Source organism: Azospirillum picis, from assembly GCF_017876115.1.
GTDB lineage: Bacteria > Pseudomonadota > Alphaproteobacteria > Azospirillales > Azospirillaceae > Azospirillum > Azospirillum picis.
The window spans coordinates 113,783-171,453 of record NZ_JAGINO010000005.1; the positions used below are offsets into that span (position 1 = coordinate 113,783).

The 57,671-nt window shown below is 60.4% G+C and carries 47 protein-coding genes and 1 pseudogene (2 of these 48 running past the window's edge); 18 read left to right on the forward strand and 30 right to left on the reverse strand.

Translation table 11 applies throughout. The features are described 5' to 3' along the window. Nucleotides 1-70: the 3' portion of a hypothetical protein gene (locus tag J2850_RS09410; RefSeq protein ID WP_209980935.1), read on the forward strand. It extends 428 nt beyond the left edge of the window; only the last 70 of its 498 coding nucleotides appear in the window; its start codon lies off the left edge, out of view; it ends in the stop codon at nt 68-70. Nucleotides 71-78: 8 nt separating this feature from the next. Here J2850_RS09410 and J2850_RS09415 read toward each other — a convergent pair whose 3' ends face one another. Continuing rightward, a complete protein-coding gene (locus J2850_RS09415; protein WP_209980937.1) occupies nt 79-1,092 on the reverse strand; it encodes a chemotaxis protein CheB in 1,014 nt (337 codons plus the stop codon). Between the two features lie 157 nt (nt 1,093-1,249). On the opposite strand from J2850_RS09415, the gene J2850_RS09420 reads away from it, so the two are divergent. The 3 genes from J2850_RS09420 (at nt 1,250) to J2850_RS09430 (ending at nt 6,174) form a co-directional block, all read left to right on the forward strand. Further along, nucleotides 1,250-3,517 (forward strand): CheR family methyltransferase, encoded by a 2,268-nt coding sequence (locus tag J2850_RS09420; RefSeq protein WP_209980939.1) that lies wholly within the window; start codon nt 1,250-1,252, stop codon nt 3,515-3,517. A 219-nt stretch (nt 3,518-3,736) separates the two neighbouring features. Then, nucleotides 3,737-5,242: a receiver/sensor box histidine kinase gene (locus J2850_RS09425; protein ID WP_209980941.1), complete on the forward strand. Its 1,506-nt coding sequence runs from the start codon at nt 3,737-3,739 to the stop codon at nt 5,240-5,242. Nucleotides 5,243-5,430: 188 nt separating this feature from the next. Then, complete coding sequence (locus J2850_RS09430; protein WP_307354343.1) at nt 5,431-6,174, forward strand: response regulator transcription factor; 744 nt, start codon at nt 5,431-5,433, stop codon at nt 6,172-6,174. 179 nt (nt 6,175-6,353) lie between these two features. Here J2850_RS09430 and J2850_RS09435 read toward each other — a convergent pair whose 3' ends face one another. From J2850_RS09435 to J2850_RS09445, 3 genes are all read right to left on the reverse strand, one after another. Next, nucleotides 6,354-7,355: a glutathione S-transferase family protein gene (locus tag J2850_RS09435; RefSeq protein WP_209980943.1), complete on the reverse strand. Its 1,002-nt coding sequence runs from the start codon at nt 7,353-7,355 to the stop codon at nt 6,354-6,356. A gap of 110 nt (nt 7,356-7,465) precedes the next feature. Further along, nucleotides 7,466-8,047, reverse strand: coding sequence for a YceI family protein (locus tag J2850_RS09440; RefSeq protein ID WP_209980945.1), 582 nt, complete (start codon nt 8,045-8,047; stop codon nt 7,466-7,468). A 63-nt stretch (nt 8,048-8,110) separates the two neighbouring features. Further along, a complete protein-coding gene (locus J2850_RS09445) occupies nt 8,111-8,995 on the reverse strand; it encodes a hypothetical protein (protein WP_209980946.1) in 885 nt (294 codons plus the stop codon). 95 nt (nt 8,996-9,090) lie between these two features. On the opposite strand from J2850_RS09445, the gene J2850_RS09450 reads away from it, so the two are divergent. From J2850_RS09450 to J2850_RS09460, 3 genes are all read left to right on the forward strand, one after another. Further along, the gene (locus J2850_RS09450) at nt 9,091-10,008 is read left to right on the forward strand and encodes a LysR family transcriptional regulator (protein ID WP_209980948.1); all 918 of its coding nucleotides are present in this window, start codon (nt 9,091-9,093) and stop codon (nt 10,006-10,008) included. A gap of 243 nt (nt 10,009-10,251) precedes the next feature. Then, a complete protein-coding gene (locus J2850_RS09455) occupies nt 10,252-12,207 on the forward strand; it encodes an ATP-binding protein (protein WP_209980950.1) in 1,956 nt (651 codons plus the stop codon). A gap of 13 nt (nt 12,208-12,220) precedes the next feature. Then, on the forward strand, nt 12,221-12,592 hold the full coding sequence (locus tag J2850_RS09460) for a response regulator (RefSeq protein ID WP_209980952.1): 372 nt from the start codon (nt 12,221-12,223) through the stop codon (nt 12,590-12,592). On the opposite strand, the gene J2850_RS09465 is transcribed toward J2850_RS09460, so the two are convergent. Then, nucleotides 12,586-13,032 (reverse strand): MarR family winged helix-turn-helix transcriptional regulator, encoded by a 447-nt coding sequence (locus tag J2850_RS09465; RefSeq protein ID WP_307354342.1) that lies wholly within the window; start codon nt 13,030-13,032, stop codon nt 12,586-12,588. The two genes, J2850_RS09460 and J2850_RS09465, sit on opposite strands and share 7 nt — an antisense overlap. A 296-nt stretch (nt 13,033-13,328) precedes the next feature. On the opposite strand from J2850_RS09465, the gene J2850_RS09470 reads away from it, so the two are divergent. After that, nucleotides 13,329-16,607 carry a flagellin gene (locus J2850_RS09470; protein ID WP_281414970.1) on the forward strand — a complete coding sequence of 1,093 codons (3,279 nt, stop codon included), beginning with the start codon at nt 13,329-13,331 and terminating at the stop codon, nt 16,605-16,607. Nucleotides 16,608-16,805: 198 nt separating this feature from the next. Here the strand turns inward: J2850_RS09470 and J2850_RS09475 are convergent, their stop codons facing one another. Continuing rightward, nucleotides 16,806-17,147 carry a DUF3768 domain-containing protein gene (locus J2850_RS09475; RefSeq protein ID WP_246512945.1) on the reverse strand — a complete coding sequence of 114 codons (342 nt, stop codon included), beginning with the start codon at nt 17,145-17,147 and terminating at the stop codon, nt 16,806-16,808. Further along, on the reverse strand, nt 17,144-17,614 hold the full coding sequence (locus J2850_RS09480; protein ID WP_209980958.1) for a DUF6641 family protein: 471 nt from the start codon (nt 17,612-17,614) through the stop codon (nt 17,144-17,146). The genes J2850_RS09475 and J2850_RS09480 overlap by 4 nt, the downstream gene beginning before the upstream one ends. Nucleotides 17,615-18,068: 454 nt before the next feature. Between J2850_RS09480 and J2850_RS09485 the strand changes: the two genes are divergently transcribed. Next, entirely contained in the window at nt 18,069-18,290 is a 222-nt protein-coding gene (locus J2850_RS09485; RefSeq protein ID WP_209980960.1) for a hypothetical protein, read from the forward strand. 264 nt (nt 18,291-18,554) lie between these two features. Here the strand turns inward: J2850_RS09485 and J2850_RS09490 are convergent, their stop codons facing one another. Further along, nucleotides 18,555-20,147: a VapE domain-containing protein gene (locus tag J2850_RS09490; RefSeq protein WP_209980962.1), complete on the reverse strand. Its 1,593-nt coding sequence runs from the start codon at nt 20,145-20,147 to the stop codon at nt 18,555-18,557. Between the two features lie 443 nt (nt 20,148-20,590). After that, nucleotides 20,591-20,956 carry a DUF6626 family protein gene (locus J2850_RS32310; RefSeq protein WP_370878917.1) on the reverse strand — a complete coding sequence of 122 codons (366 nt, stop codon included), beginning with the start codon at nt 20,954-20,956 and terminating at the stop codon, nt 20,591-20,593. Nucleotides 20,957-21,079: 123 nt separating this feature from the next. Between J2850_RS32310 and J2850_RS09495 the strand changes: the two genes are divergently transcribed. Beyond that, nucleotides 21,080-21,664: a hypothetical protein gene (locus tag J2850_RS09495; protein WP_209980964.1), complete on the forward strand. Its 585-nt coding sequence runs from the start codon at nt 21,080-21,082 to the stop codon at nt 21,662-21,664. 362 nt (nt 21,665-22,026) lie between these two features. Here the strand turns inward: J2850_RS09495 and J2850_RS09500 are convergent, their stop codons facing one another. Together J2850_RS09500 and J2850_RS09505 are read right to left on the reverse strand one after the other, a co-directional pair. Further along, a complete protein-coding gene (locus J2850_RS09500) occupies nt 22,027-22,293 on the reverse strand; it encodes a hypothetical protein (protein WP_209980966.1) in 267 nt (88 codons plus the stop codon). Between the two features lie 309 nt (nt 22,294-22,602). After that, complete coding sequence (locus tag J2850_RS09505; protein ID WP_209980968.1) at nt 22,603-23,094, reverse strand: NADAR family protein; 492 nt, start codon at nt 23,092-23,094, stop codon at nt 22,603-22,605. Between the two features lie 153 nt (nt 23,095-23,247). On the opposite strand from J2850_RS09505, the gene J2850_RS09510 reads away from it, so the two are divergent. Both J2850_RS09510 and J2850_RS09515 read left to right on the forward strand, forming a co-directional pair. After that, nucleotides 23,248-24,006 (forward strand): 7-cyano-7-deazaguanine synthase, encoded by a 759-nt coding sequence (locus J2850_RS09510; protein ID WP_209980970.1) that lies wholly within the window; start codon nt 23,248-23,250, stop codon nt 24,004-24,006. After that, nucleotides 23,999-24,448: a phosphoribosyltransferase gene (locus tag J2850_RS09515; RefSeq protein WP_209980972.1), complete on the forward strand. Its 450-nt coding sequence runs from the start codon at nt 23,999-24,001 to the stop codon at nt 24,446-24,448. Before J2850_RS09510 ends, J2850_RS09515 begins: the two co-directional genes overlap by 8 nt. A 142-nt stretch (nt 24,449-24,590) precedes the next feature. Here the strand turns inward: J2850_RS09515 and J2850_RS31745 are convergent. The 7 genes and pseudogenes from J2850_RS31745 to J2850_RS09550 all read right to left on the reverse strand — a co-directional run. Further along, nucleotides 24,591-25,158 (reverse strand): annotated as a pseudogene (locus J2850_RS31745) (transposase); the annotation flags it as partial. 278 nt (nt 25,159-25,436) lie between these two features. After that, nucleotides 25,437-25,850, reverse strand: coding sequence for an SMI1/KNR4 family protein (locus tag J2850_RS09525; RefSeq protein ID WP_209980976.1), 414 nt, complete (start codon nt 25,848-25,850; stop codon nt 25,437-25,439). 11 nt (nt 25,851-25,861) lie between these two features. Beyond that, nucleotides 25,862-26,467, reverse strand: coding sequence for an HNH endonuclease (locus J2850_RS09530; protein WP_246512965.1), 606 nt, complete (start codon nt 26,465-26,467; stop codon nt 25,862-25,864). Between the two features lie 5 nt (nt 26,468-26,472). Then, complete coding sequence (locus J2850_RS09535; RefSeq protein WP_209980980.1) at nt 26,473-29,586, reverse strand: FtsK/SpoIIIE domain-containing protein; 3,114 nt, start codon at nt 29,584-29,586, stop codon at nt 26,473-26,475. Nucleotides 29,587-29,596: 10 nt separating this feature from the next. After that, nucleotides 29,597-30,220 (reverse strand): hypothetical protein, encoded by a 624-nt coding sequence (locus J2850_RS09540; RefSeq protein ID WP_209980982.1) that lies wholly within the window; start codon nt 30,218-30,220, stop codon nt 29,597-29,599. 9 nt (nt 30,221-30,229) lie between these two features. Further along, a complete protein-coding gene (locus tag J2850_RS09545; RefSeq protein ID WP_209980984.1) occupies nt 30,230-32,524 on the reverse strand; it encodes a dynamin family protein in 2,295 nt (764 codons plus the stop codon). Beyond that, nucleotides 32,521-33,471 (reverse strand): WYL domain-containing transcriptional regulator, encoded by a 951-nt coding sequence (locus J2850_RS09550; protein WP_209980985.1) that lies wholly within the window; start codon nt 33,469-33,471, stop codon nt 32,521-32,523. Before J2850_RS09550 ends, J2850_RS09545 begins: the two co-directional genes overlap by 4 nt. Nucleotides 33,472-34,432: 961 nt before the next feature. Between J2850_RS09550 and J2850_RS09555 the strand changes: the two genes are divergently transcribed. After that, nucleotides 34,433-35,002 (forward strand): tyrosine-type recombinase/integrase, encoded by a 570-nt coding sequence (locus tag J2850_RS09555; protein WP_209980987.1) that lies wholly within the window; start codon nt 34,433-34,435, stop codon nt 35,000-35,002. A 111-nt stretch (nt 35,003-35,113) separates the two neighbouring features. Here J2850_RS09555 and J2850_RS09560 read toward each other — a convergent pair whose 3' ends face one another. Beyond that, complete coding sequence (locus J2850_RS09560) at nt 35,114-35,518, reverse strand: hypothetical protein (RefSeq protein WP_209980989.1); 405 nt, start codon at nt 35,516-35,518, stop codon at nt 35,114-35,116. A gap of 116 nt (nt 35,519-35,634) precedes the next feature. Beyond that, entirely contained in the window at nt 35,635-37,212 is a 1,578-nt protein-coding gene (locus tag J2850_RS09565; RefSeq protein WP_209980991.1) for a hypothetical protein, read from the reverse strand. Nucleotides 37,213-37,297: 85 nt separating this feature from the next. On the opposite strand from J2850_RS09565, the gene J2850_RS09570 reads away from it, so the two are divergent. The 3 genes from J2850_RS09570 (at nt 37,298) to J2850_RS09580 (ending at nt 42,423) form a co-directional block, all read left to right on the forward strand. Continuing rightward, complete coding sequence (locus tag J2850_RS09570; protein ID WP_209980993.1) at nt 37,298-38,704, forward strand: hypothetical protein; 1,407 nt, start codon at nt 37,298-37,300, stop codon at nt 38,702-38,704. A 415-nt stretch (nt 38,705-39,119) separates the two neighbouring features. Next, nucleotides 39,120-40,826, forward strand: a complete 1,707-nt coding sequence (locus J2850_RS09575; RefSeq protein ID WP_209980995.1) for an RNA-directed DNA polymerase — start codon at nt 39,120-39,122, stop codon at nt 40,824-40,826. Next, nucleotides 40,804-42,423, forward strand: coding sequence for a DNA polymerase (locus J2850_RS09580; RefSeq protein ID WP_209980997.1), 1,620 nt, complete (start codon nt 40,804-40,806; stop codon nt 42,421-42,423). Before J2850_RS09575 ends, J2850_RS09580 begins: the two co-directional genes overlap by 23 nt. A gap of 153 nt (nt 42,424-42,576) precedes the next feature. Here J2850_RS09580 and J2850_RS09585 read toward each other — a convergent pair whose 3' ends face one another. The 10 genes from J2850_RS09585 to J2850_RS09630 form a co-directional block, all read right to left on the reverse strand. Beyond that, a complete protein-coding gene (locus J2850_RS09585) occupies nt 42,577-42,927 on the reverse strand; it encodes a hypothetical protein (protein ID WP_209980998.1) in 351 nt (116 codons plus the stop codon). A 223-nt stretch (nt 42,928-43,150) separates the two neighbouring features. Continuing rightward, nucleotides 43,151-44,365, reverse strand: a complete 1,215-nt coding sequence (locus J2850_RS09590) for a tyrosine-type recombinase/integrase (protein ID WP_209981000.1) — start codon at nt 44,363-44,365, stop codon at nt 43,151-43,153. A 133-nt stretch (nt 44,366-44,498) separates the two neighbouring features. Continuing rightward, a complete protein-coding gene (locus J2850_RS09595) occupies nt 44,499-45,545 on the reverse strand; it encodes an agmatine deiminase family protein (protein ID WP_209981002.1) in 1,047 nt (348 codons plus the stop codon). 571 nt (nt 45,546-46,116) lie between these two features. After that, the gene (locus J2850_RS09600; protein WP_209981004.1) at nt 46,117-46,950 is read right to left on the reverse strand and encodes an ABC transporter permease subunit; all 834 of its coding nucleotides are present in this window, start codon (nt 46,948-46,950) and stop codon (nt 46,117-46,119) included. After that, complete coding sequence (locus J2850_RS09605; RefSeq protein ID WP_209981007.1) at nt 46,947-47,879, reverse strand: ABC transporter permease subunit; 933 nt, start codon at nt 47,877-47,879, stop codon at nt 46,947-46,949. Before J2850_RS09605 ends, J2850_RS09600 begins: the two co-directional genes overlap by 4 nt. After that, entirely contained in the window at nt 47,876-49,039 is a 1,164-nt protein-coding gene (locus tag J2850_RS09610) for an ABC transporter ATP-binding protein (protein ID WP_209981008.1), read from the reverse strand. Before J2850_RS09610 ends, J2850_RS09605 begins: the two co-directional genes overlap by 4 nt. A gap of 86 nt (nt 49,040-49,125) precedes the next feature. Further along, nucleotides 49,126-50,223 carry an extracellular solute-binding protein gene (locus J2850_RS09615; protein ID WP_209981010.1) on the reverse strand — a complete coding sequence of 366 codons (1,098 nt, stop codon included), beginning with the start codon at nt 50,221-50,223 and terminating at the stop codon, nt 49,126-49,128. A gap of 229 nt (nt 50,224-50,452) precedes the next feature. Continuing rightward, nucleotides 50,453-50,827 (reverse strand): EamA family transporter, encoded by a 375-nt coding sequence (locus J2850_RS09620; protein WP_209981011.1) that lies wholly within the window; start codon nt 50,825-50,827, stop codon nt 50,453-50,455. A 42-nt stretch (nt 50,828-50,869) separates the two neighbouring features. Further along, nucleotides 50,870-53,713, reverse strand: coding sequence for a UbiA family prenyltransferase (locus J2850_RS09625; RefSeq protein ID WP_209981013.1), 2,844 nt, complete (start codon nt 53,711-53,713; stop codon nt 50,870-50,872). A 630-nt stretch (nt 53,714-54,343) separates the two neighbouring features. Next, on the reverse strand, nt 54,344-55,687 hold the full coding sequence (locus J2850_RS09630; protein WP_209981016.1) for a glutamine synthetase family protein: 1,344 nt from the start codon (nt 55,685-55,687) through the stop codon (nt 54,344-54,346). A 168-nt stretch (nt 55,688-55,855) separates the two neighbouring features. On the opposite strand from J2850_RS09630, the gene J2850_RS09635 reads away from it, so the two are divergent. Then, nucleotides 55,856-57,136 (forward strand): NAD(P)/FAD-dependent oxidoreductase, encoded by a 1,281-nt coding sequence (locus J2850_RS09635; RefSeq protein ID WP_209981018.1) that lies wholly within the window; start codon nt 55,856-55,858, stop codon nt 57,134-57,136. A gap of 37 nt (nt 57,137-57,173) precedes the next feature. Next, on the forward strand, nt 57,174-57,671 hold the 5' end (the start) of the coding sequence (locus tag J2850_RS09640; protein WP_246512946.1) for a hypothetical protein. Its footprint extends 585 nt past the window's final position; 498 of the gene's 1,083 nt are visible here — the first part of the coding sequence; the start codon lies at nt 57,174-57,176; the stop codon falls past the right edge of the window.

A 57,671-nucleotide genomic window follows, 5' to 3' on the forward strand; every position in this document is an offset into this window, starting at 1 on the left:
CGCCGGTGCGGTGTCGCTCGCGCTCTGGGTGGGCGTGCTGGCGCTGGGGCGGCTGATCGCCTACCTGTAGGAGGCCGGTCAATCTCCGTTGGGCTTGCTCGTCCCCTTGATCTCGGGCTTCGACAGGACCCGGCGAAGCAGTTCCGCGTTGCCGCGGGCCTCCTGCATCTGCTTGTCCCAGTTGGCGGCCAGCAGCGTCTGGCCGCGCTCGCGGGCATGGACGGCCATGCGGGTGAACAGCTCAATGCGATCCTCGTGCGTGCGCAACGCCACCCACAGCGCCTTCTCCATGGCTTCCGCCTGCGCCTCCTCCATGCTGTCCGGACTGAACGCGTGTCCGACCTGGCAGCGGAAGCGCAGCACCGGACCGTCATGAATCTCCGTCAAACCGCCACCACATTCCGGACAGGAGAGGGTGGTCGGTTTGCCGACCGCCTTGGTGTCGTCAGCCATGGTCGTGAACTCCTGTTCCGCGATGCGCGCCTCCGCAGCGATATCGAGGGGAACCGGCGGGCTGGGCGGGGCCCGCTCACCCACCACGCGGGCGAGCAGCGCCGGCATGCCGACGACCGGCAGCACATGGTCCACCGGCGTGCGCGCGATGGCGCTCTGCGGCATGCCGGACCACTCGGCGTCCTCCGGATCCTGGACCACCGCCAAGCCACCGCAGCGATGGATGGCCCGCAGCCCCGAGGCGCCGTCGTCAAGTGTGCCGGACAGCACGATGCCGACCACGCGGCTGCCGAAGGCGACGGCCGCCGACCTGAACAGCGGGTCGGCGGCCGGTCGGGTCCGGTTCTCCCGCGGGCCCCGGCGCACCAGCACGCGGTCGGAATGGACCAGGAGATGATGGTCCGGCGGCGCCACATGAATGTGGCCGGGGCGGATCGCCTCGCCGTCGGCGGGATGGAAGGCCGGCAGCCAGCCGGTCCGCTCCAGCAGGCTCGGCAGCATGCTGCGCGCGGTCGGCGTGACGTGGATGACCACGAAGACCGCCGGCACGCAATCGGCCGGCATGCCGCGGAACAGGCGGGAAATCGCCGTCAGCCCGCCGGCGGAAGCCCCGATGACGATGATGTCTCGCTTTTCCATAATGGACCAACAGGCCGGTCCGCATGAGGTTTCCGGCCAATGGTGCGAATCCGCACATCGCCCGGGCAATCGACCTGTGCGGGGCCGGACATCACGCCTCTTGAGTGCGGCACGGCCCGACGCCTATTCTTCCTCCAAAATCCCGAAGCCGCAGGCCATGACCAATACAACCGACGACAGCGACAGCGACTTTTCCAACCTGATCCGCCACATCCAGGAAAGCCGCGGCATCGACTTCCGCGGCTACAAGCGGACCAGCCTGGAACGCCGGATCCGCCGGCGGATGGAAGAGGTCGGGTCGGAGGACTTCACCGCCTATCATGCCTTCCTGGAAGCCCACCCGCAGGAATTCGTCGATCTTCTCAATACCGTGCTGATCAACGTCACCTCCTTCTTCCGGGACGGCGATGCCTGGTCGGTGCTCAAGCGCGACGTCGTCCCGCGCGTCCTCGAACGGAAAGGTCCGACCGGCCAGATCCGCATCTGGAGCGTCGGCTGCGCATCGGGCGAAGAACCCTATTCGCTGGCGATGCTGTTCGCCGAGGCGCTGGGCACGACGGACTTCTGCCGGCGCGTCAAGATCTACGCCACCGACCTGGACGACGCGGCGCTGAACACGGCACGCCACGCCACCTATGCCCCACGAGAGGTGGAGACGGTGCCGGAAGCGCTGCTGGAGCGCTATTTCGAACGAACGAACAACCACTACGTGTTTCAACGGGATCTGCGCAAATGCGTGATCTTCGGCCGCCACAACGTCGTCAGCGATGCTCCGATCTCGCGCATCGACCTGCTGGTCTGCCGCAACCTGCTGATCTATCTGGAAGCCGATACCCAGGGCGTCGTCCTGCCGCGCCTTCACTACGCGCTGGTCAATGACGGATTCCTGTTCCTGGGCAAGGCGGAAACCCAGCTCGCCCGCTCGCGCATGTTCGAGGCGGTGGACCTGAAGAGCCGGATCTTCACCAAGGTCCCGCAGGAATGGCGCCGTTCCCCCGGCGGCAGCCTGTCGCTGGCCACCGACCCCGCCAACGGCCGCGCCACCCAGCATGCCCGGCTGCTGGAGAGCATCATCGACAGCAGCTCCACCGGCTATCTGACCGTGAATGCCGACGGGCAGCTTGTCTTCGCCAACAGCTACGCGAGGCGGCTGTTCGACATCGAGGAGGCGGACATCGGCCGTCCCTTCCATGACCTGACCATCTCCTACCGCCCGACCGAGCTGCGCAGCCGGATCGAGGAGGTGCGCAACAGCGGACGGCTGGTGCGCATCGAGCACCAGCCCTTCAGCCGGCCGGGCGCCGAGCCGGTGCGGCTGACCATCGAGGTGTCCCCGCTCTACAGCCGCGACGGCAAGGCCTTCGCCACCCTGCTCAGCTTCACCGACACCAGCCGGGTCTTCCTGCTGCAGCAGGAGATCGAGGCGGCACAGGAAAGCCTGGAAACCACCATCGAGGAGCTCCAATCCTCCAACGAGGAACTGGAGACCACCAACGAGGAACTCCAGTCCACCAACGAGGAGTTGGAAACCACCAACGAGGAACTCCAGTCCACCAACGAGGAGCTGGAGACCATGAACGAGGAACTCCGCTCGACCAACGAGGAGCTGGAAGTCGCCAACGAGGAAATGCGGCGCCAGGGCGAGGAGGCGGGGGAATACCGACGCTATTCCGAATCGATCCTGCGCAGCATCGATGTCGGCATCATCGTTCTGGATGGCAGCCTCAAGGTGCAGTCATGGAACCGCTGGAGCGAGAATATCTGGGGTTTGAGAAACGAGGAGGTGGCCGGAGAGGCTTTCCTGGAACTCGACATCGGCCTGCCGGTGCAGCGGCTCCGACGGCCCCTGCAGGACATCCTGACGACCCAGACTCCAGCCGAGCCGGTGGACATGGAGGCGATGGACCGCCGGGGCCGCCGGATCGACTGCCGCATCCGGCTGTCGCCGCTGCTCTATGAAAACAAGCATGCCCGCGGCGCCGTGCTGATCATCGAAGACGTGACGGAGCGGGCGCGGACGGACACCTTCACCAATTATCTGGGCCGCATCATCGGTGAATCGCTGAACGAGGTCTATTTCATCGATCCCACCACCTTCCGCTTCCATCTGGTCAACCGGGGGGCGGAGGCGAAGCTGGGCTACAGCCTGGACGCCCTGCGCCAGATCGCGCTTCACGACCTGATGCCGGACATCGACGCCGGTGCCTTCGGCGACCTCGTCGCGCCGCTGCTTTCCGGCGAAAAGGCCGAGATCGTCTTCGAGACGACCATCGAAAGCGCGAGCAATCCGCCGCGGCCGGTGGAGATGTGCATGCAGCATTTCGCCCGGGAGGAGCCGCCGATCCTGGTCGCCATCGCCCATGACATCACCGAGCGGCAACACCTCAGGGCAGAGGATGAAAGTGTGGACGCGCGGCCGACCTGACGGCGCCACCGGGGCCACACCGCCGATGACTGCGGCAGCGGTATTTACCATTTACCATTGCGCCACTTAGTCACCGGAAATGCAGAGAAAACCCCACTCCATCGTATATTACCGAAACGGAAGCCGAAGATGCGGTTTTTGCCGTTCTCTTTCCTCTGATGACGACACACGATACGGTGTAATCTTGAACGCCCGACCATCGGGGAGGAATGCTGCGGTATGGTGGATGTACGGGGGGCCAATCTAAGCAGGACCACCGTAAGCAGGACCACCAAGGCCAAGCCTTTGGTTGTTCAGCCGATCTGGGACGAGCTTGACCAGGCGGTGATCGTCACCGACCGGAACCTGGAAACCCCTGGTCCGTCGATCCTGTACGTCAATCATGCCTTCACCCGACTGACCGGTTATCGTCCGGACGAGGTGATCGGCAAGACACCCTCCCTTCTCCAAAGCCCGCGTACGAACAGCACCGTGGCCGCAGCCCTCCTGCGCGATCTCGTGGACGGGGGATCCTCCCGCGGAACCTTGCTGAACCGGCGCAAGGATGGCAGCGAGTACTTCTGCGCCCTGAGGATAACCCCGTTGCTGGGGCCAACCGGGTTGATCGAGCATTACATCTGCGTTGCCGAACCGCTCAAGGAAGACCAGCCACACCCCGATCCGGTGCGGCTGACCGCCGAACTGGAACAGGCACTGACCTTGGTCGAGGATCTCGAGCAGCGGCGGACGGAAGCCAACGCGCTGATCGAGCGTCAACGTCGTGAGATCGACCAGCTCAATGAGCGGAACCAAGCCACCAACCGCCAACTTGACGAAGTTCTGGAACGGCTCACGCTGCGTGAGAATGCCCTGGATCGCCGCGGGCAGGCATCCCTCCGCTCCGAAGAGGAGCTGCACGCGCCGCTCGAAGAGCTGCGGATGATGGATGAGGAACTGCGCACGTCCCTGGAACAGGTGGAGGAGGCGAATGCCGAACTCGCGCGCTCGAACGAGGAATTGCGCCGCCTGCGCCAAGCCGATGCGGACAAGCTGCGGCTTCTCGCGACCGCCAGCCATGACCTGCGCCAGCCGGTGATGTCGATGGGGCTGTTCCTCGACGTGCTGCGCCACCGGCTGGGCGATGACGAGCGTCCGCTGATGGGCGGGCTGCTTGCGGCCCATGTGGCGACCCGCACCCTGCTGGACGGCATGCTGGATACCGCAAGGCTCGACGCCGGCGCGCTGGACCCGACGATCGAACCGGTGCCGATGGGCCTCATCCTCGATGCCATCCATGGCGAGTTCATGCCGCAGGCGGAGATGCGCGGCCTGCGGTTCCGGGTTGTCCCCTGCCCTGCGACAGTGTTGAGCGACGTCCAACTCCTGGAACGAATTCTGCGGAACCTCGTTGCCAATGCGCTGAAATACACCGATTCCGGCGGGATCCTGGTCTGCTGCCGGCACCGGGACGAATCCCTGCGGATCGAGGTCTGGGATTCCGGCCCCGGCATTCCCGCCGAAAGCCAGCGGGCCATATTCGAGGAGTTCCAGCAGCTCGACAATCCGCAACGCGACCAACGCCGTGGCGTCGGGCTGGGCCTCGCCATCGTCGCCCGGCTGGCCCGGCAACTCGGCCACGAGATCAGCCTGCGCTCGCGCGCCGGCCATGGCTCGATCTTCTCGGTCACAGTGCCGTTGGCACCGGTTGCCGCTCCCTTCGGCCTCCGGGCAAAGAAAAAACGGTAAGAACCTCATGGTGGTGGCATAGGGGCAGGGCGCACACCACCTTCGGGGTGCGGTCGTCCTATCCCGATGCGCCGCGGGGATGCCCTCTGATGCGTTCAGACAATGGACGACTCGGCACTAAAGTTGACAATGATGGATTCGTTGCGCTCATGGCGCACGATACTTTCGACGGATGGAGGGGATCAAACGTGACTCAACAAGCGCGGTACGCCACCGGCATGGCCGAGCTGGCGACGGAGCCTCACCACCTGAATGAGTTCGAAGGCCCGATGAAGTTCCTGGTGGTGGACGACCATGCCCTGGTCCGCTATGGCCTGTCGCTGGCGTTGAAACGGCGCTATGCGGACGCCGTGGTGGTGGAAGCGGGCACGCTGGCGGAAGCGTTGCGCAAGACCCGTTCTGAACCCGACCTGACGGTCATCCTGTATGACCTGCATATGGACGACAGCAACGAGCTGGACGGGCTGAAGACGATGCTCGAAGCGGCCGGCGACGTGCCGCTGATCGTGGTTTCCGGGGTGAACGAAGGCGGCGTCATCGCCGGCTGCATCCGCGCCGGCGCCCGCGGCTTCGTCCACAAGGGCTGCGAGGGCGTGGTGCTGGACCAGGCCCTGCCGATCGTCCTGGACGGCGGTATCTTCGCACCGGCACCGCCGGCCGCCCAGGGTGGGCGCCCGGTCCGCATCCCGCTGTCGTCCACGCCGTCGCCGCGGCACCAGGGCGACGCGGTCGGCGAGCTGACCGACCGGCAGCGCGAAGTGCTGCGGCTGCTGCTGGAAGGCCAGTCCAACAAGGAGATCGCCCGCGCCCTGGGCGTGCTGGAGGGCACGATCAAGGTGCATCTGCGCACCGTCATGCAGCGGCTCGGCGTGCGCAATCGCACCCAGTTGGCGCTGGCGGCGGTCAGGGCCGGAGTGCAGCCGTCGGCCTGAGCCCTCATCGGAAGGCCCGCAGAGCCGCCTGGAACCGGCGGCTCCGCGGGAACGGAGCAAGTTCCCGGTGTCGCCCATCCCGGTATCGTCGCGGCCCGGCACCGTCGGGCGGAAACGCGACGGGAGCGACGAACCAGCGAGGGCACGGCGCAAGGAGATCACCTTGCCCCGCAAGGCGCTCAATCCCGCATCCACACGCCCTTCCCCGCCAGTCCGCCGCGCTGGTGCGGCTGGTCGAGGTCGATCAGCGGCCCCTTCGGCACGATCAGCGTCGGATTGATCGCCGGGTTGGTGTAGTAGCCGGCCTTGATGTGGTCGAGGCGCACAGTGTCGCGCACGCCCGGCCACTGGTAGAGTTCACGCAGGTAGCCGGACAGGTTCGGGTAATCGGCGATGCGCCGCAGGTTGCACTTGAAGGCGCCGTGGTAGGCGGCATCGAAGCGCACCAGCGTCACGAACAGCCGCCAGTCCGCCTCGGTCAGGAACTCGCCGGCGAGGTACCGGCTGCGCGCGAGATGCCCGTCCAGCCGGTCGAGCGTGTCGAACAGGGCGTCGAACGCCTGGTCGTAGCTCTCCTGCGACTTGGCGAAGCCACAGCGGTAGACACCGTTGTTGACCGTCTCGTAGATCAGGTCGTTCCAGCGGTCGATCCCGGTCCGCAGCGGTTCCGGATAGAAGTCCAGCCGGTTGCCGGTCAGGCCGTCGAAGGCGCCGTTGAGGATGCGGATGATGTCGGCGGATTCGTTGTTCACGATCCGCCCCTCCTGCCGGTCCCACAGCACCGGCACCGACACCTTGCCGGTGTAGTCCGGCTGGCTGGCGGTGTAGAGCTGGTGATGAAAACGGATGGGGCCGACGGCAGGCCCGGCATCCTGCTCCTCGGCATAGACCCAGCCATCCTCGCCGATCACCGGTTCGGCCACCGACAGGCCGACCACCGTCTCCAGCCCCTTCAACTTGCGGAAGATCAGCGTCCGCGAGGCCCAGGGGCAGAGATACGAGACGAAAAGCTGGTAACGCCCCGCCGCGGCCGGCAGCGCCGGCCGCCCCTCGGCGTCCGGCTGCCCGTCGGGCGTGATCCAGTCGCGGAACCGCGTCGGCTCGCGGTGGAAGGCACCGTTGCGGATTTCGCTCTCGGCGATGTGGCCCTTGACCCACTGCCCATTGACAAGCTGCGGCATGACGGTCCCCTTCTCGCCGACGGCGCCTTCGATGGAAAAAAGGGGCCGGCGGAGCGGCCCCTGTGCCTGTAACAGCCTGATGACGCCATCCGTCCTTGCGGATTGGCCGGTCAGGACTTCACGGCTTCGACCTCGATCAGGATCTGGATGTCGTCGCCGATCGCCGGAACGCCGTACTTCATCCCGAAGTCGGAACGCTTGATGGTGCCGCGGGCGGAGAAGCCGGCGGTTTCCTGCTTGCTCGCCGGGCTGACGCCCTGGTTGTTGAAGGTGACGTCCAGCACGACCGGCTTGCTGACGCCCAGCAGGGTCAGGTCGCCGTGCAGCTTGCCGGTGTTGTCGCCGGTCTTCTCGATCTTGCTGCTCTTGAAGGTCATCTGCGGAAACTCCTTCGTGTTGAAGAAGTCCGGGGAGCGCAGGTGCTGGTCGCGCTTCTCATGGTTGGTGTCGACGCTGGCGGTGTCGATCGCGACGGTGACGCTGCTCTTCTCCGGGGCGTCCTTGTCGAAGGTGACCTCGCCGGCCGGCTTGTCGAAGCGGCCGAACAGGTTCGAGAAGCCGACATGGTTGACGATGAACACCACGCTGGTGTGCGCCGGGTCGAGCTTGTAGGTGACGGGAGCGGCAGACGCCGACGCCGCGCCGAAAGCGGCGGATGCGAACAGGGCGGCGGCGAACAGGGTCTTCTTCATGAACGGAACTCCGGATTTCGGGGTTTGTTTTCGGGGATTCGGGAGTGGAGGAAGGACTGGGGATCAGTAGGGCGACGCTTCGCCCCCGCCGAGGACGAAAGCGGCACCGAGGGCGGCGAGCGCCGGGACGACCGCGGCAATGGTGACCGCGGCAGCCCCGGCGGCCCGGCCGAGGCCGGTCTCCGGCAGCGGCAGAAGGCGGCGGACGCGACCTGCCGCCAGCGCCGGCAGGGCGAGGATCAGGACGACAGCCCGGCTGTCGGTGAACAGCGCCAGGACGGCCGCCGTCAGCAGGGCGATGCCGAGCGCCACCTGACCCGACAGGCCCCAGCCATGGCGTTCCGCCGGCCAGTTCCACAGCAGGAAGGCACCCGCCGCCGCCGCAAGCGCCAGCCCCATCTGGGCGATGGAGGCCGAGGAGCCGATCAGGGCGGTGCCGCCGACCGCCAGCGCCAGGGCGAGCAGCACCGAGGCCGGCCCCGTCGCCCCACCGGACGGAGCGGTGCCGGAGGGGGCGGTGCCGGAGGGGGTGGTGCCAGGGGCATGGAACCCGCTGCCGAAGGCGATCCAGCCGCCGGCGCCCAGCAGGAGCAGCAGGGTGACGGCCGGACCCACGCCATCGAGCGCCGGCAAGGCGATCCACAGCAACGAGGCCGCGAACCAAACCGCCAGCAGCGTCGCCGCGCCGCGTCCCCGGGCACCCAGGGCATCGGCGACGATCCCGAGCACGAGGCCGGCGGCCGACGCCCAGAACAGCTTGCCCATGCTGGACGGCGGCGGCAGGGCCGGCAGGCCGACCACCAGCAGGAAGACGGCGACGAAGGTCAGGGGAATCGCGGCGACCGCCAGGGAACGCCGCAGCAGATGCAGCACACCCGTCGCCAGAAGGCCGATCGCCAGCGGCAGCAGGCTGGACTGGATGAAAGGGTCGTGAAGCAGATCGGACATGGGGTTTGGCCCGGTTTGGCTGAAGCTTGCTTTCACCGGACGCTATCTCGTGCTCAAATGAGCGGGAACTGGCGAAATTTGCAGAAAGTCTCTGCATGAATGAGCGGGATGAAAACTGGGACGATCTGCGTCACCTGTTGTCGGTGGCGCGGCACGGCTCGCTGTCCGCCGCAGCCCGGGCCATGGGTGTCAACCACAGCACGGTCCTGCGCCGGATGACGGCGTTGGAGAAATCGATGGGCGTCCGGCTGTTCGACAAGCTGCCGGGCGGCTATGTGCTGACCGCCGCCGGCGACGAGTTGCACCGGGTGGCGCTGAAGATGGAGGAGGACCTCGCCGCCGCGGCCCGTCTGCTGTCCGGCCGGGACACCCAGATCCGCGGCAGCCTGCGCGTGACCACCATCGACATCCTGACCCTCTATGTCCTGCCGCGCCACCTCGCCGCCTTCCGCCGCCTCCATCCCGCATTGCGCGTCGACGTGATGACGGCGGAAGCCTCTCTCAGCCTGACCCGCCGCGAGGCCGACGTCGCCATCCGCGCCACCGCGAAGCCGCCGGAAAACCTGATCGGCCGCGCGGTGTCCGGGCTGGCCTTCGCGGTCTACGGGTCCGTCGCCTATCTGGACGGAGCGGAACGGGCCGGCAAGCCGTCGGACGACCCGGACCGCCACGACTGGGTGGGACTGGATGATTCCTTCAATTACACGATGATGGCGCAGTGGGTGGAGCGCAACGTCCCGCCGGACCGGATCGGGTTGCGCGTCAACTCGGTGACCGCGGTGGTCGAAGCGGTGCGGGCCGGATACGGCCTGGGGCTGCTGCCTTGCGGCATCGCCGATCCCAGCCCTGATTTCCGGCGGCTGGGGCCGGTCGTCAGCGACGGTGACAGCAGGATCTGGCTGCTCACCCATGCCGACCTGCGCCACATGGGCCGCGTGCGCGCCTTCATGGATTTCATGGCGGACGCCTTCGTCAAGGACCGCGACCTGCTGGAGGGCCGCTGCGGCGGCTGAGCGCCGGCCGCCATGGCCGTCACACCGGCGTTTGGGACAAGCCCCCCTACCCGCGCCGACGAAAAGTCGTGATCATTGCACAGCATTTCCAATGCAGGGCCGTCGTCGCCGCCGTAATATGGCGCCGAATACCGGTAGCCTCGCCCGACGGCCATCATGCACTCCGCTGTTTCAAGCCACCTTCCCGCAGTTGTCCGGCGATACCACCGGTCATGGCCGGCCCGCTTCGCCGGCCTCACCCTGTTGTTCTCATGTTGCTGGGCGGCGCTTTATGAAATCGCCCATCTGTTCGACATTTCCCATTCGGCGAGCGCCTGGTACCCCGGTCCGGGGCTGACCCTCGCCTTCACCGCCGCATTCGGCCCACGCTATCTGCCCTGCGTCGTCATCGGGATTTTCTGCTACGATAATACATTCAGCCTGCTCGACATGATGAGCGGAGTCCGGCAGGCATTGGTATATGGCGGGGCGGGGCTATACCTGCATCATTCGATCGATGCGCCCCTGTCCCGCCGCCGCCATGTCAATGTCTTCGTGGCTGCCGCTTGCGGCTCCACACTGCTGTCCGCCGTCTTCGCCGGATTCATGTTCGCGAACTATTGGCTGAACTCGACGTTCACCGATATCCTTGTCTCCTTCTGGATCGGCGACCTCGCCGGGGTGTTGCTCGCCTGCCCGGCCTTCCTGATGCTCTTCGGGCTTCTGCGCAAACCGCAAGCCGCCGCCCATCTCCGGCATTGGCTGCCCCGCCCCACACCGGCGCAATATGCAGGCGCGCTGTCGGTCGCCGGCACCGCCGCCGCCGCCTTCTCGATCGACGCCGCGTTCGCCACCAACGGCAAGGCCTGGTTCATCGTACTGTTCCCGGTGACCATGCTTGCCCTTCGCGAGGGATTCGGCGGTGCGGTGGTCGGCATCGGCGTGGCGAACATCACGGTGGTCCTGCTCTTCAAGGCGCTGGGACGGGCCGGCGACCCCGCCCAACTCCAGGTCCTGCTCGTCATGATCGACGTCGCCGCGCTGCTGATCGGAGCGGCAATCAGCGAACACACGGATACGGCCAGCGAACTGCGCCGGAGCGAGCGGCGCCAGCGTGACATCGCGTCGGAGAACCGCATGCTGGCTGCCGCCGTCCACGCCAGCCCGGTGAGCGTCACCATCATCGATACGGCGCACCGGCGATTGCCGCTGCTGTTCGTCAACGATGCCTTCTGCGCGCTCATCGGCTACAGGCGGGATCAGCTCCGCGACACCGATTTCGCCGGGCTGCTGGCATCCGGCGGCGCCCTCGACGAACTCCATCACGCCATCGGCCGCCGGGAAGGTGCGTTCCATACGATGGACCTGGTCAGGGCGGATGGCGGACTGCTTCGCGACCGGCTCAGTCTGGCGCCCATCCGCGACGGGAACGGTCCATCGACGGCCTATCTCCTTCTCCATGAGGATGCGGCGGCCACCCGCGAGCGTGAGAGCCAGGAGCGGGAGCGGGAGAAGCTGGTCGCACTCGGCCAGCTCGCCGGCGGCGTCGCCCACGAGATCAACAACCTTCTGCATCCGGTCATCAACCTCGCCAAGGACGCCGAATTCATGTGGGAGGAAGGGCAGGACGCCCGCCGGCACCTGCGCATGATTGGCTCCTGCGGGGTGAAAGCCGCCGATATCGTGCGCAAGGTGCTGAGCTTCGCCCGCCAGGGCAGCGGCCCTCGCCTGCCCGTCGACTTCGGGGAGGCCGTCCTTGCCGCGGTGGAACTGAGCCGGGGCAGCCTCCCTCCCAGCTTCGAGATCACCGTGCGGAACGACAACGCCAGTGGGCGGATCCTGGCCTCGGCAACCGAAATATCGCAGATCGTCACCAATCTGCTGATCAACGCGTCACATGCCACGAAGGGCCGTGGACGCGCGCTGATCAGCCTGGACATGGTCGCGGCGCCACCGGACCGTGCCGCGAAGGGACCCGGTGCCGCACCATGGTTCCGACTGAGCGTGACCGATACGGGTCCCGGCATGGATGACGCGGTGCGCGCCCGCATCTTCGAGCCCTTCTTCACCACCAAACCGGTCGGTGAAGGGACGGGATTGGGCTTGTCGGTCGTCTACGGTATCGTTAAGGATTGGGGCGGCACCATCGAGGTGGAAACGGCGCCCGACGAAGGGACGCGCTTTTTGATCACCGTGCCACCGATCGGTTCCGAAGCCTGACCAGGGATCCGTCATGTACCGCGTTCTCCTCGTCGATGATGTCGAAGAAGCCCGCTTCTCCATCGCCAGTACGCTCCAACGGCATGGCTTCCACGTCACCGAGGCGCATGACGGCCTGGAGGCGTTGAATTTCCTGGCCGAGGGCAGCTTCGACGCGGTGATCACCGATATCTGGATGCCGAAGACCGACGGGCTCGAACTGTTGAGGGTGATCAAGGCCATGGAACATAGCCCGGTGGTCGTCGCGATCTCGGGGGGAGCGCCGAAGGCATCGATTGAATTCTCGGTCGCGCTGGCCGATGCCTGGGCCGCCGATGCGGTGTTCATCAAACCCTTCGACAACACCGAACTGGTCGACAAGCTGAACAGCCTGCTGCTTCACTGACCGCCGTCGGCAATGTCGCCGATGGTGTCCTCCGTGCCGTCCGACACGTCCGTGTTCGACATCCCCTGAATAACCGCCTGCAGGGCGAGCGCGAGGGAGGCCAGGTGATCCGGCGTCACCTTGCCGAGCAGCGCCTCCAGATCGTTGCGCGGATCCAGACGCAACAGCTCCCGTCCCATCGGCGTCAACTCGATCAGGTCGGACCGGCCATCCTTGGGGTTGGGCGTCCGTGCCACCAGACCCTTCTCGACCAAGGCCCGCACGGTCCGGGCGACCGGACTCATGGCCATGTTCTGGTACCGCATCAGCCCGGCCGCTGTCCGCGATTGCGGCGTCGCCTCGGCGAAATAGCGCAAGGCCGTCCATTGGGCCGGATAGAGGCCCTGGCTGTGCCCCGCTCCATGGATGAGCCTCGCAGCTTGTTCGAGCAGGCTCGCCACTCCCTTCGCTCGGACGTGTCGGGGCATGCCAGCGGGGTTCCATTCCTGTAACGATCAGGATGACCTTCGCAAAGCGCCCGGCGTCGTGCAATGGGAACAATCTGCCGGCCCACACGGCAAGAACAGCTCACTGGTCACTTTCTTGCCGCGTCTCGGCGTTTCTTTTCCCGCGATATCAAGGAATTGATCGTCCGGATTCTGGCACGCCCCCTGCATAGTGATCACCGATCACCAAGTGCCGGGAAGCCGATCGATGCCAACCCGGCCTGTGCCACGCGCAAAGTACGGGGGCGGCCATGAGTCTGGCGGACGTTCAGCTTTCAGGCGGGATCAGGAGCAACCTGCTCGCACTCCGGACGGTTCAGGACAGGATGGCGCTGACCCAACGGCGCCTCGCGACCGGCCTGCGGGTGAATGACGCACTGGACGATCCGCCGGCCTTCTTCGCCGCAAAGGGACTGAACAATCGTGCCGACGACCTGATGGCGCTCAAGGACGCCATGGGCCAGGCGGTGAGCACGGCGACCGGCGCCACCAAGACCGTCGGCCATATCGAGGAACTGGTCCAGCATGCGCGCGGACTGACCACCGCCGCCTTCGCCGCGCTCGGCACCGATCCCTCCTCCGTGATGACCCGCGCCGCGCTCGCCAGGCAGTTCGATACGCTTCTCGACCAGATCGACAAGCTGGCCGCCGACAGCGGCTACGGCGGCAAGAATCTTCTGGCCGGAAACGGCCGGAGCTTCGACGCGACGCCGGCCTCCCGGATGGCGGTGAATTCGATCGCCGGAATCGACGGCGCCAAGGTCACCAATGTCGTCTCGCCGGACACCTATCAGATCCGGGTCACGGGCGAGAGCACGGTCTCCGCCAAAGCCGACGCCATTGCCAAGGCCGAGGCCGAGCGCGGCATCTCCGACCTCGACGTCACGGGCTTTCTCATGCGTCGGCGGGGAAACCTCGACGACGTCGCCATCAGCGTCACCGGTGCTCCGGGTCGCGACCGCAGCTTCCAGATAAGCTGCGGCGATGAAACCATGACGCAGACTTTCAGCCGCGACGCCTGGGAAACCGCCAAGGCACGGAACGAGAAGCTCCTGTTCAACCAGGTGTTTTCTTCCGGCGTCCAGGTGAAGTTCGCCGTGGACCTCGATGCGATGGACGCCCTGCGGCCGGCGGGCGGGGCTGGAACATCGGTGGTCGAGCGCAACACCGATCTTCGCATCACCGCGACCAACCTTACGGGAGCGGCGGAGGTGAGGGATGCGGCGAACCCGCGCGGTGCCGGAAAGTTGACGGACGGTGAGAATGATTTCGCCTTCGGCAGCGGGACCGTTCGCCTGCCCGTCGATCCGGCACAGTTGATGGAGGCGGCTTCCTTTCCCGACCGCGCCGGGTTGATCCGCGGCGGCCAGGCTCCCGCGGTCGGTTCGGTCGGCCCGGTGACCGGCCAGACCAAGGACACCGAGTATTCGCTCAGGATCATCAACAACGAAACGCCGGGCGAGCCTGGCATATCCCTGGTGCTGGCCAGCAGCACCGGAGCCCAGTCCTCGCCAATCCTCGTCAGTTCCACGACGAAGCCGGGGCCGATGGTCTTCGACTTCGGGGCCGGACACACCGCGACCATGGACATCGATCCCGCAAAACTGACCTATTCCAACGGCGAGAACATCCAAGCACCGCTTTTCGTCGCCGGCAAGGCTGCGGCGACGGTGTCCGGAGTGGCCGGCCCCGGGACGCACTATTATCGGGTGTCGACCGGCAAGCTCGGCAGCGCCCAGGATCCGAACCCGCCCAATGCCTGGACCCACAAGACGGTCGGCGTCGAAACCTCCGCCGATGGCATCACCTGGACATCCCTGGCCAACGGCATCGTCCCGAATGCGGGCGGCACCATCAGTTCAGGAACCTTGACCTTTGCAATCGATGGGCACGCCGATGTCATGGATCGCCTGAAGGTGGATATTTCGGCCGATCCGCGCGGGGCGCCCTTTACGACCACGGGGCGGGTTTCCTACATGGCGGCCGCCGACGGCGTCCTTCCGTCGACGGACATCGACGGCTATGACGGCGTGAGCCTCACCGGGAACGTCGCATCGATCAGCGATCAGAACCATGCGGCCTTCGCCGGCATTCGGCAGAACACCCGCATGCGGGTCCTGACCGGTCTTCCGGACAGCCTGACCGGAATGAAGACGGTGACCGTGGAATGCTATGCCCCTGATGGAACCCTGACGGAGACCGCATCCGCCACCATTCCCGGAGGCGGTCAGACCGACGTGCCGCTGACGCTGATCGGGAATGGCGCCGGTGCGACCAGGAACGCCGGCGCCACGATCCGAATGAACTTCTCCGCCGGCAGCGGCGTCAACGAGTTCAGCCTGGCCGTCGATGCGCCCACCGTGATCAGAGACTACGATCCGTCCGACGTGCCGGCCGCGATCGGGATCTCCAATGGCTACCAGTCGGACTTCGCCGGCTGGTCCCTGAAGCACAATGCGGTGACGGTGACGGTCGGCAACGACGACAGCGCCGCGCCCGGATTCAAGACCGTCAGTTTCGACGATGGCATGGGCGGCGTGGGCACGGCCCGGGTGCCCAATGCCGGGCAGGCGGCCGTGGCCTTCAAGCTTGGCGGCAGCGGCCCCAATGCCGGGGCTACCGGCCGGTTCGACATCGGTGCCAACCCTTATTCGCCCGTCGGCGGACGTGCCCTGTTCCGCATCGATTCGCCCCTGACCGAAGGAGCCGGCCTGGAGCAGGAAACCAGCATGGGGGTGTCGTCCGCCGACAAGCTCGACGCACGCAAGGTCAGCGGCTTCAAGGGCACCTCGACCGCATTGGCGGTGATGGTCGATGCTCCCGACAGCGCCGGTCCCGGCCTGCGCTATGCGTCGCTGATGGACGACAAGGGCGGACTTGCCATGCTCAAGGTGCCGAACACCGGCCAGAGCGACGTGGTGTTCACCCTCGGGGGCACCGGCCCGAACGTCGGCGCCACGGCGCGCCTGGACATCACCGGGAAAACCGGGCGCGACACCTATCGGCTGTTCACGCCCGCGCTGGAGCCGAAGGATCCGGTGCAGTTCACCTTCCGGGCCGCCAACACTCCTGCCGTCCCGGCGGCGTCGATGACCACCGTGCAGGTGAGTGCGCCCTCGACCTCCAACGACCTCGCCGTCGTCTTCAACACGGCACAGTCGGACCGCCTGGTGATCGAAAGCCAGAACCTGACGACGAACGGGCAAGGGCTGCGGCTCGACCGGGCGCAGAACGGCTGGATGGACCGGGCCGACATCGATCGTGCCGTCGGTGGCCTCGATCACGCCCAGGCTGCGCTCCGCAGTGCCGCTCAGACGCTGGCCACGACTCTCGGCGTCATCACCACGCGGGAAGATTTCACCAAGAGCTTCTCGGATATCCTCGTCGAAGGCGCCGGCAAGCTCACGCTGGCCGATCAGAAGGAAGACGGCGCGACGATGCTGATGCTGCAGACCCGGCAGCAGCTTGGAACGACCGGGCTGAGCCTCGCGAGCAAGAGCCAGCAGTCCATCCTGACCCTGTTCGGATGAGGACCGGCCTCGAATGCCATGGCCCTCATCCCCACGGGCGCCCGCACCTGGATGATCAGACGGCCGGCTGCTGCTGGGTGATGCAGTGGCTTACTCTACTGAAAGCAATTAATTGATTTTGCTAATTTTTTCAGCCCACTTTGGCGGTTCGCAACGAGTTCGCAACATTTCAGAACAAGAACAAAACAAGATCATCTATTAGTATTCATCAGCCAGCATGATCGTCAGCACCCGCACGGTCGAGCTGGGATCGGCGGCATCGGAGGACAGGTAGGTCATGGTGGGGTCGTAGTAGTCGATCTTCCACATCACCCTCACCCCTCGAACCGTCAGGGTCGCGCAATCATGTTCGCTATACGGGTCGTTGTCCGCCGTAAAGGCGTCGAAGGTGCGAACCCCTGCCATGATGAGACTGACATGGAGGGGATCGAGCGCCGCTATGCCGGCGGTAATGACCACCCGGCCACCTTCGAAGGTCCGGCGCAGATGGTCGTTGAGGCGTGCGATTTCCGCCGCACGCCCCATCGCCTTGTCGGTCATTGAGCCGGCTTCCCAGCCTTAGCGGCCGTCGCTGGCTTCTTCAGCACTCGCTGACGGCTCGCCACCGCGCCGGCAATCGCCTTGTCGAGTTCCCCTGCCGTGACGGCCTGACGAACCTGTTCCAGCACCGGCACCAGCTGCTCCATGGTGCCCACGGTGACAACTGACTTACCCGGCTTGAGTTCGAGCGGCTTGTTGCCGTAGCGAATGTGGAGATGAACCGTTCCCGCTTCATCCTTGAACCACCAGGGCCGAAAGCGAACGGGGACCTCCTTATGTTCCTTCGTCCCGTCCACATCCACCCAGCGACCAACGCGCCGAATGAACATCTCGCCCTTCATCGCGGCAGTCGCCGCTTCGCTCTGAAGCGCCAGCGCATCCAAGAGCTTTTGGCGCGCAGTCCCCTCGGGGCTGGTGTCCCGCTGCTTGGTGATGTTCGTCAGAATCAAGTTTTCCAGGATGCTCATTTCTGTTCTCCGTAGGTTCCTTCACCCATACGGTAACGTCATGGCACCGACACTCAACCCTCAGAAGTTGAGCCAACGATTATTCTGAACTTGATTCTGACTGAGATTGAGGGCGTAATGCCTCTTTTCGCGATTACGCCTCCATAGCGGAAGGATTGTGGACGCTTAAACTTGCTTCACGGACCGAAAACTCATCTGGGGATCGGCGGTCTGTTGCTTTGCCATCTGTCGGGCATGGTGCGCGTTTTGGGCGAAAACACGAACCTTGACCGGCTTGCCATGGACTGTGCCTTCAACGACGAATTCGTTCACAGCATCCTCCGTCCTCTCCACCCCCAACCTCAGCCTTAATGCTACGGTCATGGCGGCCATCATCAAGTTTGATATGAGCATTCCTCATGGTTGCGCGAACGGTAAATAGCTGGCCGGAATGTGCAACAGAGAGGAACGAGCGATGCGATTGCATGAGGTTATGGGGATTAGCTACGAGGAATGGGCGGCGAGTCTGCTGGAAATGGACGATAGCACCATGGATGCTGCGAGCCGTCGATCTGCGGAGTTGGTCAAACAAGGGAAGCTAATGAAGAAGCGCGCAACCGTGAACAAGATGCGGGAAAAGCTTGCCAAGAAACAAAAGGAACTGATTGACGCGCAGAGCGGAGGCAAAGCAGGTTGATGGCCTTCGTTAAGTCGGCTCCCGCTGTGTAGGGAGTGCAGGCTGTGTAGCGTTTTAAGCCTGTCTTGTATTACCGTAGGTTTGATTTCTCGGTATTTTGAATTGGGTATTGATTAAAAGAAATAACCTACACTCCCTACACACATAGCCAATCTTGTTGTTCTTCCACTAAAATCCCGTGATTTTAGCATCAAAGGAGCGGATTGCATCCCTGAAGCGGAAAAGGAGGGTGTAGGCAGTCCCTACACCCTCCCTACATCCCGCCTACACGGCCACGTCCTTGCAGTACCAGACACCCCGGCCATCTCGCCCGGTGGACCATGGAAAGTTGGTATCGTTGCGCATGAGGCGCTTCATTTCCTTGCCCCAACTCGTAACGTCCGTGGCATTGCGTGGGAAGTTTTCCTGCTCCCATTCCCGGAACAAGGAGTGAAGCTCCTCAGCGCGCTTCTTCCCTTCAACCTTTGCCTGACGCGCCCATTGTTCTACAGCGCTCATGGTCCGATTTTCGCTCTGCTGCGCTGCCAATGCCGCTGCGATGATGTCGCTAGGGTCAGGTCCCCGTTCATCGACGCTGCGCCACATCTGCTCCCAATCCAAGGCATTGATCGCTTCCCAATCCGGGCTGTTGGTGAAGGCAAGCTCAGCAAAGCGTCGAACGCCTGTTTCGTCCCGGATCAACTCGCTCAACCCCTTGTTGGTGCACCCGATGAAAGTCGCCCGCTGCTCGACGTGCTCGACATCGTTGGTCCTCATCGGACGTCGCGTTAGGACATTCGCCGTGATGATGTTCTTGACCTCGTCCATCTCAGTCCGCTTTGCGTGCCCAAGCTCGTCGAGGAAAATGGCGTAATTCTCCCACAGCTGAATGTTGCGGTCGTCGGTGATTTGCTTGAAGTCGCTGTTCGCCGCGCATTCCTCGACGGGGAGAAGCAGGTTTCGGACCAACGTGCTCTTGCCCTTGCCCTGGGCGCCGGTCAAAACGGGCATTAGGTGGTTTGTTACCGGCAACCCCAGCATCTTGCGTTTGACCTGCCAGATGAACTTGCGAAGCACTGCAACCGCGAAACCTGGGCAAGTTTCCGACACGTCGAATGCAGCCCGTTCCAGAGCGTCCCATGGCGCTTGGGCGCGTTCTTGCGCCGCCGGACCGAGCTTGCAGCCCGCAATGCGGTCAAAGATCGCAAGCTTGTGCTCCTCCCGTTGCTCCAACGCCCATTCCTGCACCGCGTCAAGAATATTGTTGTCGGAGTATCCTAGTCCCAATTCTAAGGAAAGGAGACGCAGTTCGCGCAGTAAATCGCTGACTTGCGTTCGGCTGCCTGCTATAAGCCGGATATGATTGTCAATGCGGAGGTCACTCCGGTCTTCATCATTTATCACGGTGCTAGCCAACACTTCGTCATCAACGAGTTTGCTATATGTGACCGGCTTGTTTCGCTTTAACAGACCACGATATGTGATCCCAATCCGCTCATGCTCGGCATAACCCTTCACGAACGCCACGACCGTCTCGGGAACAAATCCCAACCGGCTTTCGATTTTTTGACGCCGCCTTTCTTGCTTTAGCGCCCGATCGAACTCTGCGCCTTTCATGATGCGGTTCTGAGCAAGCCACTCCCGGACTTGACGGTTATCAGCACCTGGGTCTAAGTGTGTGACGACCTCGCGACCGTCTATCCGATCCCCCTTCGCATGCCTCTTTGCCAACTCAGCGATTAGCTCAGCCTGCAAATCCGCCGGGGCTGGTGCCGCCGAATGAACCATGGGCGCGTCCGAAGAAGCGCTATCGCAGCTATAATTTTCTTTCATAATTTCTTTTGCCTCTAAACAAGAAGGCCCCGGATGCTGCAACATCCGGGGCCATCAAGTGCGCGAGAGGCAACGCACGCACGGTAAAATCATGGATAAGCTATTGAGCTTCGTGCGCCATCACCTCTCACGTATCAGCCTGTTGCAGCAGACGCTTTAAGTGTCTGCTTATTTATACTGTGAGCAGGTGATAGCTCGCAATATTCGGGCGTGAACGCTACCGGGGTAGTGGCTTGAGCATCTTAGAGAGTGCATCGCAGCGTAGCACCCTGGCATCGAGCGGCTAAATACTCGAACTACCGCGCTAACAGGAGATTACGATGCGCCAGATCGACACCCAGCAGGAACGCGATGACCTGTTTCCTTGGCCCACCCCTGGCAATAGATCGATGACACGACCTGAGCTGGAAGCTCTACGTCTGCGCGTGCGCCTTTCTGTGCAACGGGCTCTGTCTCCTTCTGCCAGCGTGTGCCATGTGCCTCTGGAATCAGGAAGCAGCGCAGGCAGCTGAACGCTGGCACGTTACTGGCAAGACATCCGGCGCACGCTTCTCGTTCCTGCGTCTTGGAGTGGTAGCGACCGCTCGAGCGCGCATATGGTCCCACATCTCGTCCACGATGGCATCCAGGATGCCAGCCTGTTGGGTGAAGTGAGGGTCTGCGCTCAGGCGATCCGCCAAGCACTCTAGGCGCGCGGCCAACCCCATCAACGCTGTCATGTGTGGCTCTCGGTGTGTGGCGAGGAGAAAGCTGAAATAGCGCTCGCTTGCCCCAAGCCAGTCTCGGCTGAATTCCGCCTGTGTGGAACAAACGCCAAGGTTGAGCAGAATATTGTAGGTCTTCGCTGCGATCATGTAAAATCACCGTGTTGGATATAGCCGCCTTTATTTATCGAGGCGTCGGAAATTTTCGTAACGAAAAAATCCCCCTGCATTGATCCGTATAAATACTATCAGCATAGTTAGGGAGAGCATTTAATGGGTATGCCTGTTCGGCAGTTCACGAGGGACGAACTTCAAGCGGCGAATGCCGCATTTCAGGCCCAGACAGTGGAGCTGGTGAAGAAGAAAACGCTTGCGCCGTTGCCAAAGAGGACCACGACCATTGTTGGTGGCCGCGCGAAGTGGAAGCAAGCCTGGGTCGATCTGCTTCGGGAAAAGGGCGCGTCCCACACCGTGACGTTCGCGTTCAACAATCCCATCTCTGTGGAAGGCGCACGCCATCGGTTTGGTGAGTTCCTACAGCATCTTGATCGCGCATTGCTCGGCCCGAGATATGCGAAGAAGCCCGATAAACGCACGTTCGCCGTAGCGTTCGCGGAGAACATCACGTCGAACATCCACCTGCACGCGGTGTTCGCCGTAGCGCCCGAGCATCAGGAGCGGTTCCTGTCGGACGCGGATGAGATTTGGGAAAAGCTGTTCCCCGGTGGCGACGTGAACATCAAAGCCATCGACGATCTCGCTGGGGCCGTCGATTACATGACCAAGCACACCAGCCACACCAGTGTTTTCGACAGTCAAATTCTTTCGACCGAGTTTCAGCGTTCGGCGAGCGCGTAATCTCACCCAACATAGCACCCCAATTGAGCCTTTTGACACGCTAAGGACATCAACGGATTGCGTTTGAACCTGGACCACATGCCCCGCATCAGCGGGGTGTGCAGTTCATCCTATTGGCAATATGGATAATAAGGCCAACAACGCACTAACAATAGAAATCCCAATAGATAGAATCTTGCCCATCTTACTAACGGCACAAACCGATCTAGCCGCCAAGCCCATTGACACCCTCAATGAAGCTCCAATCACCAACACATTTCAATAATGCGATCAATTGATCACCCTGCATATAATGGCGACGTGTGTTGAAGAATGAGCGCACACGACACTGTTATCATTGATGATGGTTTAATATGAGAATATCAACTGATTGCAACGACAAACTGATTTTGAACGCTTATATAAGCATTCGATCTTGGCTCACAGATAGACATCACGACAGGCATCTTCTCGGTCGCGGTGTTGTCGCAGACCTTCCCGATATATTTGACAAACCCTTCCTCGGAGACACCAGCGAGATAAGGAGAGAGGATAGCACTCTGATAAAAAAGGGCACTCTCTACGGAGCCGCCGTCAGTGCGATCTTCGGTCGGCGCCTTATAAAAATAACTATCACGTGGAGCGGTCATAATCCTTGGCAGCTGTCGGTTAGCCGATGGAAAAGCAATTTGACCACAGTACCGCGAGAAGATTATAGACTCGGTAAAGACCGTGGGGAGTTCTCTGGTAGCAGAGACGGTCTTGCGGACTGGGTAGCCTTGTGCAAGCTTGCAGATCACCCATGGACTTCAAGGGTGTGACTGATTTGCAAGCCAAGGGGAGATGCTTCCCCTTGGCTCCTTCCGACAAGTTGCGCGTTCCTTGCCCTCACTAATCAACTTCGCATCCGCTCTTGCCTTTTGTGCATCTGCCAAGTTTAGCATCGTTGCTGCTGTCATCTACTCGGTCCCAAGCCGTCGGTATTCCTTCAATCGCAACCGCTCTTCCATCAAGATAATACCGAGCCAATTTGTCCCCACACCCAAAGGGCACTCACCCCATATTCGATCACCCCAATCGTTGCCCTCAATGAGCTTCCGATCCCCTGTAGCAAGCAGCAATCCCGCAAGCTCGGGATCAGCAAACTTCAAGCGGATCACACTCGTCATCACGTCCCGCTTGAGCTCGTCCCAATCCGAACGGACGGTCAGCTTCCGCCCTTCCTCTTTCGCGTCCATGGGATCGCATATCGCGGCAATTCGGTTTCTTTCAGCCATATCTGTCGTCTTTGACGCCTGATAGGCGTGCTCGGTCGAGCCGTACTCAATGCCCTCCCACTCAATGCGGCATGGCCACATATTGGACAGGAATCGATACGGTCCTTGAAAGCTCGTTATAGGGCACGTTTGTGCCTGGAGCATTTCGGTCGGCTCTCCTTCAATCCGGATCATGCCCAATCGCTCCTTTCCCGACGATCGCTCAGCATCATTGCATTGCACCATGATGCCGCAGCCTATGCTTGAACGTTGCCAGACGAGATGTGATTGCCTTAAATGCAATTCTGCCACGGGATAGGTTAGCCACAGACTTTTGGAGATGCAGCGATGCAAGATCGCCGTTTGGTTATCATGTATTCTGGCGGACTAGATAGCCTTATCGCCTACCATTATGGCCGCTCTCAAGGATATCAGCCTCACTGTATTCATCTTAATTTCGGCCAACCTTATGCAGAGAAGGAGCTCGCGTCCATTCTCCGCGCTTCAGAGTGGCATCCGTCCGTTGATGTGCTTAATTTCCGGGAGCTCTATGACCTCTTTTCATCGCGGCTTACCAATCATATCATTCCGAGCCGAAACGTTTTGCTTGCTGTTCTTGGCTCGATGTTTGGTCCTCGTATTTGGATCAACGCACTTGATGGGGAGCAGAATGGCAAGGAGCACGACAAGAGCGAGCGCTACTTCCAAGATGTAAGCGCGCTCCTGACATTCACAAATGAGTTCTTTCAGTCTCAAACTGTTGTGGAAAGCCCATTTGCGAGCATGTCCAAAGGCGAAGTGATCCGCTGGGCTCTCGGTCATGGCATTCCACGGGAGGTGTTGTTCGACACCAGCTCGTGCTACAGCGAACACCAGCACAAATGCGGGACCTGCATCACCTGCGTGAAGCGCTATATCGCATTCCTTGAGAACGATATCGAGGAGCCGGGATACGAAGTCGATCCGCTGAAGTCTCAGTATTTCGCCGAGTTGTTGATCGAAATACCGCAGGCTCTTCAATCCAGAGACTTTGCTCGCTTTACCGAGAAGCGCTCCGCTGAATTCATGGCTTTGATCAACAGACTGGGAGTTCCCGCTAATGGATAAGCGGCTCCTATCCTGGGAGGAATACGAGCACCATTGCCTGAAATTGGCAGAGATGGTCCTCCCCTACAACCCTACCGAGGTCATTGCCGTAGCGAGGAAAGGATTGATCCCTGCATTCCTAATTGCCAATGTATTGAAGCGGAAGGTCGGCTTCTGGTATCCAACTGAGAACAAGCTCTGTTCGTTCAACAACACCAGACTGCTGTTCGTCGACGATATGATGGCGAGGGGGCGCACCTATCTCCGCCTCAAGGAGTGCTTTCCTGACTTGGATTATCGCCTAGCGACGGTCTTCATTGACCATGAGTGCCCGTATCGTCCCGACTACTATTCATTCGTCGCCCATGATTGGATTATTGCTCCCTTTTCAAAACGTGAGGATTCAATCCCCGGTGTTCGCCGCGACTTTCGGGAGACGGTCGAATATTTTAAGGAATGGTGAAAGGATTTTTCTGAACACGTTGTTGTGCGCCACATCATAGATCACATAACCAAGCGAAGACCATATCAGCCAGCACCACATAGAAAATTTGTGGAGATGTCCCGGCCCGTGTTGCAAATGGTTGGGCGCTGCTGATTAACGCTTACGCCGCCGCGCTCATGCTGGCAAGGGCGGTTTCATTGGCAATGGGGGCCGATCGCGCCGCCTGAAGATCCAGCAGTGCGGCTTTGAGGGCCGGCAACGGCTTGTAGGCTTTCGGGCGCTGGAGGCCCTTCTTGGCCCCCATCATGTCGGCGGCGGTTCAGCGCAGGGCCATCGAGGCATCGCGCCAACGCTTCACGTTGCGAATGACCTAGCGGATGGTGCCGTTCATGTTCTCGATGATGTTTGTGCAGGCCTGCGAGCGCCGCAGCTTCCTTGGGCAGCTTCCAGACGCGCAACGCACAGGATCTCCTCCAGCCCCTCCAGGATGCTCGCGGCGATCCTGGGCTACTCCTTTTCCAGCCGCCGTGCCAAGTTCAGGATCAGTTAGTCGGCCTTGGCAACATCATCCATTTCCCAGACCCGCCGCAGAGTTTTGCGGACCGAGGCGTGCATCGCCTTGGGCAAGCGCTCGGTGATGCTTTGCATGCTTTATGGACTTGGCAGCGTTGAATCGGCGTGTCCTGGCCGAAGGTGCGGCGGATCGCCTTGGACAGGGCCTTGGCGCCGCTTCGGCGACCCCGACACCATTGGCCGCGAGGAGGGTCATCCGCGCCCGCAAAACGGTCCGCTAGGCGGTAGGGCCTGCGTGGATCAGCCGGTCAAGTTCGTTGCGCTCTTCGTCAGTCAGCGGTATCGGGGGGAATGGCGGGGCATCGGCAAGACTCTTGGGTGGCGTAGGAACCCAGAGAATCATGGCTTCTTCCAAACCGCCAGCCCTTCCGACCGTCAGAGTCACCATTTCCGCCAAGGTGTACTAGGGAATGCCAAGCCAGTCTCTTTCATATCATCTGAGAGCGGCGAGCAACTCGGAGAAGGTTCCGCAAAGGACTTCGGTAACGTCCGTTTCATGATTCCAGAAGACGACATCCTTCACGGTTCTGCGCAGCCCTCGGAAGCAAAATAAATTTCCGAAGGGATCCATGCCGAAGGGGAAAAGGTTTGCCTGCGCGACAGAAGTGGCGAATCCATGTCTTGCCCCGTGGACATTGTCCTTGTCTTTAGGATTGAGGGACAGCAACCGTTCAAAAATCCGCTCCTGCCCCGAGGGAGTCGTGATGCCGTTGGGCGTTGGCCGTCCTCCGTTATTCTCAAGCACACATACAACGTAGTCCCGACCGAAGGTGATGCCCCAATCCCGCTCGATAGCCGTGATGTCGTCGGAAGAAACAGTGTTTTTCACATATTTCCAGGTCAACATTTGTGCCTCCATCAAGTTCGCGCAGTGCCGCCACCGCCCCAGATTACACGCCCACCCGTATGCCCGGTCCCTTGGTGCGCAGCGGTGTCCACAAGTTGCATCTTCCCGGGTTCTTCGGTGTGATGCCATGTATAGCCGTCTGGCGTGTCACCGTTTGCTATTTGCTCAAGCTGTTCTTCTGTAAATTTAGCTTTGAGATCCGGATCATTCTCCACCGCATCTTTCAGCTGAGCATTGCACATAGCAATATGTTCACGATCTTTCGCATTGAATTTGTCTTCCGGTAAATTCGCATCAAATGCAGAATCAAATTCTGGGAATACGCCTTCGTAAACTTTTCCATCATATTCTATGGTTTTTCTGACATATGGAACACCAGTGTCCGGATGACATTGTCCTTCATAGCGCTCATTCCTGCACGTCAGTGCAACAACTTCTTCTCCCTCCTTCTGCAAAGAGGCCTCAGTTTCCTCACCTTCATTGAGGTGTCTAGTGTCGGGTTCAGGATGGGAAGGAACATCGTCGTCCCTTGATGCTTCGCGTATACGCACATCATCGCCCCCCGGTCTTTCGCTGAAAGAGCCACTGCTGGGCGACCTAATGTCCGGTGTGATCATCTCTCTCACGGCAGGTATCTCCCTTGGATCTGCTCGATACACTTCCGCAACTGCTGAGGCTCGACCATCCGAGTGACATTGATGATCTCGGCGGCAACAACCATTCCTATGTCATCGGCAACAAAATATGTTTGCTCCTCCAACGTCGCCATGATGTGGTTGAAGCAGGCTTGCGCTGACAGGAAGCGAAGGGAGGCTCCTCCCACATCGGGCAGGATGGTCCGAATATGGCGCTCAAGAGTCTGACTGGTTCGGGGAAGTGGCCGAGCGCAATCCCGAGCCAGGTCTACGGCCTGTCTCTTCGTTGCCCCTAGGGCGAAGGCCGCAGCTTCCACATCGATCTCCGGTAACTCCTGTGGCAGATGTAGGCGATCAGCAAACAACGTCCACAGAAGATCTGTCCTGATGCGCCGCTCTTTGCCCGAAACCTCTGGTGCAAGTGAGATGTTGGCCGAAGGAATCTCTTCAGGCTTGATGTGGCATAGCAGCGGTTCTAGCCAGTCGCTTTGAGACACGACAGCCGTATGGTTTTCCAGCCGGGCCAGTTGTTTGGCCTGCTCCTCACTCAAAGCCAGAGCGCCCCCCAAGGCGATGCGATCAACTTCGAAGGGAGCTCGCATCACAATCTTGATATTGGTGTTCCGCAACACGCAATCATCAAGCGCAGAGGCTGACTGGTCGGCGATAATGAAACCTTGCCCATAGCCGCGCATTTCGGCTAAGGCGTTGGCAAATGCTTCCACCGCCAATCCACGAGGGTTACTGCCTTCTTGACTTTGTTCGGTCGCCGTCCGCTTCAGCAGGACGTGCGCTTCTTCCAGGATCATTAAATGGCGCAGTTTGCCGTTATTAGGGACTCCACTGCTTAGACGGGTTTCATACAAGCGCATGAACAGAACGCCCATCAACAATGCCCGTTTCTCAGGAGAGCCCATGGACGATAGGTCGATGATGGACGAATTGGTCAGAAGATCTTCCCACGCCGTTTCTTCATTCTGATGGCACAGTAGGGTTTTTCCCAATGCCCCTCGACACAGAGCGCGCAACCGTGTCGTCAATGCGCCGACATAATCACTACTGACCTGTTCCGAAAATCCGAGGTTCCTCACGATTTCCGGGATCAGTTCGGCTACCCGACCCAGAGTGGGAAAGATCCGTCCACGAATAGAGCGCGAACTGATGGAGTCCCATCCCAATTCTTCATAGGCACGGTAGACTGCTTCCTCGAGAATTTGCGGCATTGCCGCATACATGGGGAACGCAGCATTGAACACGGTGCAGACCCGGTCGATATGGTCCGCCAATTCAATACCATCGGGGAATACCAGGGGATTGAGGCGCAGAGCATTGGGGCCGCTACGTCCAGCCACGCAATACCGGACCGGATGGGCGGTGGTCCCCAGACCCTGTAATTGTTTGTATTCCCCCTTGGCGGGTTCGATGACCATGAAGGGCACGCCCATTCTATGGGCACGCGCCAACAACGACATGATGGTCGTGGTTTTGCCGACGCCGGTCGTTCCCGTCACCAGAGCGTGAGCTGCCAGCTTATCCAGATCCAACTCAATGTTCTGATGGGAGTCATCTCGCCATAGATGGCGTAGAGTCCCCAAATAAAGACTGCGGCTGGGTGTCTGCTGGCTTCCCTGGTCCAGCAATTGCCGACGGCGACCGAAGACCGGAACATCCATCACTGTCGTCGCCTCGGTTGATCGACGAGGCAGGCTCAGTTGCAAGGCCATTTCCCGTCCTGACACCAATGTTGCCGGGCTGATGTGGGAAATGTGGACGCCTTCGGAGAAGTCGGGTTGCAAGCGGGGATGAGTCAGGCGCTTCAGCCAAGCCAGAACATTATCCCGGTGCTGCTGTCGTTTATGATTCCAGCAGGTAATGGCGAAGTCTTCTGCCCCCGAGTCTCCCCCACGCATAAGCCCCAAGAACAGGCTGGACAGCGACTGCGCCGTTTCGGTATCTGGCCCAATGAAATAGGCAGCTGTGTTCCATCCGCCATACGCCCTGGCTTCGTCGATACGCTGTAGGTGGTGGTCAATCTTGTTCAGCAATTTCTCAACGGTCTTGTCCTGAACAGTCAGGGTTATCTGGCGCGATGAACCAGTAGTTTCCGTCTCGCCCCGGCTATCGCTACTGCCTTCGGAAATGCTTTCGGTCGTGGTAGTACTATCCGACTGGGACTTGCTGTATGAGGAGCTCTTGTTCTTGGAATAATTGGCTGAAAGGAAAGGGGTAAAGGGAAGTGGAGTGCCGACACCACCACTAACTCCCCAGGAGTCTCCTGTGGTCTCCGTATTGCCTTCGGTCATCGTCCGGCCCAGGCTGGCGCCAATCGAAGTAGAAAAGTTTCGACCAATAGTCTCGCTCACCGCAAAACTGTCTTGGACGCCATAGGCCAGTTGAGTCGATTGCAGAGGAGCGAGGTGAGACGCCGTTTCCTCATAGCCAGCTTGAATCTGGTGTAGAGTTTGAGGCGACACCGGCTCGGCCAGGATCAAAGCCATATAAGGGTGCTGTCCTGCCGCGTCGATGAACCTTTCCAACCCCTGGGTGAAGTTGTCTCGTTCGTCCGTCGAAAGCGAAGGAATTCCTGTTACGGCAGTGACGCAGGTGCTTGGGCTGGAGCGGACCGGTTGGACAAAATCCAGAAGTTCCCGGGTTTGCACATTGTTGAGTTTTTCAAGACTGCTTCCTGGAAAATGTCCTTTGAAGCTTTTATCCAGGAGCTTTCCAGCGGCATCTCCGCCCCTCCCCTCGGGCAAACATCGTGTGCCAATGTAGAGGCTATGCTCGCCACGACCGTCGCAACGCAGAAGCAGGAATACCGCGTACCCTGCCGCCCCCAAGGCGGTATAGACGGCTGTGGCGCTTTCAAGAGTATCGGCCCGGTTTTCTTGAACCAATCGGCTGAGCTTGAAAACACGGACGGCGACATCAGGATCAAACGAATGCTCACCATCGGGACAAAACACGCCAAATTGCTGTAAATTTGCCAAGTAATCTCGATAGATCAATCTCCGAGCGGTAGCAAGCCCTCCCCCTATCGCCTCAGGCAGCGGCGAGGAGACGGATAGTTCGTTTCGAGCGGCCAGTGTCTGGGCAGTCATGATCGCCTCGTCACCGCCGTCGATCCTTTCGGGCGGCTCTAAATAGGTAGAGTCCGCCGGCGACGGCAATCCCGAGGCCGCCGAATGGGTAGCCTTTGGCGAAAGCCGCCAAGACAGCAACTCCGATGCCGGCGCCGATGGCAATATCTTTTCCTCTGGGAAATCGCCCCCCACTCTGATCCTTCCCGGCATTCACCACTGGCGAGACTGAAGAGCGGGGGCAGGAAGACGCATGCGCGTGATCATAAGCTGCATCCGTCCTGGTCAGCGATGCGGAACGAGGGAGCAACGGAGCAAGCTTTTCGTGCCCCTTGTCACGCAGATACTGCCGAACCTCCAGGATGTGCTGCAAACGGTCGATGGAAAAATCGTCGTTGGCGTCCGCGACTTGATCTTGAAAGTAATCGTAGGTCCACTCAGCTTTGTTCTGGACATGAGGGAAGGAGTTGTCATTCCGGCCATTCAATATCGCTCCCTGGGTGCGTTGATGATTCATTACCCAGCGGACCAGCACCCTGATGTCTTCGGTCAACGGCGCCCGCATGACCACCTTGTCGAGGATGGTCACTCGCACCTTACGACCATCGCGTTGCTCCACCGCCAACCTGATGCTGGCTTCCGGTTCGAAAGACATGCTCTTCCCCTAAAATGAAACAATGGTGTCGATACGGGTCTTGATCCGCTCAAGGTAACGCTTGGTATTTTTCGCCTCGCCCAGTCTTATTTCGACAGAATCTTTGTTGTTTATGTTTTTTTGGAGTTGCGAAAGGTACTCACCCATCGCCACCTCGGCTCTTGGCATCAATTCACACTCAAACAAGGTCTTTAGGCGAAGCGATAGCTTTCTAATTTCTCCCTTCGCATCTTCAATAATTTTGTCGAATCGCTCCATGGTTGGAAGTATTTCTTTATTATAGATGTCGGAAAGGCTAACTACCTTTTTTTGTGTGACGGTGTACTCATCGTCGCCCCAGGTCCAAGGCTTATACCAAGCTTTGTTTGGATTGCCTCTCCTCTCTGTAAAAGTGCGTGTGTATCGATCAACAATATTTCCACTAAATCCCAACATAGATTTCTCTATGCTGAGAGTGCTTTTTAGTCTGAAAAACGCAGACGAATTGCTGTCAATCTGAGATATGATATGAGACAGACACTCGTCATATATTTTTTTATATTCTGCAACACTCCTCTCCTGTAGGGAGTCGAATTGGGATTCCAGAAAATTGCATAGATCGGCAGCAGCACTATCGATCTTGCCCCGTGCGGCGGAGAGTGTCTTTTCCGCTGTGTAGGGATCTGCTGTGCCACCCATTCCATTCTCAAGATCTCGAATTACATTCTGAGTGAGTTTTCGACACTCTCTTATTGCTTTTTCCACGTCGTCTGGAATGTCTTTTTTTTTGCCAATTTCCTCCGCTACAGCTTTTCTGAAATCGTCACGGCTTAGAATGTCTTTCAGTTTTTCGATGTCTTCATTCAGTTTCTTTAGCTCGTTATCAGAAGAGCTGATAATACGCTCAAGGTCTGTCACCTCTTTTTGATAAGCGTACTCGTAGCGCTCCCTCAGCATCGTACCGGCATCCGCCACCTTGTGTACATTGGCGTATTTCTCCATGTACTCGGCGATAACTGCCTCGATTACGGGGACACCTCCGAAGATCTCCACTTGGGCCGCAATGTTTCCGGCAGCATGTGCCTCATCCCAGGCTTGTCGCAGGACATGCCGGACAGAGGGGGAAACCGAAAGGCAGTCGAAAATCCGGGTCTGCAATTCGTAGGGAATGTTATCGTATTCCCGATTAAAGTGGCTGCGCTCGCGCCTGTCCAATTCCTGCCCAGCCCTATCCATGCGGGCCAATTTCGTGGTTTGAGCCGCCGTCGGAAAAACCCGGGCGTCTTTAATTCCAACCTCGGAGAGATATTTTCTTGCATTTGCGAGAACCTGTTCCACAGGCTCCTTCTCGGGATTTAACTCGTCAATTTTGTTGAGCACAAAGAGGAAGCGATCGCGGGCAGCCCTTCCTCCCTCATTGATGACTTTGCATATCCGTTCCAGCAGGGCCTTGTCGTCATCCACCCCCAACTGGGTCGCGTTCATGACGTACAAGACCAGCGACATGTCCGACTTTTCAATGTTTTTGAATGTGGTCTTACGGTGCTCAAAATTTTGGCTGTTATTCGGACCAGGTGTGTCGACCAGGACAAGGGAAGCATGCCGGGATGTTTTGATCGCGCTGATATTACCCCAAATATCGATATCGGTGATTTGGGGATCCTGATTCCATTCCTCCACATCCTTCCGCGTCAGGTGCCCGCATGAAGCGATGAGATTGCCCTCACCATCCCATGCCTTGCCAATGAAACCGTCACCCGCTTCCTTACTGTCGTGGATTGCAGTCATCGTCGCGGTACAGGCTTGGTTCTTAGCAGGCAATATGTCCTTCCCCATCATCGCATTGATTAGGGTAGATTTGCCTGCAGACATGGTGGCCAAGACGTGGATGGCAAAATCAGGAGCCAGGATACGTTCAAGGTCAGCTCGGAAACCCTCTGACTGAAACTCTTTTATGGCCGTGTTATTGCAGATCTCAGAGATAACCGCCTTCATCTCGGACAGCCGTTCTTCGGCTGTGTGGACGGGGATGTGCTCTGTAGAGAAAAGACTGAATTTCATGTCATGAGCCGCAACCTTCGCCGCATTGACGACATCCTCGTAATCGACCGTTAGTCCGTGAAATACGAGGGCTAAGCTTTCAATTCCATTGATATGGTCATAGATTTTGTAAAAAATTTCATCAACCCATCCCTGGGTGTTTCGCCCATGGGTGCACTCAAAATCGACGATCTGTCCGTTAATGATGATTGTCGTGGCCTGCACAAATGGATTGGCCGTAATCTGGACCTTTGTCGTTGCCTGTTTCTTTGCGTCTCTGGTCATAATTCGTTTCCTTGTATCTCGGTCGGCATGTCATCCGTCACGAGACGGGCCTGTGTTCCAAAACCTAAAACCCACGCCATGAGTTCTTTTTCGCTGGTGGTGGTGACGGTCAGGATTATGGTTCCGTCCGGTTGGTTTTCGATAGTCTGGTCTTCGCTCCATACGCGATCGCGAACGTAATCGGCGGCAGAAGTGGCGATATGAACTCGCATCCGTTTCGGGGCGTGCCAGTCCAGGCCAAAATGTTGAGAGTCGGCATCAACGGGGTTGAAGCGGAAAAATTCTCCGGTGGGCGTGATTCTCTTGATGCGGTGAAGGGAAAACGTCGTCGGACGCTCCTTCAGCAGCGAACCTTCGGCAAGCCTGTAGCCTTGCAGATACAGCGTTCCGTTCATCGCCAGCAACCGACCAGGGGCGTGGCGATAGATCGTGGGCGCAGGACGACCGGCGGCGTGATAGTTGATTTGGCAGACTTGGCGCTTGCTGATGGCTTCGCGCAGTTGAGCGATGGTGCCCAGATGCGGGGTATAATCGATGAATCCCTTGCTGTTGAAACCGACGGTGCCGCTGGTTGCAGGGATGGCAGGAAGTTGTTGGGTCAGGGTCGCCAGGGCTTGATCCAAGAGGAGCGCCAGAGCCTCGGGCAACATACAGGTCAAATCCCGGCACAGACTCAAGAAACGCAAGGCTTCCGCTTGTTCAGCGGAATCCTGGTGGGCCGTATGGAGTTGGAAATAGCGACGACGGCCATCCATTCCGCGCTCCAGCAGGGCGTCCTTGCCAAGATGGATTTCCACCAGATCGATCATGCGGGAAACGGTCTGTACTGAGCGTCCCAGCCGAGGAGCCAATTCGGACAGATAATGACGACCTTTCTCCTGAGTGAGAAGTTGATAAAGAAGCAGCAGCTTCTCCCCAGGCAGGCCATCATCTCGCTTTTTCGGCATTGTCGCCATCCGGTATTAATCTTCTGATTTTTAATGACCCAATTCAGGGTTTTATAATCTCCGAAATTCAATTGCCACCCTATAGTCACCACCCTTGCTTGCAACAACGTGATTTTTGACGAAGGCGTTGGCTCCATAAAGAGCGGAACCCGTGACTACCAGCGAACCAACGAAACGGAACATTTCGACCTCCTGGGCTTGAGCACGGACATATTATGCTCTACGAACCCTCCAGATTCTGACGGGTGTTCTCTGTATTTTTTGCTCCTCCGTCCTTCAGTGGCTTTGTATCGAAGGGCACGTTGATCTCACTTGCCGTTCTTGGAATGCCCCTCCCGACTTCATGACAGTGTCACGCTTCATCACCCTGGTGCCCTCTCACCACGATAGCGCTCGCGCCAACCAAACAACTGGTTCGCGTTCACACCATAGTGTCAGGGAATCGTCGAAACTGAGGCGCTAGGCAGCAGTGATGCTTTCACGATCTCCCGTTTCAATGCTTCCGGCCAAGAACGATCACGACGCGACCCAGCCAAATTTATGTCCATTTTTGAATTCGTGGACACCTTCTCTCCCTCACTTACATCCCCAAAAATACATCCAATATCGGATAACTACGATACTCCTGCAAGGCGGTCCCCGGCGGCTGCGAGTTACCCACATTGTCGAGAGCGAGGGGCGCACCGAGGACATGTCGGTCAGGCGCGCCATGCCGCGCCACAGAACCCGATCGCCGGGCGGCTCTTCCCGGGGCCGTGATCGGGCAGACCGCTCTTGCCTAAAGCCCGTCCTTCCCCCGTGACACCCTCACGTCAAATCAGTAACCAGATACCCATCTCATAAAATGCACATTTTGTGAGATCAGAAACCGCAGAATTCCTAGCTTCGCTCTTAGGTAGCGAGCCAGAAGCTTGGAAAATATAATGTTTTGTGGTGGAACGCTGCAAAATGTGAGGCTGCGATGAAACAGGCAAAAGTCCCCAACGAGGCAGAATTCAAGCGGCTCGTCGCGGCCACCGGCATGGGTAAGTACACTGCCCGTAACCGTGTGGCGGTCATGCTGTCCTACTATGGCGGGATGCGAGTTGGCGAAATTGCGGCGTTGAGATGGGCCGATGTGATCGATCGGGAAGGCCGTGTGCGCGACCTAATTCAGCTTCGGGCCGAGACAACCAAGACCGACGAAAGCCGCGCCATTTATGTGAGTGACCGGCTGCGAAAGGAGCTGGACCGCTACGTCAACTCGCATGCAGAACAGCCAGCGGTCGATCAACCCTTCCTGCTCACCCAGCAGCGCACATGCTTTTCAGCCAACACTCTGTGCCAGCTCTTCGGGCGCTTCTACCGTGATGCGGGCATCGATGGCGGATCGAGCCACAGTGGGCGACGCTGGTTCATCACCCGCCTCGCCCACAGCGGCGTTAGCCCGAAGGTCATCATGACGCTGGCAGGCCACAAGAATCTGACCACGACACAACGCTATATCGACTGCACCCCGGAGATGATGAAAGCCGCTGTAGAGGTCCTTTAGCCAAAATTCAATTGTCTTCCTACGCGAGCGGCCTGTGATGAGGTACGCTCGGTTGCCCAGTTCGCCAGACGGTGGGAGTGCGCCTCACACTTTTCGGACGGCACACCCCCTTCACTTCCCCTCTATTCCAGCGGCAATCCCATATCGAAGCAGGTCATCAAACAACATCACGCGACATGGCACTCGGTCGGTGAGATAAGCAACCTGAGCCGCATCGCTTTCAATGTAATGCGTGATTTCATTGTGCTCCTTCAGCACCCGTTCCTTGTAAAGCGCGGGGTACTGAATGTCTCGATTGTCGTGGAATACGGCCTTGGGATGCATGGCGAATTGGTCAATCCATGCCAGAGTTTCCTTTCGGTCGTCAACGGGTCTGCCGGTTATGATGTAGTAGGGCTGGTCAGGAATGAAGATTGGCTTCATCAATGAGGTTCGGACGCGATGAACCGTGCTGAAGGTTTCGGGCTGGTAAACGATGTCTGGAACAAAGATCCCATCAAGATCGAATGCTAACATTGACACCAATCTCGTTTGCAAAGTGAGCGAAGCGTTCACGTCGCCTCTTCATGAAGCTTGTATGGTCATACGATGGCCAATCGTGACCTGCTGGCTCCAAGAAGAGGCGATGCGCACTACTCATCAATCGATTGGCAGCAGCGTGCATAAGTGCCTTGCTGGTTTGTTGCAAACGGCACGAAGCAGCGCAGTTCGTCCTTATCCAGACTTTGCTCAAGCACAGCGAAAGCGGATTTCACCTCCGCATCCACGACATCACCGTTCATGCTCAAACCGTAAGCCACGGCCATATCAGCAAGCCTCTGAATATCGCGGACACGCAGATGACGGTCCTTAGGCAGCTTGTAGCTGGCCGGAACCGGGAACAAGTCAACAGGCGTGGCGCTCGTTGCGCGTGTCGCCGCTGCGGCAATCACACCCGGCCCGTCCTTGAGCTTGAGCACGCTGTCCGTATCGGTCTTGGCGACGCGCGTCTGATTGTTGCTGGAAACAAACTCCTTCATTGCGTCCAGCCAATCCAGAGCATGTTGGGCGGCGCCATAATCAAAAGCGGTCTTTGCGGCTGATGTGAACTTGCTCGTACCAACAAAAAGACCCTCACGCTCTTTTTCGGTGAATGGCAGGAGCGTGATGCGGTTCAGTTTGGTATTTTCTGGGACCAGAGTGCATGAACCGTTGCCATGCGCCTCCACAGACCAGTTGCCGTCTTTCAAGAAGCCTGAGACGAACTGTTCAGCAGTATCACTCTTCTCGACATCGAAATACAGCGACGAGCCGACCGGCAACCCAAGGTCATGCCCTATGATCCGCGCTTCCGCGTACATGAAATCATACATGCTGGCGGCGGAGTACAGGTGACTGGTGATCGTTCCCGCGTCTTCGGAGGTCTCCACCACGATCAAGCGACGCTCCTTCGCGCCGGGGGGCGTGGAGACAGAAGAGATGAACTCTACAGCCCTGAAAAAGCGGAACAGGCTATGCTGCTCCAGCACCGATCGCGCCGACCGCTTTTTGCTCCCATGTTTCTTCAAGATTGGAGCAACATCAGCCTCTTCGGTGCTCAGCATTTTCACGATTTCAATCTGATCCGGGCCGACAACGCGCACCAAGACAGTCGCGAACTCAGATGAGGAGGAGAGAGGGGCGCTGAGTTGAACCACGCCACTCAGGGGCTTTTCTTTCTTCAGCGCCGCAATGCCGTCAGCGATCAACGCTTCGGTCTTGGCGTCCTTGCTGGCTGCGCTTTCTGGAGAAAGATGTTGGTCCGCCTCTTCGTACCAGATCTCCAGCGTCTTTCCACCCGCAACCAGCCACTTCGACAGTGGATCCTTGATCTTCAGGACATAGGCGACCTGAAGAACCTTCGCGTATTTTGATTGCGGAGCATCGGAGGCGTGCTTGAAGGCGATTTTGACCAAAGCCGTGAAGGGGTTTTTTTGCGCGACCGCGCCCCATTTGCCGCCCATCTTGTTGACAAAGGCTTGGGCAATGGTGAAATCGCCACTTTCCAGCAGGCGACGGCCAAAATCAAACAACCCTTCCAAAGCCGCGTAGAGTGCCTTTCGCGCTCCTTCATCCGCCTTCTCGCTGTCGGCGGCGGCCTTCTGGACCGGCTCAAACTCCTTGATCCAACTTGCAAGCTGGGCGTCGTAATTGTCGCCCTTAGCCGTCCGCTTCGCCTTCCGTGCCATCATTCCCTCGCCGAAAAACTTTCGTAACGAAAAAATCCACGCTGTCGTAAGATCAGCTTGAGCTTCACCATGCCCCAATGAGCCAGTGATGTTAAAGGATTATTCCTCTGTTTTCGATGGCTGCGCAGTCTATCTCCCCGCTCTGAATCCCAACTATGCGGAGTTCGCGGCCACTGGATCATTCAAGCGGCTGGAGACGCTAGAGCCGGGTGATCTGAACTTCCTGAGCCCAGACAGTCGGCTGTTCTACTACCCCTATGCTCTCTACAGCGCAGGGCAGGCCGCAAAGACGGAAAACGCAGCCCGCAAGGACAACATTGTCTTGCGGCGCGATCGCCACGCGACTCGTATCATTGGGGACAGTGGTGGCTTCCAGGTGGCAACCGATACGATTGAATGGGAAGGCCCCGAGACGGCAGCACGGTTGCTCAAGTGGATGGAAGGGCACGCCGACTACTGCATGGCCCTTGATTTCCCAACTGGCGGGATCAGCGGCGGTATTATCGCCAAGCACTCGAAGCGATTGATATCCGAAGGCGTTAATCTGCCCAACATCGCTCGGCTGAACGGCCTCGGCATTGATTACAACGCCTGCCTCGTCCAGACCCTTCGAAACAACCGGCTCTTTCGTCGCATTGCCAATCCTGGCACAAAACTCCTCAACGTTCTCCAAGGGCGAAATCTTGACGAGGCCGAGGAATGGCTGCGGCATGCGCGGAAAAGCAAATTCAAAGGCTGGGCATTCGCGGGCTATTTGACCAATGACATCGCCTTGCTGTTGCGGGTGCTGATACGCATGCGTGATGGCGGCGACCTGAAGGGGAAGGAGTGGCTGCACTTCCTTGGTGTCGGCAACCTTGAACTCGGATGCGTCTATACCGCCCTACAACGGGCTTTCGAGAACCAGATCGGCTCTTCTATCCAAATCTCTTACGATGCCAGTAGCCCATTTCGCATGTATGGAAACCAGATGCTCTATTCTGGATTTTCCCTACATCCTTCCGGCTGGAGCCTTCAGACCATCAGGTTCAGTGAACTCGCCGATGCCCAAAACAAGACGGGCACGATGATGGACGCATTGCTGTCGGCAAAATTCAAGAGAGGCACTACAGGTGCCGAGGAAGCCATTGCAGAATGCACTCCGGACGTGACGAGTTTTGTCGTCAGACACCCCAACGAAATGCCTCGCCATCTCGGAAAGCACTATTTTCCAGCAGAAAGCACGGTCGCACATCTGTTGCTTCTGGATGGGCAGAAGCACTCCTTTTTCAACAATGGTGACCGTGACACCGACACCGACATGCTGGCTGCAAACCACAACATCCATGTCCTCATTGATGCGCATCGTCGCGCTCAACGAGCTTTCGATGAACTACGAACCGAGCAGGTTCCTGCCAGACTGATTGCAACAGCAGAGGTCATCAAGCAGGTATTTAAGTCCGAGACACCGGAAACGCTGATCGAGCAGTGCGAGCACTTCCTGAATTTTGGATGACTGCTAAAAAATTTAGCTGGATTGCGACGTAGCTCAATCGGCTACCAGCGTAGCAGCTTACTTTGTAACGCAGCTGGCGCGCTTCCTACGCGCGCCAGGAGCCCCTCAGCGAGAGGTATTTCGACGTCACCAGTCCCATGCCGTGAGCTTCCATTCGGGCCGCATGTCGGAGTTCATGAGTTCCAAATTCACGTCGGCGTAGTAGGGATAGATCATTTCGCTGTACGTGCCAGTGCTTCGCAGGAAAAGTCGGGGCACCTATTGTCGTGGTATGGCATTTTAGAAACTCCACTCTGGTGCGACCTTTCTTACACCTGGCGCTCGACTGGTGTGGCGGAATAGCTGCGAGGGAGATAGAATGCAGCCTCGTTGCATACCCTTGTGCTACGTTATGACGTATAAGGCTCCACCGGTGATGGTAGAAGCGAACGAAAAATCAAAAATCGAAGAGGCCGCTTGGCTCAGCGCGTCCTTCTGGGAAACAGGGCAGGCTTTAGGTTTCCCGATACAGTTTGACAAGGTTTTGCTTCACTTGCGGCAGGACATGCGAGACGATTGGTATTTCGACTGCCTGCAATACGACGATCTTTTCAGCGCCCCAGATGAGGCGAAGAGGATTATTATATCCCTCCTTCAGGAGTGGAATGGAACCTATTGTGGAACAAAGAGTGTTGTCCGGAACATTCCAAAGAAGGGATATGGCGAACGCTACGGCCTTGAAACTGACTTCTTTGACCGCTTTGTCTATCAAGCAATTTGCACGTTTCTGATTCCGTATTTTGATAAGCTGTTGAGCCATCGAGTTCTTAGCAATCGCTACGATCCAAATCCCCAAAATCCGAAATATCTCTTTAAAAATAAAATTAGCCGATGGTTCACGTTTGAAGGGGTGACGCTAACGTTTGTTAGATCGAAGAAACACCTACTGATTACTGATATAAGCAACTTCTTTGAAAACGTATCACGCGCCCAGCTCGTTGCTGAACTGGAGTTCGCTCTTCCAAGCATCCATGCGACAGGGCCAGAAAAGCTACAGATCCGCAATGCGATCAGGACACTGGATAAGCTACTTGAGCAGTGGACCTTCAGCGGCAGTCATGGCTTGCCACAAAATCGGGATGCGTCCTCCTTTCTATCCAACATCTTGCTGTCCTCCGTGGACCGAGAGATGACCAAGAAAGGGTATGACTATTACCGTTATGTCGATGACATTCGAATAATTGCTGATTCCGAGTTACATGCTCGGCGTGCGCTCCAAGATCTTATCCGTCAACTGCGGACGGTAAGCTTAAACATCAATGCTAGCAAAACTGAGATACTGGCAGCCGATACGCCCCAAACTAAGCTCGCCGAATATTTTCCATCTCAAGACAGCGCGACCAATGCAATTAGTCAGATGTGGCAGTCGCGCAGCCGCCGGATCGTGACCCGATCAGTCACCTACATCTTTAATATCCTAACGGATTGCATCGCCTTGGGCGAAACCCAATCGCGCCAATTCCGCTTTGCAGTGAACCGTGTCGCGCAAATTGTCGAATCGGGTCTCTTCGACGTAGGCGATGCCTTGTCTACAACGTTGGTGGACACACTATCGGGAACGCTTTCGGATCAAGCCGTATCGACCGACCAATATTGTCGGCTGATCGCAATTCTGGACAGGGATGGACGCTGCCTGCCAGCATTGGAAACATTCCTCTTGCGAGAAGAGGGAGCAATCCATGACTGGCAAAACTACAATATCTGGCTGCTCCTCGCCGTAAGGAAGTATCGATCTGATGCTCTCGTTGCATTGGCTGATCGCAAACTCCAAGAGGACATGAGATCGGGAGAAGCGGCTGCTATCCTTATCTGGCTCCGGTGCGTGGAAGAGAAAGCCCTAATCGAGCGATCGGTTCAATGCTTTACAGCGTCACTTCCTTATCAGAATGCACGCTACCTACTGATCTCCGCGTCCGTATTACCCGTCGGTAGTCTGCAGCCTCTTTATGGCTTAGTGCCGACGGGATTAAAGGGCACGGGTGCGCGTGCAGCACGCCACCACAATGAAGACGGCTTGCCGTTTGCTCTGCGCGAGCGACCGAATTTGATGAACCTCGTAGATGAAGTCAGTGAATATGATTAATCATCCATGGAAGCTACTGCTATTCGTAAAAGATTTCACGGAGCGAGGCGCCGATTGCTTCTATTGGCTGGAGGATGACCAGCTGAACCAGACGAGTGCAGAGCAAGTTGTCGATTACGCAGGCGTGGTTGTATGCCACGATTTCTGGATCATCCGAGACGTCCTCTTCGACATAGCGCAGGATCTGCCAAAAACCATCGTTGATCTTGACGAATTTCGAATAGCGGTTAGCGGAAACCCCGAGGATCGGCACTCTCGCGAAAAGCTGGATATTACAAGCCATCTAGAAAGATACGGCGCAACGTCGGAAGTTTGCTCAACCTATAAAAGAATGTTCAATAAGGCTGTTGAGTTCAATGTTGAGATTGCGTGCGAAGCCGCAAAGAGCATGGCCAAAATGTATTTGGCTCTGCATGCAGAGGCTTCGGAGAACGGGGAACTCGAACGGTTTTGGGCTGTGGAAGTACCTGTTTATCGGCTCCTTCAAAAATCAATGTCCATGGGGGTCACGATCAACTCCTCTGACCTATCGGAGAAGCGAAGAGAGGCAGACTATGACTACTACTTTTCCTTAAAAAGCTACTCGTCCAAACACGACATGCCATTGGAGACACCTACTCCCAGGGCAATCGAAGAAAAGTTATGCGCGGCCGGCTTCGATCTTAACGGAGTGTCAACAGAATACGTACTCGAATTCTTGCCGCATGAACATGATTTCGGCAATGATACGCTTGTACTTCAAGAGTTCGATGCGGCTAAGCGGGTTCTGGCGTCACTTACCTTATCGTGCGGTCTTACCAGACCTATCATCGATGTCTTTGGATCGCGGACATCACGTGTGCATGTGCGCAGCCCCTCACTTCAAAACCTTCCCAAAAAGTACCGTACGATCATAGCGGCACCTAAGGGTGCTAAGCTCTGCTATGTCGATTTCGACCAATTCGAGGTCGGCATTATGGCTGCCCTTTCTGAAGATCCGCAGCTGGCAGCCCTCTACAGTGACGGCGATATGTACGAATTGTTTGCAACGAACCATCTCGGGCTTATGGGAAGCCGGAAAGTCGCCAAACAGTTGTTTCTCTCATACGCTTATGGGATGAGCCGGAAGTCGTTGATTGACGCAGCAGTATCACTCGGTGCCGACCGTGAACAAGCAAAGGGTGCCTTCAGACTCTTCTCCAGATATGAGGAATGGAAAAGGACCATTTGGACGGAATTCCTGCGTGAGGGACGCATCGCGACAGTTCAAGGCAATCATTACAGGAGGAATGGCAAAGGGCCTCTATCTGCGAAGGAGCAGCGCTCTGCAGTCAGCCAAGTGGTTCAAGGTACTGCTTCATTGATCTTCAAGAAGGCGCTTCTGGAAGTCAGCGGTATTGCTGACGTCGCCATTGTGTTGCCCATGCACGACGCACTTCTATTCGAGCACCGCTTATCGGATACCCCTGAAAAGGTAGTGAGCGCATTCGAAAGGGTGATGACTGAACAGCTGTATGGGCGTGTCAAAGGAAAGGCATCAATTGGGCAGTTTGCGCCGCACAATCCCGTCAGCATGTCTTCTACCCGCGCGAGGAGCCTACAGAGCGTTGGGGAGTGATCCGCGTGCGCTTCGGAGCCTTGGCACGTGGCGTAGCTTTGTCGATCTGAATGGGGAACTTTGTCCCGCTGAGGCTGAGCTTTTCCACTCTTTCCAAATAGCGGGGGCTCTGCTCAATCGTACTTTACCTGAACTGTTCCGTGCTCATCATACCTAAGCAGGCAACCTCCACTCGGGCCACAGATGCTCCTTCATCAACACCAGTTTCACATCGGCGTAGAAGCGGTGGATCTTGTCGCTACTCCTGCCGAGTGTTGCGGGCCTGCATGATGATGTCCACTCCGGCAATGAACTGCTGGCTGATGTAGAAGTGGCGGAACGAATAGGATGTCCGACGCACACCATGATTATCGGGCCATAGCACGCCTTCGATAGCTCGGCGAAGCTCTTCTTCACGCTGTCGAGCCAATTCCCGGCTGTATTGGCGCAGACCGGCTCGGTGTCGAGCGGATCGCGCTTCATGGCTCGAACCATGAGCATCCACAATGTGTCGAACCAGGGCAAGGCGGCTTCCTGGGGAAGGGCAAGGCCTTGCCCTTCCCGCGTACGCGAAGGCGAATATCGCGGTCACGTAGCGGCTTGTTGGGCCGCTCCCTGTAACCCAGCACATCCCCCCAGTTTAGCCCAGTGAATTGCCTCGGTCGGCAGCCGGTGAATGCGGCGATCATTTTGTAGGTTCGCAAGATAGGCAGACCCTATCGAACGCGCTTATTGAGTTTCGCCCCCCTCACACGGGCCGTTCGGGTGCATCGTCACGTTGCCGATAGGTCAACACCGATGCCTTATCGAGATTGGCGATGTGGCCGTAGTGGTCCATGATGACTTGGACACTGGTGCGCATATTTCGCGCGAGGTCCTCAATCGGCACTCCCCGGTCGAGTGCTTCAGTCGCTGCGGTATGGCGCAGGCTGTAAAGAGATCGTGGCGCTCCATCGCCGTCGAGCCAGAGTTCGAATTTCTTGAGGCAGTTACGAAAGCTTTGTTCAAGTAAGGGCATTTCCCCCTTCTTGTAGGCGAACACAAGGTCGTCCGGCTCCGTGTGCGGGCAGATATTGCGCCATTCGATCAGCAGCGGCCCGGCATCATGCTGCGCAACCACCCATCGTGACTCCACCTTACCGCGCAAGAAGAACTGCACATACCACTGGCTGTCCTTGTCGCTCCAGGTCGCTTTGACATCCTGCCACCGCAGCAGCGGCATGTCATTCGTTCTCATACCACTGTAGTATACGAGTTTCACAGCGTAGTAGAGGACCGTACGAACCATACGATCTCGGTCGTTGCGCGCTTCCTGTTGCCAGAGCTTTAGCACCGTAAAGAGCGTCTTCATTTCCTCCCGCGAGAAGGCTGCCCTCCGGTTCACCTTGGTCTTGGCAAGGGCTTTAGGCTTCTTCAAACGCGAAACGACACCGCGCTTGAGATGCCCTTTGATCTCCGCCCACTCGACAATCTGGTTGATCGTGTTGAGTTCGGCGCCAATCGTAACCTTGCTAGGCTGAGCGCTTCGCTTTGCATTGTTGAGCCGCCATGTCCAATAGCGCTCGGCTTCCGAATGGTCAATGCTGCTCAGCGAGCGCCCTTTGAAGTAGTATTTCAGGTAACGCTTGATTGCTCCCTTAGAGACCCGGAGCACGCTGGCTTTGTAGGCGCCTTTCTTGACGAGATCTTCTTTCTCCGAAAGCCACAGATCACACGCCTTCTCAATGCGCATCTCGAAGACCGGCAGATTGTCTTCGATGCGAACTTGAAGGCGCATCCACCGCTTGCGTGCTTCAACGACAGCGGCATGGAGATCGGTCGTCTTTAGGCTCTGGCGGATATAGCGGCGGGTGCCCGTGACATAGGCACGCATCTGCCAATATGGGCTCTTGCTATCCCGCCAGATCAATAAGCCGTCTTCAATTTCCTTAATTTCTTTAAGGCTATTGTCTTCGACTTCCAAGGCGTTTTCCCCAAAAGTTCGCAACCACTTCGCAACAATTTACGGAACTTTTGAGGAAAATCAACACCTCGCAACAAGTTCGCGACAGGAAATCTCGACCTTGCTTTCTAAATTTCCCTTTTAAATCAACAGTTTACTTCGCTGCTGGCTGTTGCTGGGTAATGCAGTGGATGCCGCCGCCGCCGCGCACGATGTCCATGGCAGCGATCTGCACCACTTCGCGGTCGGGGAAGGCCTTGCGGACCACGCGGAACGCCTCGTCGTCGGCCGGATCCTCGAAGGCCGGCATGACGATGCCGCCGTTGGCGATGTAGAGGTTGGTGTAGGACAGCGTCAGCCGCACGCCGTTCTCGTCACGGCGCGCCGGCTGCTGGATCGGGATCACCTCCAACTGGCGGCCCCTGGCGTCGCGGGCCCGCCGCAGGCGGTCGAGATTGTCCTGGAAAGCCTTGAAGTTGGCGTCGCCGGGGTCGTCGGTGGTGATCGCCATGACCACGCCGGGACGCACGAACAGCGCGATCTCGTCGATGTGGCCGTCGGTTTCATCGTCCTGATAGCCCTCGCCCAGCCAGATCACCGTGCTGACGCCGAGATGGTCCTTCAGGTGGCCTTCGATCTCGTCCCGGCTCAAGCCGGGGTTGCGGTTCCGGTTCAGCAGGCACTGTTCCGTGGTGATCAGGGTCCCTTCCCCGTCGACATGGAACGATCCCCCCTCCATCACCAGCGGGGCGGCGAAGCGGGGAAGCTTCAGATGGTCGAGGATCAGGCGGCCGACCTCGCGGTCCCGCTCGCAGCCGTCGTAATTGCCGCCCCAGGCATTGAAGTCCCAGTGGACCCCGGCCAGGGCACCCTTCCCATCGGTCACGAAACTGGGGCCGGTGTCCCGGATCCAGGAATCGCTGATCGGCAGCGGCAGGATCTGGATGCCGGCGCCGCAGGCCAGCGAAGCATCGGCGACGTCCGCCGGGTCGCACACCATCGTCACCGGTTCGAACCGTGAAATGGCGCGCGCGACCTCGGCGTAGGCATCGCAGGCGGTGTCGAACGACCCTTCCGGCCAGGTTTCGGGCCGGCATGGCCAAGCCATCCAGCAACCGCTGTGGCGAGCCCACTCACCGGGCATGTGGAAGCCAAGGCTGGTCGGCGTTCCGGCCAGCGACCGGGCGTTCGGTGTCGTCATGCGTCGATCCCTCTACCCTTTCGTCACCTGCCTCGCGCGGTCGGGAGCGGGCTCATCGGCCGATCGACCGGGGCGGTGACGTTTTTTTGGTCCCGATCCACCCTAAACACGGGAAAGCGATTTTGGCAATCGCAACCGCGGGAACGGCGCCTAGGCCTTATGGGAGAGGAACCATTCCAAAAGACGCAGATCGATTGCGCCTTTGAAATTGCACCTTCGAAGATGCCTGGGAAGTGGGGGCCGGCGGGAATGGGAGGGCCGGCGGGCTGCTCAGCAGCCGGAAGGCGGGCGCAGGGCGCGGCGGGCCGTAACGGCGCGCGGGGTCGAATAGGCGCTGGAAACCGGATTGAAAAAACCAAGTCTCAACAAGGGGAACCACAGGAGCGCACGCATGGCACGGCCTCTTTCGCTGTTGACGATGGCCTCAACATAGCAAAAGGAACAGGCAATTGCCATCGCCGCGGGCACCGGTCTGCCCGGCGCGGATGGATAGGCTGCGGCTGCGCTGCGGACCGGCACCGCCGGACATGGTGGAGTGTGGTCCGCAGCTTGTCCGGCGTCCCGTCCGGCCTCAGCCGTTCTGGATGGCCATCTGTTCGTCGCGCTTGCGCTGGCGTTCCTGCCGGGCCATGACGATGCTGGCGACGAAGATGCCGGTCGCCACCACCAGCACCATCAGCGTCGCCAACGCGTTGATCTGCGGGCTGATGCCGAACTTGACGCTGGAGAAGATCACCATCGGCAGGGTCGTCGATCCCGGTCCGGAGACGAAGCTCGCCACCACCACGTCGTCCAGCGACAGGGTGAAGGCCAGGAGCCAGCCGGCGACCAGCGCCGGGGCGATCAGCGGCAGGGTGATGACGAAGAAGACCTTCGCCGGGCGCGCGCCCAGATCCATCGCCGCCTCCTCCAGGCTGCCGTCCATGCCGGCCAGCCGCGATTGCACCACCACCGCCACGTAGGACATGGTGAAGGTGGTGTGGGCGAGCGTGATGGTGGTGACGCCGCGGCCATCGGGCCAGCCCACCCACTGTTCCATCGCCACGAACAGCAGCAGCAGCGACAGGCCGGTGATGACCTCCGGCATGACCAGCGGCGCCGTGATCATGCCGCCGAACAGGGTGCGCCCGCGGAAACGGCCGAAGCGCGACAGCGCCAGGCCGGCGCAGGTGCCCAGCATCACCGCCAGCGTCGCCGACACCGCCGCCACCCGGAAGGACAGCAGCGCCGCGTCGAGGAGCGTGTCGTTGTGGAGCAGCTCGGCATACCATTTGGTCGAGAAGCCGGCCCACACGGTGACGAGCCGGGAATCGTTGAAGCTGTAGACGATCAGCAGGACGATCGGCACGTAGAGGAAGGCATAGCCGAACCACAGTGCCCAGGACAGGAAGCCGATGCGTTTCATTTGCCGGCCTCCGCCTGCTTGCCCTGGATATGCTGGAAGATCATGATCGGCACCACCAGCACCAGAAGCAGCGCGATGGCGACCGCCGAGGCGACCGGCCAGTCGCGGTTGGAGAAGAACTCGTTCCACAGCACGCGGCCGATCATCAGCGTGTCGGGCCCGCCCAGCAGTTCCGGCGTCACGAACTCGCCCACCGCCGGGATGAAGACCAGCAGCGAACCCGCGACGATGCCAGGCAGCGACAGCGGCAGCGTGATCGACAGGAAGGACTTGAAGGGGCGGGATCCAAGGTCGGCCGCCGCCTCCAGCAGGGTCGGGTCCATCTTCTCCAGCGTGGAGTAGAGCGGCAGCACCATGAAGGGCAGGTAGCAGTAGGTCATGCCGATGTAGACCGCCCAGTCCGAATAGAGGATCTCCACCGGCCCGCTGGTGATCCCCGCCCATTCCAGCAGGTTGCTGATGACGCCGTTGCCCTTGAGGATGCCGATCCACGCATAGATGCGGATCAGGAAGCTGGTCCAGAAGGGAAGGATCACCAGCATCATCAGCGGCCCGCGGCGCGCCGGGTCGGCCTTGGCGATGGCGTAGGCCATCGGATAGCCGACCAGCAGGCAGAGCAGCGTCGTCACCAGCGCGATCTTGACCGAGTTGAGGTAGGCCAGGATGTAGAGGTCGTCGCCGGCAAGCCGGAAATAGTTGGTGATGTTCAGCAGGATCTGCAGCTTCGACGTGTCGGCGTCGGGATCCACCTGCCATTCCACCAGCGACGAATAGGGCGGCTGGGCGATGATCGATTCGGCGAAGCTGATGCCGAAGACGATCAGGAAGGGCACCAAGAAGAACAGCAGCAGCCACAGGTAGGGGATGGCGACGACGACGCCGCGTCCCCACAGCCCCACCCGGCTGAGGAGGGAGACCAGCGCCGTCATTGCGTCAGCACCACGCCGGCGAAGGGCCGCCAGCTCAAGGTCACCTCGTCCTCCCAGGTGATCGGCATCTCCGTGCGGCGGGTGACGTTGGGGGCGGTCACCCGCACCGTCTTGCCGGTCGGAAGCTGCACCAGATAGATCGAGACGTCGCCGAGATAGGCGATCTCGCGCACGATGCCGGTGGTCCGGTTGCGCCCCTCGCCGACGCCCGTCTCGCCGGCGGGCGGCTCCTTGGACAGCAGGATCTTCTCCGGCCGGATGGCGACCGACACCGGGGAGCCGGCCGGCGCCGGGGTGGCGTGCGCGATCAGCAGCTCGCAGCCGGCCTCCTCGGAGGCGACCAGCACCTGGTCGCCGTTGGCTTCGACCACCCGGCCGTCGAACATGTTGATGGAGCCGATGAACTCGGCGACGAAGCGGGTGTGCGGATACTCGTAGATCTCGGTGGGCGTGCCGACCTGCGCGATGACGCCGTGGTTCATCACGGCGATGCGCGAGGACATGGTCATCGCCTCTTCCTGGTCGTGGGTGACGACGATGAAGGTGATGCCGAGCTTTTCCTGGATGTTGACCAGCTCGAACTGCGTGCGCTCGCGCAGCTTCTTATCGAGCGCCCCCAGCGGCTCGTCCAGCAGCAGGAGCTTCGGGCGCTTGACCAGCGAGCGGGCGAGCGCCACGCGCTGGCGCTGGCCGCCGGAAAGCTGGTGCGGACGGCGCTTGCCGAAGGCCGCGAGCTGCACCAGCCCCAGCATCTCCTCCACCCGGTCGCGGATTTCGGCCTTCGCGACGCCGTCCTGGCGCAGGCCGAAGGCGACGTTCTGCTCCACCGTCATGTGCGGGAACAGCGCGTAGGACTGGAACATCATGTTGACCGGCCGCTCGTAGGGCGGGATGCCGGCCATGTCGACGCCGTCGATGAAGATCTTGCCCTCGGTCGGCTGCTCGAACCCCGCCAGCATACGCAGCAGCGTCGTCTTGCCCGACCCCGAGCCGCCGAGAAGCGCAAAGAATTCGTTGCGGTAGATCGACAGGCTGACCTCGTCCACCGCGACGAAGTCGCCGAAGGTCTTCGTCACCTTCTCGATGCGGACATAGGGCGCCTGGCCCGGGTCCTGCCACGGTTCCAGGCGGGTGGGTTTGCGAATCGGCTGACCGGCCATCCGGTATCCTCTTTCATGACAACGCCCCGGCCGATCCCCATCGCTGGGGACCGGCCGGGGCGGGTCGGCGCCTCATGGTGCCCGGCTTACTTGCCGGTCTTGACCTTGGTCCACACGCGGGTGCGGGCGCGGTCGGTCGACTGCTTGATCTGCTTCAGCGAGAACAGCTTCAGGGTGCTGTCCGCCGGCACGAAGATGCCGGGGTTCGACTTGATGTCATCCGCCACCGTCGCCAGCGAGCCCGGGACGGCATTGGCATAGCGCACCGTGTTGGAGATCTTGGCCATGTTGGCCGGCTCCAGCACGAAGTTGATGAAGTCGTAGGCGCCCTGCTTGTTGGGGGCGTCGGCCGGCACCGCCAGCGTGTCCCACCAGACCTGGACACCCTCCTTCGGCGTGACGTACTCGACCTTGGCGCTCTTGGCCTCGGCGGCGCGGGCGGCACCCTGGATGGCATCGCCGTTGTAGGCCATGACGACGCAGGCGTCGCCGCCGGCCAGGATGTTTATGTTCTCGCCGGTGACGAACCGCTTGATGTAGGGGCGCACCGCCATCAGCGTCTTCTCGACCTTGTCCAGATCCTCCTTCTTCTCGGAGTTGGGATCGAGGCCGAGGTAGTTCAGCACCGACGGGATGACGTCGATGGCCGAGTCCATGACGGTGATGCCGCAGGCCGACACCTTCTTCGCCACCTCCGGATTAAAGATCAGGTCCCAGCTATCGAGCTTCACGTCGGGGGCGACGGCCTTGATCTTCTCCGGGATGACGGCGATGCCGACGGTGCCGCCGAGATAGGGCACGGCGAACTTGTTGCCGGGGTCGGAGTTCTCCAGCAGCTTCAGGACCTTGGGGTCCAGGTTCTTCAGGTTCGGGATCTTCGACTTGTCGAGCGGCCCGACGACCTTGGCCTGGATCAGGCGCGACAGGGTCGGTTCCGCGGTCGGGACGATGACGTCGTAGCCGGACTTGCCGACCAGCACCTTCTGCTCCAGCAGTTCCAGGCTGTCGTACAGGTCGACCTTCGTCTCGGTGCCGGTGGCCTTGGTGAAGTCGTCGAGAGTGGTCTCACCCAGATAGTCGTTCCAGATGTAGATGTTGACCGGCTTCTTGGCCTGGGCCATCGCCGGGCCGGCGATGGCGACCGCCGCGACCGCGCCGATGAGGCTGAGAGCGAGTTTTTTCATGATTTGCCCCGACCTGTTCGTTTCCGTTCGAGGGTGCCGCCACATCCTAACGGCATACCCAGCGCGCGGGCGCTATTGCACCCGTGGATGGGTATGTTGTCAACGGTTTGGCTCGGGTCGGAAGCGGGATCCCGGATGCGTTCCACGGCCGGGACGATACCCGCCGGGGGTGGGGCCCAGGGTGCGGGGATGGGTAGAGGCCATCTTGGCGCCGTATCCGGCGCGCCGCTCAGCTCTGCGCCGTCAGCACGACGCCCAGCACGACCAGGAGCGTGCCGATCAAGCGCGTCGCGGTGACCTGCTCGCCCAGCAGCAGGACGCCTAGTCCCAGCGTGACAAGGAAGCCGAGGCCGACGAAGGGATAGGCCATGGTGACGTCCACCTTGGCCAGCACCGCCAGCCACACCACCATTCCCAGCCCATAGCAGCCGAGCCCGGTCAGCACGTGCGGCGTGGCCATCACCGAGAGGGCGATCCTGGCGGTATCTCCCTGCGCCAGCGCCGTCGACACCGCCGGGCTGGACATGCCGATCTTCAGCGAGATCTGTGCCAGCGCGGACAGGGTGACGCTCAGAAGGATCAATCCGACGACGGCGATTGGCATGTGGGCTCCGGGTTCGGGAAGGACGGGAACGGGCCGGCGCGTTCAGGTGCGGCCGACCTCGAGCACGACGGCGCAGATCACGCCGATGACGATGCTCCATTTGTCGCGCGCGGCGAAGACGACGGGGTCGTCGTGCATCTGCCCGCGATGGGTCTGCAGCCACACCCGCCCGATCCAGAAAAGCAGGAGCGGACAGATGATCCACAACGCCTGCGGCCGGTCGTAGACCATGCCGACCTCGGGGCTGTTGATGTAGAGCGCCATCACCAGCACCGACAGGAAGCCGCTGGACACGCCGATCGACTGCAGCACCGGCATGTCTGCCGTCAGGTAGCCGCGGCCCTCCGCCTGCTCCAGCCCCAGCTTCATCATGCTGTCCATTTCGGAATAGCGTTTCACCATCGCCAGGCTGAGGAACAGGAACATCGAGAAAGCCAGCAGCCAGAAGGACGGGACGATCGCCGTCGCGGTCGCCCCGCCCAGCACGCGCAGCGAATAGAGGCCGGCCAGCAGCATCACGTCCCAGACCACGCGGTTCTTGGCGAAGAGGTTGTAGAACAGCGAGGAGGCGGCATAGGCGGCCAGCGCCGCCAGGAACAGCGGCGGCAACGCCAGGATCGACAGGGCGGCGCTGGCCGCCAGCAGCGCCGGGATCAGCAGCAGGCCGAGGTCGAGCGGCAGGTCGCCCGAGGCGAAGGGCCGGCGCCGCTTGCGGGGGTGGCGGCGGTCGGCCGGCAGGTCGAGCAGGTCGTTCAGCACGTAGATGCTCGACGCGCACAGGCCGAAGGCGACGAAGGCGAGCACGGCCCGCAGGGTCGCCTCGGGATCGCCCAGCTTCTGCCCGGCCAGCAGCGGCACGAAGACCAGCAGGTTCTTGAGCCACTGGTGCACGCGCAGCGCACGCAGGATCAAAAGCGGACGCGACCGCCGCGGCGTGGAGATGGTCTCCAGCGGGCAGAGCGTGCCTGCATGCCGGATCACCGCCGGCGCCGCCTCCACCGCGATGCCGTGGCGCGCGGCGCGCCAGATGGCGAAGTCCGCCTCGTCGTTGCCCATGTAGTCGAAGACCCCCGACGGCGCCTGCGCGCGGATCGCCTCGAACTTGCGCTCGCTCTTCAGGTTGAGGGCGTCGTTGCTGGCCAGCACCTGGTCGAACAGGCCGAGATGGCGGGCGATCGCGTCGGCGTAGCGGTGGTGCGCGGCGGTGGCCAGCACCAGCCGCCGGCCGCGGTGGCGCTCCCTCTCCAGGCGCTCCAGCACCGCCGGGTTGTAGACCAGGGAGGCAGGGTCGATCTCGACCCGCCGTGCCAGTTCCCCCTTCAGCCGTGCCCTGCCGCCCGCCAGCCATAGCGGAACCAGCAGCGCCGTCCATGGCTGGGCCTTGATCAGGCCGAACAGCGATTCGTACAGCAGGTCGGTCTTCAGCAGCGTGCCGTCCAGGTCGACGAACAGCGGCGGCTCCGCGCCGGACGCTGCCGGCGGCGCAATCGCGGTGGCGGTCAGCACCGGCTCGGCTTCCGCCGCGGGAGCGGCGCGCAGGGGAACGGCGGCGCGGTCATGACGGCCGGCAAGGTCGTAGAGCAGGCCGAGCAGCAGCAGCGTCGCAGCGAAAAGGTAGGATTGCAGGACGTTCAGCGGCGTGTCCGCCATCCGGTTGACCGGCCAGAACAGCAGGTTGCCGGCAAGGAAATAGGCGACGCACAGGATCGCCACCGCGGCTGCGGGGCGCCGGACGCCGGATTCCATCAGGCCGAGGAAGCCGAGCGCGAAGGCCGGCAGCAGCACGCCGAAGTGATGCACCCAGGCGACGGGCGACCCGACGGTGAAGCAGACGCCCGCGAAGACGAAGGCGCCGATGCGCTCGCTCCCGACCTCGCGGCGGCGCCACAGCAGGCCGAGAAGAACGAAGAAAAGGCCGGAAACCTGGGTCGCCGCGTGCACGACCGGGTGATAGGGGGCGAAGCTCTCGGCCGACCAGTCCAGGTTGTTGCCGTTGTGCAGCAGGCGGTTGACCAGTCCGTTGACGGTCTGGTTGACGTAGTAGCTCTCGCCGTGCCGACCGATGAACAGGAGCACGTCGAGATAGTCGACCAGCGGAGCGATCCCGTAGAGCAGCGCCGCCAGCACCACGCCCGGCACCACCACGGCCGCCCATCCCGCCGCCATGCGCCAGTCGCCGCGAACCACCGCCCACACCAGGAACAGCGACATCTGTGGCTTCATCAGCGTGGAGGCGCCCAGCAGGGCGCCGCACAGCGCCCGCCGGTCGCGCAGCAGGGCGACGCAGGCGAAGACGAAGGCGGCGTTCAGCCAGACCTGCACCTGCCCAAGCGAGAACGCCTTCAGCACCGGGTAGAAGCACAGCGTGGCCGTGAAGCCGAGGCCCCCGAGCAGGAACTGCGTCGTCCGGTCGTCGCGGGCGCCGGGCAGCTTCAGCCTAGCCGCCAGCTCCAGCATCAGGATCGCCATGCCGGCCGCCGTGGCCATCACCAGCAGCAGGTTGATCCGGGAGAAGGCATGGAGGGTCAGCAGCCCCGCCGCACGCATCGCCTCCAGCGGCAGCAGCGAGGTCACCGGATACTGGAACTTGATGTGCTGCTGGAAGAACACCCCGTCATAGACGTTCTCGCCCGGATGCTCGTGCAGCCATCCCAGCGCGGCGATCATCGGATCCCAGGAATCCGTCGGGATCAGGTCGGGATTTTCCAGGACGAACAGGTTCTGGATGTCGGTCAGGTTGCTGGGCTGGCCGAGCCGGTGCAGCGTGAGCCCGAGCGCACCGGTGGTCACCAGGATGAACAGCAGGGCGACGGCCACCCTGCGCTGGACCCAACTCGCGCTTCGCGAACTTGCGGGGACGGACAGGGTCGCTGGATGCATGCTCATGCAGGGTCGTCCATCGATTGGGAAAGCGAATGAGGCGGTTGGTTCGCGCAATGTGAAATCTGGGCAGGAAGAGGCGGATCACGCCGGTTCATTGCCGAAATTCGTCGACAGACTTGACGATTATCAAAGAAGACAACACATGGGGGTCTTGGGGAGTCTTGAGGGCATCAGCCGTGACTGCCGCACTATCGCGGCAGCCCTGGATTGAATCTCAAAATACACGCCGCATTTGCCGGGATGTCTTTCGATTCCGGGAAGCACGCGCCCATAAGCGGGTTAGCGCCGGCCTCACATTTTCACGCTTGGCAGCAAGGACGGGGCGGCGCAATCGGGGCGCCGGATGGAGGGATGTCAACGGATGGACGAGGGGCACCCCATCCACCGGACAGGATATTCCGCCGCATCGGCAGGATCGTACCCGACCCTACCCATTCCGATCAGCGAAGGAGAGGAAACGGCCGCGCGGACGGGGTGTGCGATCAAGCACCGCATGAAGCTTCGGGCATGACGAACCGCCCGCCGGCCCCAAGACGCGTTCATGCGCGCATGCCGAAAAGGAAACGGCCCGCGGCAGGATGCGCGGGCCGTTCAGCATGTCCGGTACTATGGCGGGCGGGAGAGGCGCCGGCGTCACACGTTCAGCAGCAGGTTCTCGCGTTCCCAGGAGCTGATAACGCGGTTGTAGGCCTCATACTCCGCCTCCTTCACGCAGGTGACGGCGTCGATGAAGCGCTCGCCGAGGATTTCCTTCAGCGGCTTGCAGGCGTTGAACTTGGTCAGCGCCTCGTTCTGGTGGCGCGGAAGGGTGAAGGCCAGCCGGTAGGCGGAACCCTTGATCGGGTCGTTCGGCTCCAGCCCCTGGACCATGCCGATATAGCCGCAGGCGAGCGAGGCGGCGATCGCCAGGTAGGGGTTGGCATCGGCCCCGGCCACCCGGTTCTCCACCCGGCGCGAGTCCGGCTGCGACACCGGCACGCGGAGCCCGGTGGTGCGGTTGTCGCGGCCCCAGTGGACGTTGATCGGCGCATCGGAGTTCGGCACCAGCCGGCGGTAGCTGTTGACGTTCGGCGCCAGGAGCGGCATGGCGTAAGGCAGGTACTTCTGCAGGCCGGCGATGTGCGACAGGAACAGGGCGCTGTCGGTGCCGTCCGGGTTTGCGAACAGGTTGCGGCCGCTGTCGGCGTCGACCACCGACTGGTGGACGTGCATGGCGCTGCCGGGCTCGCCCTGCATCGGCTTGGCCATGAAGGTGGCGTAGACCTGGTGGCGGATCGCCGCCTCGCGCGCCGTGCGCTTGAACAGGAAGGCCTGGTCGGCCAGTTCCAGCGCGTCGCCGTGGTTGAAGTTGATCTCGATCTGCGCCGCCCCGGCCTCGTGGGTCAAGGTGTCGATGTCGATGTCCTGCGTTTCGCAGAAGTCGTAGACCGCCTCGAAGATCGGGTCGAACTCGTTGACGGCGTCGATCCCGAAGGCCTGCCGGCCGCTCTCCATCCGGCCGTTGCGGCCGACCGGCGGCACCAGGGGGTAATCGGGGTCCTTGTTGACCTGGACCAGGAAGAATTCCAGCTCCGGGGCGACCACCGGTTTCCAGCCGCGCTCCTCGTACAGCGCCAGCACCCGCTTCAGCACATGCCGCGGCGAGACGTCGACCGGGCGGCCGTCGGCATAGACGCAATCGGTGATGACCTGGGCGGTCGGTTCCTCGTACCAGGGGACGAAGCGGATCGTCCGCTCGTCCGGGATCATGTAGATGTCGGAATTCTCGTCCGAGGTGATGTCCTCGTCGTCGGGAAACTCACCGGTCACGGTCTGGACGAAGATCGCCTCGGGCAGGCGCAGGCCGCGGTCGCGCAGGATGCGGAGGAATTTCTCGGCGGGGACGATCTTGCCCCGCGCGATGCCCGACATGTCGGGCACCAGGCATTCGACTTCGGTAATCCGGTTCTTCTTGATGAAGTCTTCCATAAAACCCATGGGTATGGCGGACCGCTCCGGACGATGGGCAGCCCCCTCCGTGCTGTGGACGACAGCGACACTATGACGCCGTTCCCGCGGACCGCGCCAGAGGTTCCGCAGCGCGCGGCGGTGAAATATCCGGCTTTCCGTTGACCTTCCCCGCTCGCCTGGGCCTTACTGCCGGCCATGCCCAAGCCCACCTATCTCGATAGCTGGTACGCCGCCTCCGCCAACCCGCAGGCCTCCCATCCGCCGCTGGAGGGAGAGCTGTCCTGCGACGTCTGCGTGGTCGGCGGCGGCTACACCGGCCTGACCGCCGCGCTGGAACTGGCGGAACGCGGATACGACGTCGTCCTGCTCGAAGCCGAGCATTGCGGCTGGGGGGCGTCGGGGCGCAACGGCGGGCAGATCATCACCGGCTACAACAAGCCGATGGCGACCATCGAGGGCTGGGTCGGCAAGGAGGATGCCCACCGGCTGTGGGACTTCGGGGAAGAGGCCAAGGCCCAGCTCGCGGACCGCGTCGAACGGCACGCCATCGCCTGCGACCTGACCTGGGGCTTCGCCTTCGCCGCGCTGAAGCCCCGCCACATGGAGGACGTGGCGGCGCTGGAACGCGAGATGCGCGACGGCTACGGCTACGACCGGGTCCGCCGCCTCGACCGCGACGGCATCCGCACCCATGTCGCGAGCGACCTCTACATCGGCGGCCTCTACGATGAGGGAAGCGGGCACCTCCATCCGCTGAACTACGCGTTGGGGCTGGCACGCGCCGCCGCCGCCGCCGGGGTCCGCATCTTCGAGTGCAGCCGCGCCCTGGCCATCGACAGCGGCGCGGCGCCGCGGGTCCGCACGGCGGGTGGCGCGGTGACGGCCAAGCACCTGATCCTGGCCGGCAACGCCTATCTGGGGCGGACGGTGCCGGGGCTCGAGCGCACCATCATGCCGGTCGCCACCTACATGATCGCCACCGAGCCGCTGGGAGAGGATCGCGCCATGGCGCTGATGCCGACCAACATCGCGGCATCGGACATGAAGTTCTCGCTCGATTACTTCCGCCGCTCCGCCGACCACCGGCTGCTGTTCGGCGGCGGCGTCAGCTATTCCGGACTGGACGCGCCGGGGCTGAAGCAGGCGATGCGGCAGAAGATGCTGACCGTCTTCCCCGGCCTGCGGGATGTCCGGGTCGACCATTGCTGGGGCGGCCATGTGGCGATCACCATGAACCGCATGCCGCATCTCGGCCGGCTGTCGCCCACCACGCTGTTCGCCCACGGCTATTCCGGCCACGGCGTGGCACTGGCCGGAATGGCGGGCCGGGTGATGGCGGAAGCGGTCGCCGGCACCGCCGAGCGCTTCGACGTCTTCGCCCGCGTGCCCCACCACGCCTTCCCAGGCGGACGGCGCTTCCGCACGCCGGCGCTTGTCCTCGCAATGATGTGGTTCCGTTTGCGGGATCTGCTGTAGGCTGCGGACGCATTCCATCGCCCGAGCCTGCCGTCCCATGACCGATCTTCCCAGCAGCGACCACCCTGCCGACAATCCGCCGGAGCCTCCGGCCGGGGGGCCGCCCGTCGAAGGGCCGTCCGTGGAGAAGCCGTCCAGGGAAGACCAGGACGCCGCGGAACGGGCCGCCAAGGAGGATGCGCTCGCCCAGCCGATGCGGGACACGCATTTCGATTTCCAGCACAAGGTCTTCAGTCTGCCCGGCGCCTTCTTCTGCCAGGAGCCGAACAGCAAGGAGCCGGTTCTGAACATCCTGCTGGGCGACCTGAAGGCGGCGCTGGCCTTCCCCACGCTCATGGAATCCTTCCAGATCGAGGAGGGCACCCACGACGCCCGCCTGCTGGAGATCATCGAACAGGGGTTGGCCTTCGTGAAGCGCATCCGGCCCGGCGAGGAGATCCCCGGGGAGCTGCTGGACGGGCGGGCCTCCTGGTCGGTGGACGACAGGCACCGGATCATCGCCAAGGGGCGCCTCACCATGCAGATCGTCTCGTCG

Excerpts from the sequence above, each read along its gene's own strand:
- J2850_RS09415 (WP_209980937.1), bottom strand. The coding sequence starts at position 1,092 with ATGGAAAAGCGAGACATCATCGTCATCGGGGCTTCCGCCGGCGGGCTG.
- J2850_RS09420 (WP_209980939.1), top strand. The coding sequence starts at position 1,250 with ATGACCAATACAACCGACGACAGCGACAGCGACTTTTCCAACCTGATC.
- J2850_RS09425 (WP_209980941.1), top strand. The coding sequence starts at position 3,737 with ATGGTGGATGTACGGGGGGCCAATCTAAGCAGGACCACCGTAAGCAGG.
- J2850_RS09435 (WP_209980943.1), bottom strand. The coding sequence starts at position 7,355 with ATGCCGCAGCTTGTCAATGGGCAGTGGGTCAAGGGCCACATCGCCGAG.
- J2850_RS09440 (WP_209980945.1), bottom strand. The coding sequence starts at position 8,047 with ATGAAGAAGACCCTGTTCGCCGCCGCCCTGTTCGCATCCGCCGCTTTC.
- J2850_RS09445 (WP_209980946.1), bottom strand. The coding sequence starts at position 8,995 with ATGTCCGATCTGCTTCACGACCCTTTCATCCAGTCCAGCCTGCTGCCG.
- J2850_RS09450 (WP_209980948.1), top strand. The coding sequence starts at position 9,091 with ATGAATGAGCGGGATGAAAACTGGGACGATCTGCGTCACCTGTTGTCG.
- J2850_RS09460 (WP_209980952.1), top strand. The coding sequence starts at position 12,221 with ATGTACCGCGTTCTCCTCGTCGATGATGTCGAAGAAGCCCGCTTCTCC.
- J2850_RS09470 (WP_281414970.1), top strand. The coding sequence starts at position 13,329 with ATGAGTCTGGCGGACGTTCAGCTTTCAGGCGGGATCAGGAGCAACCTG.
- J2850_RS09475 (WP_246512945.1), bottom strand. The coding sequence starts at position 17,147 with ATGACCGACAAGGCGATGGGGCGTGCGGCGGAAATCGCACGCCTCAAC.
- J2850_RS09480 (WP_209980958.1), bottom strand. The coding sequence starts at position 17,614 with ATGAGCATCCTGGAAAACTTGATTCTGACGAACATCACCAAGCAGCGG.
- J2850_RS09485 (WP_209980960.1), top strand. The coding sequence starts at position 18,069 with ATGCGATTGCATGAGGTTATGGGGATTAGCTACGAGGAATGGGCGGCG.
- J2850_RS09490 (WP_209980962.1), bottom strand. The coding sequence starts at position 20,147 with ATGTTGCAGCATCCGGGGCCTTCTTGTTTAGAGGCAAAAGAAATTATG.
- J2850_RS32310 (WP_370878917.1), bottom strand. The coding sequence starts at position 20,956 with ATGATCGCAGCGAAGACCTACAATATTCTGCTCAACCTTGGCGTTTGT.
- J2850_RS09495 (WP_209980964.1), top strand. The coding sequence starts at position 21,080 with ATGGGTATGCCTGTTCGGCAGTTCACGAGGGACGAACTTCAAGCGGCG.
- J2850_RS09500 (WP_209980966.1), bottom strand. The coding sequence starts at position 22,293 with ATGACCGCTCCACGTGATAGTTATTTTTATAAGGCGCCGACCGAAGAT.
- J2850_RS09505 (WP_209980968.1), bottom strand. The coding sequence starts at position 23,094 with ATGATCCGGATTGAAGGAGAGCCGACCGAAATGCTCCAGGCACAAACG.
- J2850_RS09510 (WP_209980970.1), top strand. The coding sequence starts at position 23,248 with ATGCAAGATCGCCGTTTGGTTATCATGTATTCTGGCGGACTAGATAGC.
- J2850_RS09515 (WP_209980972.1), top strand. The coding sequence starts at position 23,999 with ATGGATAAGCGGCTCCTATCCTGGGAGGAATACGAGCACCATTGCCTG.
- J2850_RS09525 (WP_209980976.1), bottom strand. The coding sequence starts at position 25,850 with ATGTTGACCTGGAAATATGTGAAAAACACTGTTTCTTCCGACGACATC.
- J2850_RS09530 (WP_246512965.1), bottom strand. The coding sequence starts at position 26,467 with ATGATCACACCGGACATTAGGTCGCCCAGCAGTGGCTCTTTCAGCGAA.
- J2850_RS09535 (WP_209980980.1), bottom strand. The coding sequence starts at position 29,586 with ATGACTGCCCAGACACTGGCCGCTCGAAACGAACTATCCGTCTCCTCG.
- J2850_RS09540 (WP_209980982.1), bottom strand. The coding sequence starts at position 30,220 with ATGTCTTTCGAACCGGAAGCCAGCATCAGGTTGGCGGTGGAGCAACGC.
- J2850_RS09545 (WP_209980984.1), bottom strand. The coding sequence starts at position 32,524 with ATGACCAGAGACGCAAAGAAACAGGCAACGACAAAGGTCCAGATTACG.
- J2850_RS09550 (WP_209980985.1), bottom strand. The coding sequence starts at position 33,471 with ATGCCGAAAAAGCGAGATGATGGCCTGCCTGGGGAGAAGCTGCTGCTT.
- J2850_RS09555 (WP_209980987.1), top strand. The coding sequence starts at position 34,433 with ATGAAACAGGCAAAAGTCCCCAACGAGGCAGAATTCAAGCGGCTCGTC.
- J2850_RS09560 (WP_209980989.1), bottom strand. The coding sequence starts at position 35,518 with ATGTTAGCATTCGATCTTGATGGGATCTTTGTTCCAGACATCGTTTAC.
- J2850_RS09565 (WP_209980991.1), bottom strand. The coding sequence starts at position 37,212 with ATGATGGCACGGAAGGCGAAGCGGACGGCTAAGGGCGACAATTACGAC.
- J2850_RS09570 (WP_209980993.1), top strand. The coding sequence starts at position 37,298 with ATGTTAAAGGATTATTCCTCTGTTTTCGATGGCTGCGCAGTCTATCTC.
- J2850_RS09575 (WP_209980995.1), top strand. The coding sequence starts at position 39,120 with ATGGTAGAAGCGAACGAAAAATCAAAAATCGAAGAGGCCGCTTGGCTC.
- J2850_RS09580 (WP_209980997.1), top strand. The coding sequence starts at position 40,804 with ATGAAGTCAGTGAATATGATTAATCATCCATGGAAGCTACTGCTATTC.
- J2850_RS09595 (WP_209981002.1), bottom strand. The coding sequence starts at position 45,545 with ATGACGACACCGAACGCCCGGTCGCTGGCCGGAACGCCGACCAGCCTT.
- J2850_RS09600 (WP_209981004.1), bottom strand. The coding sequence starts at position 46,950 with ATGAAACGCATCGGCTTCCTGTCCTGGGCACTGTGGTTCGGCTATGCC.
- J2850_RS09605 (WP_209981007.1), bottom strand. The coding sequence starts at position 47,879 with ATGACGGCGCTGGTCTCCCTCCTCAGCCGGGTGGGGCTGTGGGGACGC.
- J2850_RS09610 (WP_209981008.1), bottom strand. The coding sequence starts at position 49,039 with ATGGCCGGTCAGCCGATTCGCAAACCCACCCGCCTGGAACCGTGGCAG.
- J2850_RS09615 (WP_209981010.1), bottom strand. The coding sequence starts at position 50,223 with ATGAAAAAACTCGCTCTCAGCCTCATCGGCGCGGTCGCGGCGGTCGCC.
- J2850_RS09620 (WP_209981011.1), bottom strand. The coding sequence starts at position 50,827 with ATGCCAATCGCCGTCGTCGGATTGATCCTTCTGAGCGTCACCCTGTCC.
- J2850_RS09625 (WP_209981013.1), bottom strand. The coding sequence starts at position 53,713 with ATGAGCATGCATCCAGCGACCCTGTCCGTCCCCGCAAGTTCGCGAAGC.
- J2850_RS09630 (WP_209981016.1), bottom strand. The coding sequence starts at position 55,687 with ATGGGTTTTATGGAAGACTTCATCAAGAAGAACCGGATTACCGAAGTC.
- J2850_RS09635 (WP_209981018.1), top strand. The coding sequence starts at position 55,856 with ATGCCCAAGCCCACCTATCTCGATAGCTGGTACGCCGCCTCCGCCAAC.